The sequence below is a fragment of the Psychrobacter immobilis genome (assembly GCF_904846065.1).
Taxonomy (GTDB): domain Bacteria; phylum Pseudomonadota; class Gammaproteobacteria; order Pseudomonadales; family Moraxellaceae; genus Psychrobacter; species Psychrobacter immobilis_H.
This window is the reverse complement of sequence record NZ_CAJGZV010000001.1, coordinates 2,652,888-2,710,558: the sequence shown is the minus strand read 5'-3', so window position 1 is coordinate 2,710,558 and position 57,671 is coordinate 2,652,888. Positions and strand designations below refer to the sequence as shown.

54 protein-coding genes and 1 tRNA gene (2 of these 55 cut by a window edge) are annotated in these 57,671 nt (G+C 42.5%); 36 read left to right on the top strand and 19 right to left on the bottom strand.

Annotated features, from left to right (window positions below; translation table 11 throughout):
* Together JMW64_RS11280 and JMW64_RS11275 are read right to left on the bottom strand one after the other, a co-directional pair.
* A protein-coding gene (locus JMW64_RS11280) for a SulP family inorganic anion transporter (protein ID WP_201554745.1) crosses the window boundary here: on the bottom strand, positions 1 to 1,054 show its 5' portion. 656 nt of this gene lie to the left of the window's left edge; the window shows 1,054 of its 1,710 coding nt (coding positions 1-1,054); the start codon lies at positions 1,052 to 1,054; its stop codon lies off the left edge, out of view.
* Between the two features lie 238 nt (positions 1,055 to 1,292).
* Positions 1,293 to 1,661 (bottom strand): ArsR/SmtB family transcription factor, encoded by a 369-nt coding sequence (locus JMW64_RS11275; RefSeq protein WP_319020723.1) that lies wholly within the window; start codon positions 1,659 to 1,661, stop codon positions 1,293 to 1,295.
* Positions 1,662 to 1,940: 279 nt separating this feature from the next.
* Here JMW64_RS11275 and JMW64_RS11270 point away from each other — a divergent pair, with 279 nt between their 5' ends.
* From JMW64_RS11270 to trxA, 3 genes are all read left to right on the top strand, one after another.
* Positions 1,941 to 2,813 (top strand): MBL fold metallo-hydrolase, encoded by an 873-nt coding sequence (locus JMW64_RS11270; protein ID WP_055124748.1) that lies wholly within the window; start codon positions 1,941 to 1,943, stop codon positions 2,811 to 2,813.
* 166 nt (positions 2,814 to 2,979) lie between these two features.
* Positions 2,980 to 3,162: a YgaP family membrane protein gene (locus tag JMW64_RS11265; protein ID WP_045444095.1), complete on the top strand. Its 183-nt coding sequence runs from the start codon at positions 2,980 to 2,982 to the stop codon at positions 3,160 to 3,162.
* 97 nt (positions 3,163 to 3,259) lie between these two features.
* Positions 3,260 to 3,694, top strand: coding sequence for a thioredoxin (gene trxA / locus JMW64_RS11260; protein ID WP_201554744.1), 435 nt, complete (start codon positions 3,260 to 3,262; stop codon positions 3,692 to 3,694).
* A gap of 107 nt (positions 3,695 to 3,801) precedes the next feature.
* Here the strand turns inward: trxA and JMW64_RS11255 are convergent, their stop codons facing one another.
* From JMW64_RS11255 to JMW64_RS11235, 5 genes are all read right to left on the bottom strand, one after another.
* A complete protein-coding gene (locus tag JMW64_RS11255) occupies positions 3,802 to 4,923 on the bottom strand; it encodes a J domain-containing protein (protein WP_201554743.1) in 1,122 nt (373 codons plus the stop codon).
* A 48-nt stretch (positions 4,924 to 4,971) separates the two neighbouring features.
* Positions 4,972 to 5,373, bottom strand: a complete 402-nt coding sequence (locus JMW64_RS11250) for a hypothetical protein (RefSeq protein ID WP_060491793.1) — start codon at positions 5,371 to 5,373, stop codon at positions 4,972 to 4,974.
* Positions 5,374 to 5,520: 147 nt separating this feature from the next.
* Positions 5,521 to 5,880, bottom strand: a complete 360-nt coding sequence (locus tag JMW64_RS11245) for a SirB2 family protein (RefSeq protein WP_201554742.1) — start codon at positions 5,878 to 5,880, stop codon at positions 5,521 to 5,523.
* Between the two features lie 92 nt (positions 5,881 to 5,972).
* Positions 5,973 to 6,296: a BolA family protein gene (locus JMW64_RS11240; RefSeq protein ID WP_055124744.1), complete on the bottom strand. Its 324-nt coding sequence runs from the start codon at positions 6,294 to 6,296 to the stop codon at positions 5,973 to 5,975.
* A 369-nt stretch (positions 6,297 to 6,665) separates the two neighbouring features.
* A complete protein-coding gene (locus tag JMW64_RS11235; protein WP_045453551.1) occupies positions 6,666 to 7,478 on the bottom strand; it encodes a M48 family metallopeptidase in 813 nt (270 codons plus the stop codon).
* A gap of 661 nt (positions 7,479 to 8,139) precedes the next feature.
* Between JMW64_RS11235 and JMW64_RS11230 the strand changes: the two genes are divergently transcribed.
* Positions 8,140 to 8,214 (top strand) — tRNA-Gly (locus JMW64_RS11230).
* A gap of 278 nt (positions 8,215 to 8,492) precedes the next feature.
* Positions 8,493 to 9,284, top strand: a complete 792-nt coding sequence (locus JMW64_RS11225) for an SDR family oxidoreductase (protein WP_201554741.1) — start codon at positions 8,493 to 8,495, stop codon at positions 9,282 to 9,284.
* Between the two features lie 214 nt (positions 9,285 to 9,498).
* Here JMW64_RS11225 and JMW64_RS11220 read toward each other — a convergent pair whose 3' ends face one another.
* Positions 9,499 to 10,734, bottom strand: coding sequence for an amidohydrolase family protein (locus JMW64_RS11220; protein ID WP_201554739.1), 1,236 nt, complete (start codon positions 10,732 to 10,734; stop codon positions 9,499 to 9,501).
* A gap of 431 nt (positions 10,735 to 11,165) precedes the next feature.
* Between JMW64_RS11220 and JMW64_RS11215 the strand changes: the two genes are divergently transcribed.
* The 4 genes from JMW64_RS11215 to JMW64_RS11200 all read left to right on the top strand — a co-directional run bounded on the left by JMW64_RS11215 (position 11,166) and on the right by JMW64_RS11200 (position 13,405).
* Positions 11,166 to 11,525, top strand: a complete 360-nt coding sequence (locus JMW64_RS11215) for a hypothetical protein (protein WP_109591771.1) — start codon at positions 11,166 to 11,168, stop codon at positions 11,523 to 11,525.
* Positions 11,526 to 11,713: 188 nt separating this feature from the next.
* Positions 11,714 to 12,442: a BLUF domain-containing protein gene (locus tag JMW64_RS11210; protein WP_201554737.1), complete on the top strand. Its 729-nt coding sequence runs from the start codon at positions 11,714 to 11,716 to the stop codon at positions 12,440 to 12,442.
* A gap of 4 nt (positions 12,443 to 12,446) precedes the next feature.
* Positions 12,447 to 12,980 (top strand): GTP-binding protein, encoded by a 534-nt coding sequence (locus JMW64_RS11205; protein ID WP_201554735.1) that lies wholly within the window; start codon positions 12,447 to 12,449, stop codon positions 12,978 to 12,980.
* Positions 12,981 to 12,988: 8 nt separating this feature from the next.
* The gene (locus JMW64_RS11200) at positions 12,989 to 13,405 is read left to right on the top strand and encodes a roadblock/LC7 domain-containing protein (RefSeq protein ID WP_201554733.1); all 417 of its coding nucleotides are present in this window, start codon (positions 12,989 to 12,991) and stop codon (positions 13,403 to 13,405) included.
* A gap of 894 nt (positions 13,406 to 14,299) precedes the next feature.
* On the opposite strand, the gene JMW64_RS11195 is transcribed toward JMW64_RS11200, so the two are convergent.
* From JMW64_RS11195 to nadR, 3 genes are all read right to left on the bottom strand, one after another.
* Positions 14,300 to 14,752, bottom strand: coding sequence for an Mpo1 family 2-hydroxy fatty acid dioxygenase (locus JMW64_RS11195; RefSeq protein ID WP_201554731.1), 453 nt, complete (start codon positions 14,750 to 14,752; stop codon positions 14,300 to 14,302).
* A gap of 195 nt (positions 14,753 to 14,947) precedes the next feature.
* Positions 14,948 to 15,679 carry a nicotinamide riboside transporter PnuC gene (gene pnuC / locus JMW64_RS11190; RefSeq protein ID WP_060491784.1) on the bottom strand — a complete coding sequence of 244 codons (732 nt, stop codon included), beginning with the start codon at positions 15,677 to 15,679 and terminating at the stop codon, positions 14,948 to 14,950.
* A 113-nt stretch (positions 15,680 to 15,792) separates the two neighbouring features.
* Positions 15,793 to 16,833 (bottom strand): multifunctional transcriptional regulator/nicotinamide-nucleotide adenylyltransferase/ribosylnicotinamide kinase NadR, encoded by a 1,041-nt coding sequence (nadR, locus tag JMW64_RS11185; RefSeq protein ID WP_201554729.1) that lies wholly within the window; start codon positions 16,831 to 16,833, stop codon positions 15,793 to 15,795.
* 554 nt (positions 16,834 to 17,387) lie between these two features.
* Between nadR and JMW64_RS11180 the strand changes: the two genes are divergently transcribed.
* From JMW64_RS11180 to JMW64_RS11165, 4 genes are all read left to right on the top strand, one after another.
* Positions 17,388 to 17,600, top strand: coding sequence for a PspC domain-containing protein (locus tag JMW64_RS11180; protein ID WP_045454060.1), 213 nt, complete (start codon positions 17,388 to 17,390; stop codon positions 17,598 to 17,600).
* 502 nt (positions 17,601 to 18,102) lie between these two features.
* Positions 18,103 to 19,092, top strand: coding sequence for a glycine--tRNA ligase subunit alpha (gene glyQ / locus JMW64_RS11175; protein ID WP_201555134.1), 990 nt, complete (start codon positions 18,103 to 18,105; stop codon positions 19,090 to 19,092).
* Positions 19,093 to 19,101: 9 nt separating this feature from the next.
* Positions 19,102 to 21,195 carry a glycine--tRNA ligase subunit beta gene (gene glyS / locus JMW64_RS11170; RefSeq protein WP_201554727.1) on the top strand — a complete coding sequence of 698 codons (2,094 nt, stop codon included), beginning with the start codon at positions 19,102 to 19,104 and terminating at the stop codon, positions 21,193 to 21,195.
* A gap of 241 nt (positions 21,196 to 21,436) precedes the next feature.
* The gene (locus JMW64_RS11165; RefSeq protein WP_227676006.1) at positions 21,437 to 21,733 is read left to right on the top strand and encodes a hypothetical protein; all 297 of its coding nucleotides are present in this window, start codon (positions 21,437 to 21,439) and stop codon (positions 21,731 to 21,733) included.
* Between the two features lie 82 nt (positions 21,734 to 21,815).
* On the opposite strand, the gene JMW64_RS11160 is transcribed toward JMW64_RS11165, so the two are convergent.
* Positions 21,816 to 22,247, bottom strand: a complete 432-nt coding sequence (locus JMW64_RS11160) for a cell division protein ZapA (RefSeq protein ID WP_055124735.1) — start codon at positions 22,245 to 22,247, stop codon at positions 21,816 to 21,818.
* Between the two features lie 116 nt (positions 22,248 to 22,363).
* Positions 22,364 to 22,804 carry a hypothetical protein gene (locus JMW64_RS11155; RefSeq protein WP_055124734.1) on the bottom strand — a complete coding sequence of 147 codons (441 nt, stop codon included), beginning with the start codon at positions 22,802 to 22,804 and terminating at the stop codon, positions 22,364 to 22,366.
* A 232-nt stretch (positions 22,805 to 23,036) separates the two neighbouring features.
* Here JMW64_RS11155 and JMW64_RS11150 point away from each other — a divergent pair, with 232 nt between their 5' ends.
* The 6 genes from JMW64_RS11150 (at position 23,037) to JMW64_RS11125 (ending at position 29,075) form a co-directional block, all read left to right on the top strand.
* On the top strand, positions 23,037 to 23,690 hold the full coding sequence (locus JMW64_RS11150; RefSeq protein ID WP_201554725.1) for a UPF0149 family protein: 654 nt from the start codon (positions 23,037 to 23,039) through the stop codon (positions 23,688 to 23,690).
* A 296-nt stretch (positions 23,691 to 23,986) separates the two neighbouring features.
* Positions 23,987 to 24,472 carry a nucleoside deaminase gene (locus tag JMW64_RS11145; protein ID WP_228139025.1) on the top strand — a complete coding sequence of 162 codons (486 nt, stop codon included), beginning with the start codon at positions 23,987 to 23,989 and terminating at the stop codon, positions 24,470 to 24,472.
* Positions 24,473 to 24,607: 135 nt separating this feature from the next.
* On the top strand, positions 24,608 to 25,828 hold the full coding sequence (gene argE, locus JMW64_RS11140) for an acetylornithine deacetylase (RefSeq protein WP_201554723.1): 1,221 nt from the start codon (positions 24,608 to 24,610) through the stop codon (positions 25,826 to 25,828).
* A 122-nt stretch (positions 25,829 to 25,950) separates the two neighbouring features.
* Positions 25,951 to 26,685 carry a LysE family translocator gene (locus tag JMW64_RS11135; RefSeq protein WP_201554722.1) on the top strand — a complete coding sequence of 245 codons (735 nt, stop codon included), beginning with the start codon at positions 25,951 to 25,953 and terminating at the stop codon, positions 26,683 to 26,685.
* A gap of 788 nt (positions 26,686 to 27,473) precedes the next feature.
* On the top strand, positions 27,474 to 28,688 hold the full coding sequence (locus JMW64_RS11130) for an RtcB family protein (RefSeq protein ID WP_201554721.1): 1,215 nt from the start codon (positions 27,474 to 27,476) through the stop codon (positions 28,686 to 28,688).
* 141 nt (positions 28,689 to 28,829) lie between these two features.
* On the top strand, positions 28,830 to 29,075 hold the full coding sequence (locus tag JMW64_RS11125) for a hypothetical protein (RefSeq protein ID WP_201555156.1): 246 nt from the start codon (positions 28,830 to 28,832) through the stop codon (positions 29,073 to 29,075).
* A gap of 118 nt (positions 29,076 to 29,193) precedes the next feature.
* Here the strand turns inward: JMW64_RS11125 and miaB are convergent, their stop codons facing one another.
* Complete coding sequence (gene miaB, locus JMW64_RS11120; RefSeq protein ID WP_201554720.1) at positions 29,194 to 30,684, bottom strand: tRNA (N6-isopentenyl adenosine(37)-C2)-methylthiotransferase MiaB; 1,491 nt, start codon at positions 30,682 to 30,684, stop codon at positions 29,194 to 29,196.
* Between the two features lie 386 nt (positions 30,685 to 31,070).
* On the opposite strand from miaB, the gene JMW64_RS11115 reads away from it, so the two are divergent.
* The 4 genes from JMW64_RS11115 to JMW64_RS11100 all read left to right on the top strand — a co-directional run bounded on the left by JMW64_RS11115 (position 31,071) and on the right by JMW64_RS11100 (position 36,201).
* On the top strand, positions 31,071 to 33,209 hold the full coding sequence (locus tag JMW64_RS11115) for a lytic transglycosylase domain-containing protein (protein ID WP_060491774.1): 2,139 nt from the start codon (positions 31,071 to 31,073) through the stop codon (positions 33,207 to 33,209).
* Positions 33,210 to 33,738: 529 nt separating this feature from the next.
* Positions 33,739 to 34,380 (top strand): T2 family ribonuclease, encoded by a 642-nt coding sequence (locus tag JMW64_RS11110; protein ID WP_055124727.1) that lies wholly within the window; start codon positions 33,739 to 33,741, stop codon positions 34,378 to 34,380.
* A 371-nt stretch (positions 34,381 to 34,751) separates the two neighbouring features.
* On the top strand, positions 34,752 to 35,741 hold the full coding sequence (locus JMW64_RS11105; protein WP_201554719.1) for a malate dehydrogenase: 990 nt from the start codon (positions 34,752 to 34,754) through the stop codon (positions 35,739 to 35,741).
* 220 nt (positions 35,742 to 35,961) lie between these two features.
* A complete protein-coding gene (locus JMW64_RS11100) occupies positions 35,962 to 36,201 on the top strand; it encodes a DUF2789 domain-containing protein (RefSeq protein ID WP_045444148.1) in 240 nt (79 codons plus the stop codon).
* 115 nt (positions 36,202 to 36,316) lie between these two features.
* On the opposite strand, the gene ribF is transcribed toward JMW64_RS11100, so the two are convergent.
* Positions 36,317 to 37,357: a riboflavin biosynthesis protein RibF gene (ribF, locus tag JMW64_RS11095; RefSeq protein ID WP_060491773.1), complete on the bottom strand. Its 1,041-nt coding sequence runs from the start codon at positions 37,355 to 37,357 to the stop codon at positions 36,317 to 36,319.
* A gap of 270 nt (positions 37,358 to 37,627) precedes the next feature.
* Between ribF and JMW64_RS11090 the strand changes: the two genes are divergently transcribed.
* Entirely contained in the window at positions 37,628 to 38,227 is a 600-nt protein-coding gene (locus JMW64_RS11090; protein ID WP_060491772.1) for a GNAT family N-acetyltransferase, read from the top strand.
* Between the two features lie 129 nt (positions 38,228 to 38,356).
* On the opposite strand, the gene JMW64_RS11085 is transcribed toward JMW64_RS11090, so the two are convergent.
* The 4 genes from JMW64_RS11085 to ampD all read right to left on the bottom strand — a co-directional run bounded on the left by JMW64_RS11085 (position 38,357) and on the right by ampD (position 41,958).
* Positions 38,357 to 38,986, bottom strand: coding sequence for a hypothetical protein (locus JMW64_RS11085; protein WP_201554718.1), 630 nt, complete (start codon positions 38,984 to 38,986; stop codon positions 38,357 to 38,359).
* A 111-nt stretch (positions 38,987 to 39,097) separates the two neighbouring features.
* Positions 39,098 to 40,648 carry a murein biosynthesis integral membrane protein MurJ gene (murJ, locus tag JMW64_RS11080; RefSeq protein ID WP_055124723.1) on the bottom strand — a complete coding sequence of 517 codons (1,551 nt, stop codon included), beginning with the start codon at positions 40,646 to 40,648 and terminating at the stop codon, positions 39,098 to 39,100.
* A gap of 158 nt (positions 40,649 to 40,806) precedes the next feature.
* Positions 40,807 to 41,325 carry a hypothetical protein gene (locus JMW64_RS11075; protein ID WP_201554717.1) on the bottom strand — a complete coding sequence of 173 codons (519 nt, stop codon included), beginning with the start codon at positions 41,323 to 41,325 and terminating at the stop codon, positions 40,807 to 40,809.
* A gap of 48 nt (positions 41,326 to 41,373) precedes the next feature.
* Positions 41,374 to 41,958: a 1,6-anhydro-N-acetylmuramyl-L-alanine amidase AmpD gene (gene ampD / locus JMW64_RS11070; protein ID WP_201554716.1), complete on the bottom strand. Its 585-nt coding sequence runs from the start codon at positions 41,956 to 41,958 to the stop codon at positions 41,374 to 41,376.
* A 385-nt stretch (positions 41,959 to 42,343) separates the two neighbouring features.
* On the opposite strand from ampD, the gene JMW64_RS11065 reads away from it, so the two are divergent.
* From JMW64_RS11065 to lpxC, 12 genes are all read left to right on the top strand, one after another.
* Positions 42,344 to 44,446, top strand: coding sequence for an Lnb N-terminal periplasmic domain-containing protein (locus JMW64_RS11065; protein WP_201554714.1), 2,103 nt, complete (start codon positions 42,344 to 42,346; stop codon positions 44,444 to 44,446).
* Positions 44,447 to 44,529: 83 nt separating this feature from the next.
* Positions 44,530 to 45,387 (top strand): NAD-dependent epimerase/dehydratase family protein, encoded by an 858-nt coding sequence (locus tag JMW64_RS11060; RefSeq protein WP_201554713.1) that lies wholly within the window; start codon positions 44,530 to 44,532, stop codon positions 45,385 to 45,387.
* 63 nt (positions 45,388 to 45,450) lie between these two features.
* Positions 45,451 to 46,449: a hypothetical protein gene (locus tag JMW64_RS11055; RefSeq protein ID WP_201554711.1), complete on the top strand. Its 999-nt coding sequence runs from the start codon at positions 45,451 to 45,453 to the stop codon at positions 46,447 to 46,449.
* Positions 46,450 to 46,510: 61 nt separating this feature from the next.
* Positions 46,511 to 47,233 carry an orotate phosphoribosyltransferase gene (gene pyrE, locus JMW64_RS11050; protein WP_201554709.1) on the top strand — a complete coding sequence of 241 codons (723 nt, stop codon included), beginning with the start codon at positions 46,511 to 46,513 and terminating at the stop codon, positions 47,231 to 47,233.
* Positions 47,234 to 47,291: 58 nt separating this feature from the next.
* Positions 47,292 to 48,275, top strand: coding sequence for a glutathione synthase (gene gshB / locus JMW64_RS11045; RefSeq protein WP_201554708.1), 984 nt, complete (start codon positions 47,292 to 47,294; stop codon positions 48,273 to 48,275).
* Positions 48,276 to 48,613: 338 nt separating this feature from the next.
* The gene (gene murG, locus JMW64_RS11040; RefSeq protein WP_201554707.1) at positions 48,614 to 49,699 is read left to right on the top strand and encodes an undecaprenyldiphospho-muramoylpentapeptide beta-N-acetylglucosaminyltransferase; all 1,086 of its coding nucleotides are present in this window, start codon (positions 48,614 to 48,616) and stop codon (positions 49,697 to 49,699) included.
* 83 nt (positions 49,700 to 49,782) lie between these two features.
* A complete protein-coding gene (gene murC / locus JMW64_RS11035) occupies positions 49,783 to 51,222 on the top strand; it encodes a UDP-N-acetylmuramate--L-alanine ligase (protein WP_193008561.1) in 1,440 nt (479 codons plus the stop codon).
* 26 nt (positions 51,223 to 51,248) lie between these two features.
* Positions 51,249 to 52,256, top strand: a complete 1,008-nt coding sequence (locus JMW64_RS11030; protein ID WP_201554706.1) for a D-alanine--D-alanine ligase — start codon at positions 51,249 to 51,251, stop codon at positions 52,254 to 52,256.
* Between the two features lie 561 nt (positions 52,257 to 52,817).
* Positions 52,818 to 53,612, top strand: coding sequence for a cell division protein FtsQ/DivIB (locus JMW64_RS11025; RefSeq protein WP_201554705.1), 795 nt, complete (start codon positions 52,818 to 52,820; stop codon positions 53,610 to 53,612).
* 163 nt (positions 53,613 to 53,775) lie between these two features.
* Positions 53,776 to 55,068 (top strand): cell division protein FtsA, encoded by a 1,293-nt coding sequence (gene ftsA / locus JMW64_RS11020; protein ID WP_198329470.1) that lies wholly within the window; start codon positions 53,776 to 53,778, stop codon positions 55,066 to 55,068.
* 235 nt (positions 55,069 to 55,303) lie between these two features.
* Positions 55,304 to 56,509 (top strand): cell division protein FtsZ, encoded by a 1,206-nt coding sequence (ftsZ, locus tag JMW64_RS11015; RefSeq protein WP_201554704.1) that lies wholly within the window; start codon positions 55,304 to 55,306, stop codon positions 56,507 to 56,509.
* A gap of 372 nt (positions 56,510 to 56,881) precedes the next feature.
* On the top strand, positions 56,882 to 57,671 hold the 5' portion of the coding sequence (gene lpxC, locus JMW64_RS11010; protein WP_201554702.1) for a UDP-3-O-acyl-N-acetylglucosamine deacetylase. The gene runs 128 nt beyond the window's last position; 790 of the gene's 918 nt are visible here — the first part of the coding sequence; the start codon lies at positions 56,882 to 56,884; the stop codon falls past the right edge of the window.

Below are 57,671 nucleotides of genomic sequence, written 5' to 3'. Positions count from 1 at the left end.
TCATGACCAGCACGGTTACTAAACTTGCAACTGGTGTTTTGGCACCTGAGTCGGCATTGATAGCGGTGCGCGAAAAGCCACCAGCGACGGTAAAGCTTTGAAAGAACCCACCTGCCATATTGGCAAGCCCCAGTCCAGTCAGCTCACTATTGGCGTTAAAAGCCTCACCGCGCAGGCGTGCATAGTTGCTGGCGACGGAGCTGCTAGAGACAAAGATAATCAATGCCATCAAACCTGCGCTAGGTAATAAATTCAGCGCTTCATCGAAGTCTGGTACATAGGGCAGAGTAAAGGTTGGTAAGCCTTGTGGAATATTCCCAATCGTGGCCACGCCGTTCGTGGTCCAGTGTAAGCTGATGCTCAAAACAATCGCAATACCGAGCAAAATAAGCGGAAACAGTCGCTCAGCCCATTTGGCATAAGACGCTGATAACCAAGATTTCCATAGCCATTTGCTACCGTAGCGATTGGCCACCAACAGTGCAAAAGCAATGACGCCAATAACTAAGGTTAGTGGATGTAGCTGGCGTGCATAAATTTGCATGCTTGATAGATAACCGATTAAGTTATTTCCCGCAATAGGAATCGCGGTCAGATATTTAAGCTGACTGATAAAAATTAATACGGCTGCACCACTGATAAAGCCTGCTGAAACGCCGCGACTGATAAACTGCATAATCCAGCCAAGTTTGAGCCGCCCTGCTAGCCATAACATTGTACCAACCATCAATGACAGCAAACTTGCCATCAATATATACTGCTGAGTACCCTCTGTAGCATAAGGATGCAGGCTGCTGGCTGTCATAATCGCAGTAATAGCGACAGGCCCTACTGCTTGCACATTACTCGAGCCTATCCATGCATAGACCAGCACGGGAACGATGGCCGCGTAGAGTCCATAGACGGGTGGTAATCCTGCCAATACCGCATAACCTAAGCTTTGCGGAATGACGAGCACCCCAACCACCAACCCAGCAACAACGTCAGTTGGCAAGGCAGACAGCTGGTATTGACGCAACCAAGCAGGAATCAGACGAGCGGCGATAGAAGGCATAGCAATATGTCATCACAATATATAGTCAATCCTATATAAATCAGATCCGGTGTCAGGCTCGCTTAGTCTACTATTTGTAGTACTTTCGCTCGCCTTCCTAGTATCTAAACTATATTGAACCGACTATAGTAGAAAAAATTGAATAAAAGAAAAGGTTAAATACAGCCAAGCGCTAAATTCATAAAGTTATGCTGAAAAATGACGCTAACAAGTGATGCTAAAAACTCAAGCCAACAAACTAGCTGTCAGTTTTGGCACAAAAGCGTTCATACAACAAATGTAACACCGCCAAGGCATCGTCGCTGGCAATACTATAATAAATTTGCTTACCTTCGCGGCGGGTCGTCACCAGCGCATCTTTGCGTAGAATCCCAAGCTGCTGTGACAAGCTTGGCTGACCAACACCGACTAAGCTTTCAAGCTCGCTGACGCAATACTCTCCTTGAGTCAACTGACATAAGAGTAATAAGCGATCCGGATGTGAAAGCGACTTTAATAGTTGGCTGGCTTGCATGGACGCTTGCTGCATTTGCTCAGCAAGGTCTTTAGGGGCAAAGTCTGCTACGCTAGATGACGCATCATCAATGCTAGTAGTCGAGGTGCTCAATGCTGAAGTAGAAGTAGTCAGAGCAAGCTCCTTATATAAGACATAATAAAAAATTTAGGATTAATAGCTAAGATAGGATTAATTATCAATGATATTGCCACGGATAGCAAGTTATCATTATTTACATTATATAAATTGATAAAATGTTAAATCGTTGCTATATTGGTATGCATCGTTGATAAATATGTGGCGGTCAATACGATAAGCTGAAGCCGGTGCATATTATACTGAACAATTTATCAAAAAATAAAATATTCATCTAAAAGCAAAGAGGTAGCCATGCAAGTTCATTCATTCTTACATAGCGACACAGAAACTTATACTCACGTACTCGCGGACGTTCAACAACAAGTCTGTGCCATCATCGATCCTGTGTTGGATTTTGATGCTAAGTCAGGGCGCACGAGTACTACTAGCGTCGATGAGGTGATAGGGTTCGTCCGCGAGCATGGTTGGGAGCTGGTTTACATCATAGAGACTCATGCGCATGCTGACCATATATCCGCCGCGATACATGTCAAAGACACACTTGGCGGGCAGTTGGTAATCGGTCAACATATCACCGAAGTGCAAAAAATATTTAAGCAAATATTCAACTTTGATACCAGCTTTCGCACCGATGCCAGCCAGTTCGATATTCTAACGGATGAGGGCGATACTTTGGCGCTTGGCAATATTACTATTACGGTCATGTATGTACCAGGTCATACGCCGGCAGATATGGCCTATATTGCTACTGATGATGAAAAGACCGTGGTCTTTGTTGGTGATACTTTATTTGCTCCTGATGTCGGGACGGCTCGCTGTGATTTTCCAGGTGGGGATGCCAAGACGCTGTACCACTCAATCAAGAAGCTCCTTGCGCTCCCTGAAGATACGATAATATATCTGTGCCATGATTATCCAAGCAAGGGTCGTCAGCACTGTCCAACCACGACTGTCGCTGCACAAAAACTGGGCAATATCCATGTCAAAGATGGCATCAATGAAGCAGAGTTTGTGCAAATGCGTGAGCGCCGCGATGCCACTCTTGACATGCCGCGTCTCATTATTCCATCGGTACAAGTAAACATCGATGCAGGTCATTTCCCAGAGCCAGAAGACAATGGTACCCGTTATCTCAAAGTACCGATTAATGTACTTGGGCAATAAGACAGATATCAGGATAAGTAGACATCAGAAGAAGCAAACATTATAAACATGCCTAACGTTACGTAAGCACAATACGAGTATAAGCCATCATAATGCCAGTCTTTACCGTAAACACATGGCTATATTACTCCTTTACCATTGAGCCTTCACACTTAAGGATTGAACCATGGAAATTAATATCGGCAGTACAGAGCGTTTACTACGTATTATCGCGGGTGTTGTGATTATCGGCTTGGGTTTGTATTTTCAAAGCTGGTGGGGCGTGATTGGCTTAGTGCCTTTACTCACAGGACTCTTCCGCTTTTGTCCTTTGTATAAAATGCTTGGGATGAATACCTGCAAGCGTTAAAAAATCGCTAGATTTATTGTCATAAATACATAATCAAGCATGGGTGTTGAATACTTTGATCGACCAACACCCATGCTACTTGTATAGGAGTCTTATAATGAGTGAGCAAAACTCTCATCTGGTCTGCCCACATTGTCAGGCAACCAACCGCATACCAGCAGCCAAACTTAGTGCTGCGCCAAATTGTGGCAAATGTGGTCAGCCGTTATTAACGAGGAGTCCTCATGAACTAAACGCCCAAACGGTTCGTAAAGTCATTCAGAAAAATGAGGTCTTGACCATCGTTGATTTTTGGGCGAGTTGGTGTCAGCCGTGTCTAATGATGGCACCGCAGTTTAAAGCCGCAGCGGCGCAACTGCCACAAGTGGTTTTTGCCAAAATACAAACCGATAAATATGAGCAAGCGGCGGCACCTTATAATATTCGCAGTTTGCCAACCATGGTAGCTTTTAAAAATGGTAGAGAGATAGCACGGCAGTCAGGTGCATTACCTAGCGATCAAATTGTTCAGTGGGTACAAAGTTTGAAGTAGTTTTTGTGCGATAAATGCTACTTTATAAGTCTGACTTTATTGAACCTAGCAAAAAGCCAATACGTTTATCGCGTATTGGCTTTTTTTGGAATTTAATATAGGCGAAACTAGAATTCACTTTCTGGAATTGAATAAGTTTGCATATTGCCGTTTGAAACTTTATATAATGTCATAGTTATTTCACTAAATCTTAAACTATCATAATCTTCATATTCTTCCATAAGAATAGTCTCAGATTTAGATATAGAACCATTCTGAAGATCCTTATAGCGAACATCGTAGTTCCCAGGGCTGATGTCACGAAGGTTGAGTCCACCACCTCCTGGAATATAGAAGTAACGCACAGCTTCAAGTTTTGAGCCATCTAAATAGTAAAGTTTTCCGAAAACAGCCTCAGTATTTCTGCTGTTGTCGATAGTAAGGATAGATGCGCCATTGTTATTAAGTCGTGGGTAGCCAGCTACATAGCCTGCTGAAGCAGGGTAGGGTTCGCCATTAGGCGCATAATTTTTGTAAGAGGACATATCGTTATTGGATATATAATCTTCATCAACTGATATATCAGCCATTCCTTGCTCAATTGGTTGAGCATCAGCTATAGCTATATCTCGTTCAGCATCAGCAACTGCTTGGGCAGCTACATATTCTGATGTATCAGTTGGGTAGGAATACTCTTCGTAGTCTTCAGAAGCTTCATTTAACTCTTGCATAGCATCTGCTACTTCTCTTTGTGCATCACTTAAGTCTTCTGCTGCATTATATTCACTAGAGCCGTCAATATAAGAGAAAAATATATTTATTAAAAATATTAAAACAGCTATATAAAATATGATTTTAAATGCTTTGATTAATAAAGGTTTTATTTTAGATGAAAAATGACTTAAGTAATCTTTTAAGCGACTAAACGATACAGAGTCTGGAATATTAATCACGACTACTTTATTTTTTCTGTCTGAATGGTTGCTTGTTCTAGCATGATCATACTTATTTTTATCATTAGAGCTACGTGCATATTCATTTAATAATTTGTCATATTTACTACGCTCTATAGGATCAGATAATATCTTATATGACTCATTAAATTGTTGCATGATACGATCGGCATCTGGATGATTATTCTTATCCGGATGATATTTTTGAGATAAAGATTTAAAAGCAGCTCGTATAACTTCTGGAGAAGCATATCTAGAAACCATTAAGGTATCATAGTGCGTATGAAGGTTATTCATAATTAAATGATCTTATCCAGTCAATACTGCTTAATTAAGTATTAGTGATTACTCGCCATAAATCTTAACACCATTGGCAAAGCTACAACGCTGAATGCGGGCGGATTGAATGATGGCATCACGCTCGCCGTAGAGCCGTGATAATTTTGCATCGCGCGCCTTGGTATTGTTGCTTTTGCCAACGCCAAAACTGATATTAGGGGAGATGCCCCAACGTCCCGCAGAAACCCCAACCCCGACACCTGAGGCGGATAAAGTTGATTGCTCGTTGCGCGCCGCGTCGACATAGCGATTGACGCGGTTATATTCTTGACTAAGGGCTTGGCAATCGTAACTTTGATACGTGCTTGGCGGCACATATTGTGGCGTGACATTGCCCGTCGAGGCACAGCCTGAGAGACCAAAAATGCCAGCTGTCGCCAGTAGTGTCGCTGCAGTAAGAGTTTTCATAGTGGCTCCATTAGGCTAGGTTGAGGCGATTGTATTTATGTAAGATAGCAAAAATAATGGGATTAAGATATTGAAAATATAGCAATTATTAAATATTTTTAATGCTAGTAATATAAGTATTTGTGCAATCAAAATATGATATGTTTATTAAGATAAGTTGCCAGGTTTAGCAAAGGCAAGTACCACAATGCCCAGATATGCCGCTCCAGCAATAAGAATACCGGTTTTTCTTTGGCTAGATGTGGCGTTATTATTGAACGCTTTGATACTGGCACTGATAGCCGCAACGAGTAAGATTACTTTTGCGAATACCCATTGTATGGGTGCATTGGCACTCATCAGCTGCATTAGCATGACTGCCCCTGACACAATAATGAGGGCATAGAGAATGTGCGAAGAGATTTTGACCACGCGTGGCGCTTGCTTGTTTGAGCTTAATACCAAATAGCTTTGATATAAAAACAGTGCAATGAGCAATACAGCCATGAGCATATGTAGATGTTTCATGAGATATTATTTCCTTTAAAGGTGCAGTTTCAGCGCTTACTGGTTACATATAATTATGGTATGGAAAACACTATCTTCGCAATAGTTCGTTATTAGCCCTTGTTTTGTCCAGCACATAACGGACTGTCAGGGCTTTGACCTTGCCATTCTATTGGGGTGTAAGCATGAATCGCTAAAGCATGGATTTGACCACCTTGCGAGGTTAATAAGGAGTTTGCCAGTCCATATACAAGCTGATGCCGTGCGACCAATCTTTTGCCTTCAAAAGCATCACTAACAATCGTAAGCTTAAAATGGCTTTCTTTACCATCAAAATAACCAGAATGATTCATTGACTCATTCAACAATTCTATATGTTGCGGCTGCAACGCTTGTAGCTCAGCATTGAGCGCATCAGCGGTCGGTGTTTTACTCATAATGATCTTTCCATATATTTTGCCTAATAGTACTTGGCGGTATCATACTTAGCAATTTGTGAATTGCAAATAATGCCCATTATAGCAGACGCTATTAGCGGTAAAGCCTGCTATTAAGTGGCATGTGCCTGTAAGCGATTAAACTTTTGAGCTATCCTGTTTTTAAAAAATATAGCAATGAAAGATATTCTTTTTAACATACTGTCTTTAATGACGATACATAATAGCTGGTCATGGCAAGTAGCGGTACCTGTTAGCTATCAGCATAAAAAAAGCAGAGCACGATTGATAACCTGTACTCTGCTTTTATAAGTAACAATTATTATAAGTAACAGCCATTTACTCAAAGCATGAAATCAAATCACTTCATTAGCGGCGCGCTTTTTGATAAAGCGGCATCACTTTAGGCATTAACGATTGCAATTGAGCAATACGGTTGCTGCTGGTCGGGTGAGTACTTAAGAACTGCGGTGGCTCACCTTGACTCGCGCTTTGCATTTTTTGCCATAAGGTAACTGCTGCTTGCGGATTATAGCCAGCACGTGCCATTAACTCTAGACCAATTTGATCGGCTTCAGCTTCTTGTGTGCGACTGTGCGGACGGCTAAGACCCAAATCACCAGCGACGTTGGCTAGCTCAGCCTGACCTTGTGACAGTCCAAAGATGCTAGCAGCCACGCCGATACCAGTCTGCGTGGCATATTGGCGTGAGAGACGTTCACGTGAGTGCTCACGCAGCGCATGTGACATCTCATGACCCATAATGGCCGCAATCTCGTCATCGGTGAGATTCAGGCGGTCAATGATACCCGAGTAGAACATGATTTTGCCACCCGGCACCACAAAAGCATTCAGCTCATTAGATTTGATCGTATGCACTTCCCATTGCCATTTCGCCGCATCTGGACGGTAGACGCCGACCTGACCGACCAAACGATTAGCAATGTTCTTTAAGCGATTAAGCTGAGCCTTATTGGTATCTAACACGCCGCGCGCTTTTGCTTCTTGCAACGTTTTGGCATAACTCTGTGCAGACAGCTGCAAAACTTGCTCACTAGAAACCAGTAATAGCTGCTGACGGTCAACGCCAACGGCACCAGTACTGGTGGTACTGGTACAACCTGTCAGTGCTAGTGCCGACAATGAAGCGGCCATCACGGTGCTGGTCAGTAATTTTTTCATAATAAACATCCTCGCTGTAAATGATAAAAAGTAAAATAGAACAAAGTGGCGGTTAATAACAAAGCGGCTATTAATAATAAAGCGGTTGTCGTGAAAGTGATTATCGTTCAAATGACTCGTATTAAATTTTTTTGTGGAATAAAGAGTTAAAGCAGCAAGTAAGGCAATTTTTTATTAATGTTCTACCTATGCCTTGCTACGCGACCTCAACAGTAAAATTTTACCCGAACTGTCATTAGGCATAAGTATAATAATGTTACTAAGGCAAAACCAATGCAGGAAAAGTAACAATACAGCGTAGGATTGTAAGTGAGAGGGACGTTGACACCAACAAATCTATTTTTCGCTATTAACGTCTATAAACTTGATAGGCGGCATAAATCTCAGTCAAAAAATAGTCTCATAGGCAATGAGATACTACCTACAAGGACAGAGCTTTAGATTTTTAACATTATTCTGAAAAATAACTGATATTATTTAAAATAAATAATTATTTCTAAATCAATTATTTATGATAATTACATCAATAAATAGCGAGTTAAAGACATAATATTGGAAATAAACGTTAAAAATAAGGTTGACAGGGTTAGAATATCTGATAGAATAGCCAGCCTATCGAGACGGAGTTGTTGTTAACAACACTACAATAATTCGATAATCAGCGGGAATAGCTCAGTGGTAGAGCATAACCTTGCCAAGGTTGGGGTCGAGAGTTCGAATCTCTTTTCCCGCTCCAAATATGGCTTGAAAAAGCATCAAAGCCTCACTTTATTGTGAGGCTTTTTTTTGTCCTGATTTTAAGGGTTGTCATTGTTTCTTAAGAATATTTCGATGACATTCCAAGTTACTATCGACGGAATTAACGACATAGATTACTAAAAGTTGCAGCGCCGAAACTAAGTTACAAAAGGTGGTGAATTTGATACATTAGGCTCAGTTCAATCATGCATAATTATATAGATCGTTTAAACGAATATAACAACAAATAATCCATGATGATGATAAGGAATAATTATGCAACAATTCAAACATAGAGCATTTAATGAATTATTTGATCTGGCAGGAAAAATCGCCATTGTGACGGGTGGTGCAAATGGTATTGGTAAAGCAACGGCGTTACGTCTAGCACAAGCTGGGGCAAATATCGCTGTTGCTGATTTAAAATTAGAAGATGCAAAGGCTGCGGTCAAGGATATCGAAGCTTATGGTGTAAAAGGCTTGGCAGTCGAATGTAATATCTTAAAAGATGAAGATTTGGTCGCTATGGTAGATAAGGTCGTCGCTGAATTTGGCACTGTCAATATTTTAATCAATAATGCTGGTGGCGGCGGCGGTGGTCGTGAAAACCCAGCCACAGCATCGGTCGATGATATTCGCCGTGACTTTGAGTTGAATGTTTTTAGTGGCTGGCGCTTGTCTCAATTATGCGTGCCACACATGAAAGCGTCGGGTTATGGCTCGATTGTATTTACCACTTCGATGTCGAGTATCAATAAAAGCCCGAACATGAGTGGTTATGCAGGATCAAAAGCGGCTGTCAATCATATGGTGGCGAACTTGGCACATGATTTTGGCCCTGAGGTACGTGTCAATGCGGTTGGCCCTGGTGCCACGCGTACTGATGCGTTAAAAACTGTACTGACACCAGAAATCGAAAAGAAAATGCTAGAGCATACGCCGATTCAACGTTTGGGTGAAGCTGATGATATCGCTGGTGCTATGCTGTACTTTGCCGCACCATTATCTGAGTGGGTCAGTGGTCAAACCATATTTATGAATGGCGGCGGTGTGCAAACCTTAGACTAAGCTTATCTGCATATGAAGGTATTTAAACCACGATGTTAAAGCTATAGTAAATAGTGAAAAACCGTTATGAAAAGCGTCATCCAATGTATAGTTGGGTGACGCTTTTATCGTTTTAAGCCTATGTTTCATGATAAAGGTGCTGGCGCATTGATAGGCTGTATCTTTCAAGTGACTGAATGTGCTCAATTAAAGAGTATTCAAGTTACTCAAGTTATTAAAAGCAAATATGAGCGACCTCATTGCAAAAAGTTTGCTTGCCATTTTTAAAGCCTGCGATGGCTTGTGAATTGATTCTAATCGCTTCTACCGCGTCTTTCGCTTCTAATATGACTAAGGTAGCCGGTGCTCCTACTTTAATCTCCGTTTGTCGTGACAAAAGCTTCGCTGCATTTTTGCTAATCATATCGAATACCTCCGCTATCTGCTCATCTTTGGCTAATTGAGTGATATTGGCATACATATTTGCCATTCTAATTAGTGAGGCATCACCGTAAGGCGTGAAAGCATTTAAAATATTATTGCTAGAAATAGTCGTATTGATGCCCATTGCTAATAGCTCATTGGCGTTGACCATGCCTCTAGGAATGAGCACATCATAATCACGTCCATTCAAAAATATGTCGGTGGCTGGTAACACCGTCAAGGTAATGTCAGCGAATTTCAGTAACGCAGCCATTTCCATAAGTTTGTCTTTGTCCATCGCCGATAATTTAGTCACATGACCAATAGACACGCGACCTTGATAATGGCGCTTGATGGTTTCTTCAACCAATTTTGGAATGCTCGAGCCTTGTGGATCCAGATCAAAATCCAGATGAAAATCAACATCGACGTCAAACTGCTCAGCCAAGTCAAACACCATTTCAATATGCTTGTGAGGATTCTCATCTTTGTATGGACATCCGCCAACCAAATCAGCGCCTTGCGACAATGCCAGTTTTAGTAGCTCATGAGTATGCAGGTCATTGGTCAATCCTGATTGCGCAAAGGCGCAAATCTCTATATCGATGGCAAATGCATAGGTGTCGCGGGCTTTTTTGATGGCATTGAAGGCACGCATCTCTGTTTTTGAATCTGTTTCAACAAAGGTGCGCAGACCAACGGTGCCTTTTTTAATCGCCATCTCAATCACTCGTGAAGCACGATTAAACACATCTACTTCCGTAAAATCCTTTTTAGCCTTACCTGTTTCTTCAACAGCCTCGTTTAAATCACCTTGCTCTATAGTACAGCGATCAAGGATGCAGGCTTTATCAAGGTGAATGTGGCTCTCATAGAATCCTGCACAGACAAAGTAACCTTTAGCATCGTAAATTGCTTTTGGCGCATCATCATGTTCAGGTTTTTCCGAAATGTCGTCAATGCTCTCAATATAAGCGCCGTTTATACTGATATTAACCAAGTTTTTATGATTGGGTAATTGGGCATTTTTTATAAGTAAATCGGGCATCGTTTTTCCTTATTTTTTTGCTTGAAATGACTCAACGATCAATGGCATTTTAGTGTCAAGAGTGGGGGTTTTAAACTTTAAATCCGCATGACTATTCGATGTTTTTATTTTTTCCTACTCAACGGTCGTTTTTTGTTCATGAGTGGTTAGGGGCAAGCGTCATCGAGTCTGATATATGGAATATAATGACCACCGCTACGGTATGTAGACTTTGTTTATCAATAGACTATATCGTTTTTACCAAAAAACATACTTAGTTATTGATATTTTATTGTTATGATTATCTTATAAGTTTTTATCGTATGTTAAGATATACTAATAATAAAAATAGTAAATAATAAGCTAAATTTAGTTTCATACCTTGAAACTACGAAGGCATTTCTGTGATGGAATGACTTCATGTAAATACAATCAAATAAACAGGAAAAAGTATGTCAAATATCGATGAGTCGTTACAAGAATTAATGAATCTTGATGGTGCAATGGGTGGCTGTATCGTCGACTACATGTCAGGCATGGTACTTGGTATGGCTGGCGGCGGCGTTGACTTAGAACTTGCAGCAGCAGGTAACTCGCAAGTGGTAAAGGCGAAGGTAGCAACGATGAAATCATTAGATATCAAAGGTGAAATCGAAGATATGTTAATCACCTTGGAATCTCAACTGCACATCATCCGTCCTACAGCCAAGCATGAAGACTTGTTTATTTATTTGGTGCTTGATAAATCAAAAGCCAATCTTGCATTAGCCCGCCGTAAGGTACAAGCCGTAGAAAATAAACTAGAGATATAATTCGGTTGGTCGTGTTCAAAAAATGAGTGATTTATCAAACTCTCCTTGTTGCTTATCGCGCCTTAAATAAGACAAGACTGGCAACAAGGTCAAATTCGCTATGTACGTACTGTACATAGCGAATTATTATTTTATAGGCAGTAGTAACAACTTAACGAGCGTGAGCCGTTTTATCAAGTGGTGGCAAAATGAAGTGTATTGCATACGTCAGTAGAGTGCCAATCAGTGATCGCACTATTCGAATGCCTACTGGGTTATCAGACATCGTTAGCGTCTCTCGCAAGCACAATCCAAAATCGCAAATTACGGGTATCATCTCTTACCGTGACGGTCAGTATCTGCAAGTGCTAGAAGGCCCTTATCTGGAAGTAGACAAGTTAATGAGTAAGATAGCTTCTGATCCTAGACATGAAGATCTTTGGGTGTTTTTGGATGTGCGCGTGATCAAACGCAGCTTTCATAATTGGGCTGTGAGCGTGTTTGATTTTGTGGATCAAGGCAACTTTTTTAATGCGTTCATTGAGAATAATAGCGCTGTGTTAAACAGCTTTAATGAGTCTCAACAAAGACGTATTCAACCGTTTATTGATATAAAAAAATCTGATACGGTGCCTGAAAAGTATTATGAAGGTAAGGATTTAAGATTGCTGGCATGGCCTGATCTCAACAATGAAAGCCAGCCGCAGATGATTATGAACCTGTGTATCAAATTGACTAAAAAGCCTTATTCGTTTAATGCACTAGCGGACAGTGGTGAGTTTGGCAGCCATCATCAAGTCACACAGATTATCAGAGAGTTCGATCGTTTAGGTTTATTGAGCGTCACAGAGGCAGCACCGATACATGAGCAAACCGTAAATGAGAAAAAGCCTAACAAATTTTATGGTGCGATCAAAAAATTCTTAGGAATGAGGTAAAAAATTGAATTATCAGAAACTAGCAATCATTGGTGAAGTAGGTGCTGGAAAGACTCAGTTGGTCAAAACCCTAAGCGAGATAAGCCCCATCGAAACAGAAGCAAAATCTAGTATTGATATCGGTAAAGAGTACACGACAGTCGGCATCGATTATGGGCGCATCACTCTGTTTGACGATATGGCACTAGGTATTTACGGTGTGCCAGGTCAAGAGCGTTTTTCTTTTTTATGGGAGTTCGTCAATCAGTCGCTATGGGGATTGCTCATTTTGATTAGATATGGCGAGACACCCGATTATGCCAATTTAGATAAGCTGTTACACTTTTTTGCGCCAGAAAAAAATCAGACCACGTGTATCATTGGTATCACTCATTGCGAGGATGCTGACAAAGATAGCCTTTCAGCACTGGGACAAGAAATAAGAGTGATGTTGATGCAGCATAATGTGGTGGCACCCGTGCTCCATACAGATCCTAGAAATAGAGAGTCCGCTGTGTCTCTGTTGTCATTATTTAATACCCTTAATAATCAAGACTAATGCCAGATATGACTATGTTAAAAGAAAAATTAGACGAAAAATCACCAGCAAAAATAGCGTTATTAAGCCATATGAAAGCATTGTGTGACGCCAATAGAGAAGTCATATTGGTTAGCTTATGCACCACAGATGGCTTTCCCATTAGTTGCTTTTCGATCAGTGAATTGAGCAATCAAACGGACAAGTTTGCGGCGATGAGTAGCACGCTATCAGCGCTGAGCGATTCATCCGCGAGTCAAATGAAGCAGGGCAAGTGCGACATCACTATCGTCGAAGCCACTGCTGGGAATATGCTATTTGTCAAAACTGACTATATTGTTAAACCTTGTGTATTGACCGTGGTAGCGCAGAATAAGATGGCACTAGCAGAAGCAAGATATAAGACCAAAAAATTGATTGGTGTCATTTCTGCTATCACTGAGTAAGGCGCATAAGTAACTAAGATTGCTGGATTCGGTAGGCTATAAGCGATAATTCAACGTGATAGACATGTGATATTATTTGCGTGATCAAATATCGACACTGTATTCAGGTATCGACCTTGTATAAAGGTAATGCCCTGACCTTTGACGACCATATCTACCAAAAACGCACCATTAGTGGCATTAATTTTGGCATGAGTCGTGTGGTTGTGCCTTCTGCGTCGGTCAGCTATAGGTTGCTTCTTTTGCCCAGACCATATTGTAAAAACTCATGATTTCTCAAATCTGCTAGCGTCTCAAGTAATCCCATCCTGCTCAGATAACCGGGACTGGCACAGAGCGAATAACGAGTCAGCGCCAGCCGTTTTGTTTGGTCGCTGGAATCTTGCAGCTCTTAAGGCGAACGGCGAGCTCATACCCTTTTTCGATTAAATCAATGTCGATCAGAAAAACCCAACTCAACGTTTAGGACGGGACAGCAGTGCTGTATCTATCGGTGATGGCGCGTAATGAAGAACTTCTACAGTACGTTACGTAGAGGCTTGTCACGTATTAACTATCGGGCGAATAGGCTGAATTTATGCTGTTGGCTCTATTCTAAAATGAATGGTTCGATTTTGAAGTAAACGGTTCTGCTGTGGCTATTTGACGCTATATTTACAGTATTATTGTTCTGAAAGTTAGAGTAATTAATTACAGTCAATAATTTTTTTTGAGAGCTTATTTTTTATAACTTGTTCTTTGATAGCGTAATATACAAAGCACCACTTAACGGATTGTTGAGCGGTGCTTTTTTGAGTCAAGATATCAGTTTTAGATAGTGGTTTTTTAGGTACTAATTCTAACGGTACTGAGCTTAAAGATACTAAGCTTAAAGATACTATCAAGGATAAATAGTTAGGCTTTGCTTTTTTTACGACCCATCAAGCTATTAGCTACCCATGCTGGACCAATTAATAAGAATTGTAAGTCTTCAAAAAACGAGGGTTTTTTGCCTTCAATTTTATGACCGATGAACTGTCCAATCCAAGCAACCACAAAAACAGCTGCCCAAACCTTAAAGCCCCATGGTAATAATGCCATTACTGACAAACAAATAAGAATAAACATCCCCATCGCCAAGAATAACGGCGTGGATAGACGCATATAAAATAACAATACCAACGCGCTAAGTACCAAGGTAAACCAGACTGATAGCGACATGCCCATGCCTAACAGGCTGACAAATATCGTGGGAACGCATAGCCAATGGATCTTCTTATTGACTAGGTTTTGATGACTGACAGAATACTCACTAAGCCATTGCTCAAGTGTGCGTTTAGACAGGCGCTTTTGCTGGGTACGAGACATACTAACCTCCATGTTAGTAGATGAATTGAAAAATCTCTCCTGTCAGTTGTAGCACTAATTGAGCCAGTCCACCACATTATCTGATAGACGCCACAGTCAAAACCTATAACGTTATCAACATGTTTGCCAATATCTGCGAGCTCTTTGGTTTTATTCTTTTAAGATATCACCACTTATGACCATACAAGATAAGCGTTAACCTTGTTCACTGCGCTGCCATTCATACAAACCAATAAAGGCGTTTATTTGATATATCATAGTTTGAATGGCAAAAATGTAATTGCCTGACATTAGATTGACGATGAGCCAGACAAAGTTAACGATAATCCATAACCACCAGTTAAATGAATAGCGCAAAATCATCGCGGCTTGTGCAGTAATGGAGAGGACAAAAGCAATGACGTTGATCCAAAAGAAGGAAATAAATCCTAGGAATTTACTATTATCATCTTCAACCACTGCATAGCCATAGCTGGCTAGTAAATTATTTACCGTGGGGAAAAGTGCGAGACCAATAATAATAAAGGCGGCGGTAATCAACCAAACCGCTTTGCTCGCCGCCTTTGGTATCATGTCGCCATCAGGATCGGTATGTTTTGACCAATAAAAAATACCGTAGACATGGGTGAAAAAGTTAAAGAGCGGCGCGAGCATCAAACCGACTGCACCAGACGTCGCCTGCACGACGACTTCTCCCGCAGTCGCTGCCATTCCCAGCCCGTTGCCCATGACGTTTTTGCGAAATGATAGCGAAACCACACAGACCAAACCAACGAAAGACACGCCCAAATAAAACATATCAAGCGTGGTGTGTTCTGTTGTGAGCCAAAAACCTGCGGATAAGGCTATCACCCCGCAAATGAACCAAGTGACAATCCATTGCATCGCCCACTTTCCAGTAATATTATCTAATAGCTGAATACGCATAAAGCCTTTTTCCTTAAAGTATTAAAACTACAATGAGTTCTTATTTTATTTTTTAGTATCCTATTATTTTTGTATTATCGCTATTCTTGCCATCGCTATTTTTACCATCTCCTCTATCTGTTATAAACATACTGATCGATAAGCAGCAGCGCTTGCTGATAGCGCGCATCGTAATCTGGCTGATCAACCATATGTGGTTTGATATCATGACGAGCAAAAATATCGACAAGACGTCGCTCAAAGCGTCCACGCGCCTCAGGCGTGCCCAATGAGCGCATACCATCATCAATCCACGGCGTATTGTTATCCAGCATAATGGTATGATCTAAGCGAAACTCATCGATACAAGCCGCCACAAAAGGATGGCTGCGACCTTCATATTCTTCACAAAATGCTTGAGTGGTCACAAAATCGGTATCAACGATGGTGACAGGAGCGGTCGCATTAGCCGCCGCATCTCTTATAGCTTGAGCATGCTGAAGGGCAATCGGACCATAGTCATTATATTGTAGACCGACTTCACTACCGCCCAAATCTGTACCGACATATAAGCGTCCCATCTCTAAAGCAAAGCTGGCGCCATAATAATTGGCCAGTTTATGCACCAATGTGGTCTTACCCGAACTTTCGCCGCCAACAATCGCCACCGTTTTGGTATAGTTGCCGCGCGCTTGCGGGTGAATAGCTGACCAATGCGCGACTGGATTACGAGCGATGGCATAAGAATCAAACTCAGGCTGTAGCGGGGTCGTGATGACTGGCATCGATAATCGTTCATAGACATCACTCTGCGCCAATGGGTGGTTTTCTGCGACAAACAAGGCTGTATCTGCTGGTAAGTCGAGCGCTCTCGTCAAACGTTGTAGTTTGGCATTGCTGGCGGGAATGTCGATTGTCACATCGAAGAAGCTATCATGTAGCGGCAGCTCAATCTCATGAGTGGTATGAATCTGGATAAATGGCAAATCAGCACACGCCATCTGTAGCCAACGTGCTTTATCTTGCAAAGTAATCTCAAAGTCTGGATGCGGTGCTGGATGCGCCATAATGATAATATGCAAGGTTTTCACTTGTCCTGCCGCAGCCAATATACTGCGCATTTGACCTAAATGTAGTGGCTCAAAATGTCCAATCATCAATCCTGACTCGTACATAGCTTTCCTTAATTTTTAGTCATGCTTCATCGCACTAATTTTATAGATAGACTGCTGGAATATCTGTTATTTACCAGCATGTTATAAAGGTTTAAGGCGATTTACAGGTAGGTTATTGTAAAGGGGTGTTTTTTTATACGACTTTTTTCTGATAAAAATATGACCAAGTTATTAATTTAACTGTAAGTGTTTGAGTATCTCACCATTTCTGAAGGTCCATCTACACAATATCTATGTGCTGAAAATGGCTAAATATTGGATTTGTAACAACATGTGTAATATGGCAGCAATAAAGCTAATCTTGAAACATTTTGAAATAACTATTTAAAATCAGCAGTTTATGAGGTTTTATGACAGATTAGGGCAAGCTTGGTTAGCATAAACTCACAAAGTACGTCTATACGTTCAACAGATAAATATTAAATAGTTGCTATACTTATCCATAAGTTAAGAAGGCTAAGCAGCTTCCTAACTACAATCGGAAAAAAGCATAAAAACAGAAGAAAAAAAGCAGAATTTCAAATAACAATAGAAACAATAGAGAGGTATTTGATTTGGCTAAACTAGCAAAACTACATCGCTCACAGAACAATCGCATGATAGCAGGTGTGATGGGCGGCATTGCCGAATACGTTGGCTGGTCACCGACTTGGGTGAGAGTATTATTCGTGATTATCTCATCCTTGAGTGCAGCAGTACCTGGCATCTTAATTTATATAATTTTATGGATAATCATGCCAAAAGCGACTAGTGCGTCTTACCAATAAGATTTTTTTATATTTGCTCGTATCTTTTTAATAGCTTAATAGCAGTACTATTTTAATATTATCGTTTTGATAGCATCACTATCGAGATTAGCTCAGATAGATTTTTACCAAAAAAAGAGAATAGCAGTCCAACTAAAAAACAAAAAGCCTGACTCATCAGGATACCAAAGACATACCTTTCCTCCTGCCCAGATGCTCGCGCATTTGGGTATTTTTTTATCTGCTACTTTTGTGCCTCCTATATTGCAGCAGTTTGATTATAAATGAGCCTTATAACGACTCGTTTAGGTCTGCAGCATAAATTTAATTGATGTAAATATAGATAAAACGGTCAATTTTTAGTAAGGTGAGCAGGCAAATAGAGTCGTTGCCGAATAGGCTATACGAGTGCTATCAAAACTTTATTTATAAATATCCATTCCACAGTGGCTTTACTATGAAAACCCAAACTATGACATCCCAAGCGACAACTCCGATGATAGAAAATACAGACCCTCAACCGATGACGTTTCAGGATTTAATCCTAACCCTACAGAATTATTGGGCAGATAAGGGCTGCGTTATCTTGCAGCCTTATGATATGGAAGTCGGCGCGGGTACTTTTCACACCGCGACATTTTTACGCTCGTTAGGTCCTGAGCGTTGGAATGCTGCCTATGTGCAGCCATCGCGTCGTCCAACCGATGGTCGCTACGGTGACAACCCCAACCGCTTGCAGCATTACTATCAGTTTCAAGTGGTGCTAAAGCCAAATCCACCCAATATCCAAGAGCTGTATTTGGACTCGCTAAGAGCCATTGGTATTGATCCATTGGTGCACGATGTGCGTTTTGTTGAAGATAACTGGGAGTCGCCAACGCTGGGTGCGTGGGGACTAGGCTGGGAGATTTGGCTCAACGGTATGGAAGTGACGCAATTTACGTACTTCCAGCAAGTAGGCGGTCTTGAGTGCTTCCCAGTGACCGGCGAGATTACCTACGGTCTTGAGCGCTTGGCGATGTATGTACAAGGCGTCGATAGCGTTTATGATTTGGTCTGGGCAGATGGTGAGTTTGGTCGCGTCACTTATGGCGATGTTTTCCATCAAAACGAAGTTGAGCAATCGACCTATAACTTTGAGCACGCAGATGTGCCGATGATGGGTCAGATGTTTGACTTTTATGAGCAGCAAGCAGATAAGTTGGTTGCCGAAGGTTTGCCATTACCTGCCTATGAGATGGTACTAAAAGCCTCACATGCTTTTAATTTACTCGATGCTCGTGGTGCGATTTCAGTGACCGAACGTCAGCGTTTTATCCTACGTGTGCGTACGCTTGCCCGTAAGGTTGCCATTGGTTACGTCGAAGCACGCGCTAAGTTAGGCTTTCCATTGGCAGATGAGGTACATCGTCAAGCGGCGCTCGATAAGTATTTGCCAAAAGAAGAAGCCGCTGAGAATACAGAAATCAATCAAGCTATTGATAACAATCAATCTACTAATAACAATAAATAGGAGCATCCCATGAGTACCATTCTATTTGAACTGGGGTGTGAAGAGCTACCTCCAAAAAGCCTAAAGCCACTACGTGATGCGCTACAAGCAAGTGTGATAGCGCAGTTAACTGAAGCTGATATTACCTTTGATAGCATTAAAGCTTTTGCTGCGCCGCGTCGTTTGGCACTTCAAATTCAGGGCATTAGCGATAAGCAGCCGGATCGTAGCGAGCAAAAACGCGGCCCTGCGATTAAAGCCGCGTTTGATGCGGAAGGTAATCCAACACGTGCAGCGATGGGTTTTGCCAAGGGTTTAGGTATTGAAGCCAGCGAGTTGATAACGATTAACACCGACAAAGGTGATTATGTCGGTTATGAGCAAGTCATTCATGGTCAAGCAACTACTGAACTGTTAGCTGCCATTTTCCAGACTGCACTAGACAATCTACCGATTGCTAAGCGTATGCGTTCAGGTGCCAGCCGCAATGAATTTGTGCGTCCAGTACAGTGGGCGGTATTGATGCAAGATAGCACCGTCATTGATGCGATCATTCAGGGGCATCAGACAGGCACGCAAACTCGTGGTCATCGCTTCCATAGTCCTAATTATCATGAGATTGCGCATGCCAATGACTACGAAGAGTTACTAGGTGGTTTAAAAGTGGTTGCTGATTTTGATAAGCGTCAAATGCTGATTAAAAACCAAGTCAAAGCCTTGGCTGATGAAGTTAATTCAGATGCTATCGTGCCGCAAGATTTGTTGGATGAAGTAACCGCATTGGTTGATTTCCCTATTGCTTTACGTGCAAGTTTTGAACCGCGCTTTTTACAAGTGCCACAAGAAGCGCTTATCTCTACCATGCAAGCCGATCAGAAGTATTTTTGCTTAACCGATAAAGCGGGCAAATTACAGCCGTACTTTATTTTCATCACCAACATTGAGTCAAAAGATCCCAATCAAATTATCGAAGGTAATGAGAAAGTCGTGCGTCCACGTTTGGCTGATGCCGAGTTTTTCTTCTTACAAGACCAGAAGCAGCCATTATTTGCGTTGACAGAAAGCCTCAAAACTCGTGTCTTCCAAGACAAGCTGGGTACGATTTGGGAAAAATCTGAGCGTATTGCCAAGCTTGCCGCCTTTATTGCCGCCTTGATGCAACAGCAAGGTCAGCAGATTGATATCGATGAAACGGTGCGTGCGGGTATTTTGTCCAAAGCCGATTTGGCAAGCTCGCTCGTAGGTGAATATCCTGAATTACAAGGTATTGCAGGCACTTACTATGCGCGTTTGAATAATGAGCCTGAAGCAGTCGCGGCAAGTTTAGAAGAGCAATATTTGCCCAAGTTCAGTGGCGACGTATTACCACAGACGCCAATTGGCATTTGCTTAGCATTAGCCGACCGTTTAGATACGCTTGTTGGTATTTTTGCCATTGACCAAGCACCGACGGGTTCAAAAGATCCGTTCAGTCTACGTCGTTCAGCCATCGGTATCTTGCGTATTTTGATCGAAAAGCAATTGCCAATTAATTTGGTAGCGCTCGTTGAACAAGCGGTCAAAGGCTATAGTGACGCTGAAGGCAGCAAGATTGAAAAAATGGGCGATACGTTTACTCAGGTCATGGCATTCTTAAACTCGCGCTATCGGGCGATGTATACCGAGCAGGGAGTGAGCGTCGATACCATTCAGGCAGTGCAAGCGATTAACCCGCATATGCCGCTCGATTTTGATCAGCGTATTCGCGCGGTACAAGCCTTTAGCGAATTGTCACAAGCTTCAATGCTTGCTGATTCAAACAAGCGTGTCGCCAATATATTGGCCAAATCAGAAGTGAGTGTCGCTGATACTGTCGATGAAGCGCTATTGTCTGAGCCTGCGGAGCAAAGCTTATATGCAAGTGTGCTGCAAGCGCAGACGGCGGTTAAACCGCTGCTAGAACAAGCTGATTACACACAAGTATTGCAAACGCTTGCCAGCTTAGATGAGCCGTTGACGCAATTCTTTGATAATGTGATGGTCAACAGTGAAGACGCTGCCCTTAAAAACAACCGCTTAGCGCTGCTTAAGCAAGTACGCGCATTGTTTTTAACCGTCGCTGATATCAGTGAGTTGCAGCTATAGTTTCACTAATATAGATCGCTCACTTTATTGTTTTCTATTTAATACAAAAACTGGCCCGCTATGGCCAGTTTTTTACAACGTATCATGGCATTTATTGATAAATGGATGGACAATTAACTCGCTAAAGCATAGCACTATCGTCAGTATTGCTGGTTAAGTTATACTGTTCAGACGTATTGAATAATCCGCCAAGCGTCTTCTATCATTCATAGCGCTTACTCATATTCAAAGGAGCACTGCCGTGTTTGCTGTTATCATTATCATCATCGTTATTTGGATAGTAATGTGGGGGTTTTATAAATTTATGTACCCGCGTGCGCCCAAAAGCATGATGCCAAAAAAAGGGGATGTGATTACACCGCGTCAGTGCAATTTTTGTGGCAACAGCTTAGCTGAATACCGCGGCGTCCTTGAAACCAAGCCCAACTTGGCTGCAAATAGTGAGAGTGCTATTGGCGAAAACCAAGCATTGTTTTTTTGCAATTATGAGCATCAAGCAGACTTTCATGCAGGTAAAGTTTATAACTCTAATGTATAAATAATTATATTATGACTTAGGCATAAAAAAGCGCTTGGCTCATCAGAGCGAAGCGCTTATTGTTTCGTCGCTTAATATGCGCTTATAAAACAGACTGTGCGTCTTTCATAATTTTATTTAATAGCGCTTCAGATTGTTTGTCTTGCTGTAGTCGATCTTCATCGCTTCTTTGATTGGTGTGTATTTTTTCATACAAATTCAAGCAGCACAGTACTAAGATACTTTCTTGACTGAGGCTTGGCGCATCTCGTTTGAGATCTAGCGCATGGTTATTGATATACGAGACAGCTGAGAGCAGCTCTTCTTGTTCGTGTACTGGGCAATATATAGGATAAGTGACACCCGCAATTGCAATATCAACCTTTTTGATTTGTGGTTCAGGGATAGTGGTTTTCACAGTAGCACTCGACGTATTTGAACCAGTTGCAGCGACTGGTTGTGGTTTAGAAGAAATATTCTGCTGTTGGCCATTTTGTGGCTTTTTTTCTATAGAGTTTTTGTGGTCATCGGTCATGATAAATCCTACAATGTCTGGTCAGTAAAATGAGTAATATAAAATATTACCGTTTTGATTTTGTCGGTTTCATTAGCAAGTAGTGGTGATCGGTCATCGTTTATTGCTATCCCTGATCAGCCTTCTACTTGATCGATGTGAGTTAAGCGTTTTAATACAACTTGTGTACGCTCAGCTGCCAATTGATTCTTTTTCTGCAGCTCACTGTTTTGCTGTTTAATATCGCTATATTGCTGCTTTAATTCATTATTTTGTTGCTGTAACTGGCTGTTTTGTTGTTGCAATTGGCTGACCTGTTTTTGCAATTTATCTTGCTCTTCGCCTATCATATGATGCGCTTCAGCCAAGCTTTGGTAGCGCTTGTCGAGATCGTTCAATTGTTTTTTGGCACCGTCGCGTTCGCTATGACTAGTGTTGAGCTTGGTCGTTAATGCTGCAAGCTCTTGAGGGTCGCTAACAGGATGCTGTTTGAGGCTGCTAAGTTCAGCACTGACAAGCTGATACTGTTTTTTTATGTCGAGTATCATTTTTTCTAATATTCTAAGTTGATCATACATAGTCAGTTTTTATCCTTAACAAGTAAGCGTGAATGAATTTTGTTCTCTGCGTTTAATAATGCCATAGGTGACCGCATAATATCTATATCAACAAAGTAATTACCTATATTAGACGTTGTTTGTTTATTTTTATTAGCCATGGTTTGATTGATAATATCAAGCGATGTCTCACACCTATTTTATTCGTCTATTTTTATTTTTTGAGCAATAATCAATTACTAGGATCTTTATTATGAATGACAATATCTCTGGCTGGAATACATGGCTGACTGCTTTTGATGACTGGACTGACGTATCTATCAGCGAAGTGCATGGCTTGATGACAGGGCTTATGACTGCCTGTAATGCGCCTGATGAGCAAGTATGGGCTAAGGTATTTGAGGAGCTCAGTTTTGCGCCTTTACCTGATGAGGCATTGACACTGTTAACAGAAGAAGCGGAAGACACTGTTTTTCAGCTTAAAGACAAAGACGATGCTTATTCTTACACGCCATTAGTACCAGATGATGAACATGATTTGTACGAGCGCGTGATGGCATTGAAACAGTGGGCAAATGGTTTTATGACGGGTTTTGGGATTACCGACTGTGGTCTAAGTGGTGACGAAAATGAGATGTTGTCTGATTTGGCTAAAATCGGTGGTATTCGCTTAGAAGATGATGAAAACTTTGAAGGTGGCGAAGAGTCTTATCTGCATATTTATGAGTTTGCGCGCATGGTGCCAGTGAGCTTTGCCACCCGAACGCGTAAACCTGTCAAAGATATCGCTCTAATTGCTGGACTGGCTATCGATGCCAAAACCACCAAAGAGCTGCAGGCAGAAGGCAGGTTACCAAAGCCAATGCCGCCAGTCGTTGATGCGATGAATCAAAACCGTCCTTCATAATAAAGACGCTATCGTAAGAAGCAATCTGTCATAAAAGCCAACTTATTATCCATGCTAGGGCGTGTCCTCAATCTACGAGAAAGCGACTAAATGGGCTAAAAATAGTTAAATCTTGCAAAACTACGTCAAATAGCTGGTTAATGTCCCGATATTATCTGCGCTATTTTTCTGATTCGGCTATCATTTATCTCATTTTTATCACCATTTTTAAAATGAGAACACGCCCGAGTATTTTCTAAAAAGATATGAGAGATTTTAAGAGTCATTAATGGCGCTTAGGTAATAGAAGGGAGATTATGATGATTACCGATAATGATATGATGTATTTGCGCCGCTGCGTAGAGCTTGCTACTGAAGCTTTAGAGGCGGGCGATGAGCCATTTGGTAGCGTATTGGTCGACGGCGACGGTCATGTGCTGCATGAAGATCGTAACCGAGCCAATTCTGTCGATGCTACTTATCATCCTGAGATTGCCGTTGCTAAATGGGCAGCAGCAAATATGACAGCGGAGGCGCGCGCTAACGCTGTGGTTTATACCTCAGGCGAGCATTGTGCCATGTGTTCGGCCGCGCATGCGTGGGCAGGGCTTGGTCGTATCGTTTATGTCAGCTCATCAAAACAGTTGGATGAATGGATGCAGGAGATGGGCGTAAAATCCTCATCACCGATCAATTCATTAAGTATTCAAGAAGTGGCTCCGAACATACCAGTACAAGGTCCGATTGCAGGCTTAGATGCAGAAGTAAAGGCGCTGCAACAGCGCGCATTTCAAAGATGCTAACGCTTTCTATTTTTACCATTCCAGAAATTACAGTAGCGAAAAATGAGTGCGAGTACTACATCTAGTAGGCTTGGAAAATTTAACATCGCTAACCGTATTTCTAAAATCGGTATTATATCGTGATAAGGATATTTCATGACTTCGAACAATAATAATCAGCTCAAAAATACGTCTTACCCTGCGCATAGTATCGATTGGCTAACGCGTTTGATTGCTTTTGATACGGTCAGTCGCCATTCAAATTTAGCATTGATTGAAGATGTGCAAGCGTACTGTGAACAATTAGGTTTGATAGTAGATTTGACTTTTAATGAAGCCAAAAACAAAGCCAATCTATTCGTTACTGTGCCAGCAGGGGCAAACGCTGACGAAGTCAATCACGGTCTGGTGCTGTCTGGTCATACTGACGTAGTACCAGTTGATGGTCAAGATTGGACGTCAGATCCATTCACTGCGACGATACGTGGCGATAAGCTATATGGACGCGGTGCGTGTGATATGAAAGGCTTTATCGCTTGTGCATTGACATTATTACCACGCGCTGTGCAGTTATCAAATAGCGGTCAGTTACGTCGTCCACTGCATTTAGCATTGTCATTCGATGAAGAAGTGGGCTGTTTGGGTGCGCCATTGATACTGGCAGATTTGAAAGCGCGTGGTATCACACCTGATTATTGTATCGTCGGTGAGCCAACCAATATGACGATGGTTGTGGCACATAAAGGCATTGCCGTTTATCGTTGCCGCGTCCATGGTAAGTCTGCGCATTCGTCATTGACCGCCCAAGGTGTCAATGCTATCAGCTATGCCAGTCGTTTGATTGGTTATGTTGATGAGTTGGCAGAAGAGATTAGTCATCGCAGTGATAATGATGCGCTGTTCGATGTGCCTTATTCCACATTGTCTGTAGGCACGATTCGAGGTGGTACCGCGACCAATATTGTGCCTAATTTGTGCGAGTTTACCTTTGACTATCGTAATCTGCCGCATATGACACAAGAGGATATTCTTGCACCGATTCAAGCGAAAGTGGCAGAATTAAATGCCCAGATGCAAGCACGTGCTGCCGATACCGGCATTGAGCTGATGCAAGAAGAAAGCGTACCGGCAATGACTGATAACGACAGTGCTGAATTGCAATCGTTAATAGCCGCACTGACTGGAGATAACGAGCGTCATAAAGTGGCTTATGCAACTGAGGGCGGGCAATTTACCAATGCTGGCATCCCAACGATTATCTGCGGTCCCGGTAGTATTGAGCAGGCGCATAAAGCTGATGAATATGTCGAGCTGAGTGAAATTGAGCGCTGTGATGGTTTTTTACAGAAGTTATTAGACAGCTGTACGATCAATTGATGGATTAAATCAGCAAGTGACGAGTTAGCAGAAGAGACACCGTCGTTATGGCGGTGTTTATTTTTTAGCAGTTTGGCATTATTACGATAAATTTTTATAAATAATAAAGTAGGGGTTGGTCGATGTCTTGGCATCTGTTTGCAGTATTCTTTGCAAGTACGTTTTTTATTTCAGCGACCCCAGGTCCAAACATGCTACTGGCATTTCAGTATGGCATGAACTATGGCGTAAAGCGCACATTGTGGACGCTGGCAGGACTGAGCCTTGGGTTGTTTATTTTGCTGCTATCGACACTACTTGGACTCGATGTGATCAGTCGCCAGTCGCCTTGGTTGTTGACAGTCATTAAAGCAGTGGGTGCGGCGTATTTAATCTATCTGGGTATTAGCTCTTGGCGCGATGTAGGCGATGGCAGCTTGATGAGTGATGCTCGTGAAATGAGCGAAGAAGTCGCGGCTGAATATTCTATTTCTGGCAGTGAAGATACAGCTGGTACACCGCAGCCACGTTCGCTCTCAAGCGCAGCGGTGAGAATCTCGCCAAGCAATGTAACCTTGTTCCGTACAGGTGTTTGGGTATCGCTATCTAACCCCAAAGCCATCTTATTTTTTGCAGCTTTTTTCCCCAAATTTATCAATTTTAGTGCGCCGTTATGGCCGCAATATGTTTTATTAACGATAGGGTTGTTCTTAAGTGAAACAATTTGGCAGATCGTATATACCTTGGGTGGCAAAAAGCTAGCAAGCTGGCTCGATGTTGGTAATCGCTTAGCTTGGCTCAATCGTGGATGTGGGGTAATATTTATAATTATCGCTGCTGCTTTATTGGCTGAAGTGATAAATAGTTTTATAGCTTAAAAACTACTGATAAGATTTTAAATTAAAGTGATTAATTGAACACACGTTTATTAAATTATTTTCTATACAAGCCAAATTAATTATTGACTTTAATTTTTAAATCGTTATTATTGGCTCATTGATTTATATTGCTTATCTTTCATAAGCGATAAATCGTTTCAATTAACCTGCTATTGTCGTCCTGACATTAGCCACAACCTATGGAGGAATCATCGTGTCCTATATAACTACCAAGACGTTTTTAAAGATTGAATGTGTAAACCACATGACAGCAATGACACCTTCGAAAAGGTTTGGCTAAATTTTTATATAAGCTATTGAGTGATGTCCTATTTACTGATATCAACGAATAGCCTTCTGTATCTACTTGAGCTATCTCTTTTCTAAGTCTACTGTGCCAAATTTGCTCTGCGATCATGCTAAGCCATATTGCGCTTGCTGTTATCTGTTTACCTAACATTTTTCTTTACCGTTATTGCTAATAAAGCGACTCAGGCTATGATTTAGCTAAAGCTTTTCTATGCGTATAATATTTACGCTGTGGCCGACGGTTCTGATCTATATTATCTTTCTTTAAAATGTCTATAATAAATCAACCATGAATTTTTATTGATTTTTTAATTAATAAGAATACGGTATTTTATTGCCTAAATTTTATAATTTATTAATTTCATTTCTTATTAAACGTTTCGTTTAATTGAGATAGATAAGTAATATCTAAAAATTATAAAAACTGGTAATGATAAAAAATGCATGGCTATAAAATAAAAAAATGGAAATAACAAATTATGAGCATTCAATTAGTATTAAACGAAAATCGAAAACACGGCGTACCAGTCAAGATTTATACCTCGGACGTTGAGCAAGGTGCGATGCAGCAACTACGCAATTTAGCCCAGCTAGAGTTTGTGCATTCACACATTGCAGTGATGCCCGATGTGCACGTTGGCAAAGGCGCTACAGTCGGCAGCGTGATACCGACCAAGTCAGCCATCATTCCTGCTGCAGTTGGGGTAGACATTGGCTGCGGTATGAACGCCGTACGTTTGTCCCTGACGGCGAGCGATCTGCCTGATAGCTTACGGTCGTTACGATCGATCGTTGAGCAGCAAGTGCCAGTCGGCTTCAATATGCACAAACAAATCCAAGCCAAAAACTCCACGCTTGATCCGTTAGGTAAACGCCTAAAACCGATTACTGATAAACACCCGGGTTTGCTTAAAATGCTTAAAGGTTTTGAGCGTACTTGGGCGAAGCAGTTGGGAACACTCGGCGGTGGCAATCACTTTATTGAGCTGTGCTTGGATGAGAACAATGATGTCTGGGTCATGCTGCATTCTGGCAGTCGCGGCATCGGTAATTGTATCGGCCAGTACTTTATTAACCTTGCCAAAAAAGAGCGTCAATCGCGCTTCGGTCATGTGCCAGATCGAGATTTGTCTTACTTTGCCGAAGGGTCTGATAGCTTTGCTGATTATGTCGAAGCAGTGGGCTGGGCGCAGGACTACGCGTTAGAGAACCGCCGTGAGATGATGCGTCTCGTCATTAAGTCATTGCAGTCGCCACAAGCGGGATTACCACGATTTCAGCTGACCAAAGAAGCAATCAATTGTCATCATAACTATGTCAATGAAGAGGTGCATTTTGGTGAGCAAGTCTATGTGACCCGTAAAGGTGCGATCAGTGCCTATGCAGGTGAGCTTGGCATTATCCCAGGTTCTATGGGTGCCAAGTCCTTTATTGTGCGTGGTCTGGGCGAAGCTGAATCGTTTTGCTCATGTTCACATGGGGCAGGGCGACAGATGAGTCGAGGTAAAGCCATGCGAGCATTCACCATCGATGAGCTAAAGGCGCAGACGGATGGCGTCGAGTGTCGCAAAGACAAAGGTGTCATCGATGAAATACCCGGAGCGTATAAAGACATTGATGAAGTGATGGCCAATCAAGCTGACTTGGTCGAAGTGGTGCATACGCTGAAGCAGGTCATGTGTATTAAAGGCTAACGAGTTAAACCATAGCGAGCCACGACGGTGCCAATCGAGCTAAATGTACTAAGTGTACAATTTGCGCTCGATTTTCTAGTCGTGACACCACCATGCTATCACTCGAATATATAGAACGATACTAGAAATATAGGTAACAACATGAGCTTAAAACAAACCCTAAAAAAGGCCAAGCAAATTGAAAGGCAGTTAGAATGTCAAAACGATGCTGATAATAATCCAAGTCAGCATTCTCTAGGCACAGTCAAGCCGCGCAACTACTTAGCACTGGACCCACTATTAAGAAAAGGTGGTATTCACGAAAAGGAAGATATCGATATCGTTCGAAAAAAACGTCGCCGTGAGACCAAGCAGCAATTGCGGCAGACAGACTGGTTATCGGAATAGGTACCAGTCAAATATAGAACAGCGATTCATTATTTTATGAGTCAATAACCATCAACAAAAAAGCCGTTCGCTACCAGTAGCAAACGGCTTTTTCTTACTCAAACTTATAACTTAACGGTTATGCCAATACTTCTATTAGCTCACCTTTTACCATGTGCGGGCTGACGAAATCAGTAATACTTACGCTCACGAGTTTACCCAACATCTCATCCATTTTTTCAACATCATGAGGGAACATGACGGTACGGGTATTATCCGCAGTACCGATTAAGCAATCAGGATGACGGTTGGCAACTTGCTCCACCAACACACGTGTCGTGGTGCCGACCATTTCATGAGTTTTCGCAAGTGTTGAGTCAATGATGACTTTTTGAAATTCAGCCAAGCGCTCTTTTTTAGTTTTGAAACTCACATCATCTGGCAATTCTGCCGCTGGTGTGCCCGGACGTTTAGAGTAAATAAAGCTGTAAGAGTGATCGAAATTCAATTCTTTTGCCAAGTTCAACGTATCTTGGAAATCTTGATCTGTCTCGCCAGGGAATCCAATAATAAAGTCACTCGATAAGTGAATATCTGGGCGAATGGCTTTAAGCTTATTAATCTGATTGATATAGACATCAATCGTGTGATTGCGCTTCATCGCTGCCAAGATAGCATTCGAACCACTCTGTACTGGCAAGTGCAAGTGAGAAACCAGCTCTGGCAATTGTGCATAGGCATCAATGATGTCATCTGTGAATTCTAGCGGATGGCTGGTCGTATAGCGAATACGCTCGACACCATCGACATGCGAGACATAATGTAATAGCTCAGCGAAACGGCAAATGCTGCCGTCGTCTTTCTCACCGCGATAGCCGTTGACGTTTTGACCCAATAGGTTGATTTCACGCACGCCTTGCGCCGCCAAGCTATCAATTTCAGCCAATACGTCGTCGAGTGGACGTGATAGTTCTTCACCGCGGGTATAAGGCACCACGCAAAATGAGCAATACTTCGAGCAGCCTTCCATAATAGAAACAAAGGCTTTAAACCCTTCTACTCTTGGCTCAGGCAAAAAGTCGAACTTTTCGATACTTGGGAAGGATACATCAACTGTGCCGATACGATTTTTTGGTGCAATCTCACGCTGTTCATGTGATTGATCATACAGCTCTGGTAGACGATGCAAGGTTTGTGGGCCAAATACCATATCGACATAAGGCGCACGTTTCTGAATATTGTCGCCTTCTTGTGAGGCAACACAGCCGCCAACACCGATCACAAGGTCAGGACGCTTTTCTTTGAGCTTGCGCCAGCGACCCAATTCTGAAAATACTTTCTCTTGCGCTTTTTCGCGGATAGAGCAAGTATTCATCAGCAATACATCGGCTTCATCGATATCGTGTGTGACTTCCATACCGTGGGAATCACCGAGCACGTCCAGCATTTTACCAGAATCATAGACGTTCATCTGACAGCCCTGCGTGGTGACGAAGACTTTCTTAGTCGCTGTTTTGACAGGTGCTTGGGCTGAACTTGATTCTTTGAGTGCAGTGACAGCAGGCGCAGTAGCGGTTGTTTCAGCGACAGCAGTATCATCGATGCGGGGATTAAATACAGTAACACTCATAAGGATAAGTCCATGATTGACTAAAAATATAGCGTGATAGGTGATTAACAGGTGGCGTATTTTATCACAACCCTATGACAATGTGAAAAATTAGCAGGGTCAATTGTTGGTCGTCATGATAAATTATTTATAACAGTATCAATTGTTTACTGCTACTAATAACGCGTTTGGCAAAATTATGGCTTGCTATCACTTCTATGTTACACCGTGCTATCGTATTTATTAACAAAAGGTAAAGGTGATGGTTGAAAGTGCAACGAGTATAGTATGATGAATGCGACCATATTAGCGCGATTGATTAAATCGCGATTTACGCCGTTTTGGCATTGTTATGCTAAATATATTATTTAGCCAAATCATTTGGACACATTACAAAGAGAGTCAGTATGACAAAGCCGCAGGTTGCTCATAGCATCAAGGATAGAGAATCTATTAAGCAAAATGAAGATGCAAAACGAATGAAAGCAAGGACGCTACGAGTCAGTGCGTTAAGTTTGGCGACAGCAATGAGTGCGCTAGGATTGTCACAGGTGGCTTGTGCTGAGCTGACGTGGGGCGAAGAGGACAGTTATCAGCAAGAAGGCAGCTATCAACAAAACAGTGGCTATCAGTCAGACAATGGTGTGAGCTCATTTACAGCAGCGGCAATTGCGGCAGAACGCGGTGATGTCAGTGCCTTATACAATTATGAGCAAGCAATGAGCGGTGGTTTGTTTGCCATGTATCCCACTTATTGGCGGATGAATTTAGATCTTAATTCGCAAAGTTCGGCGGCAGTATCACAGTTTGTGCGTCAATATCCAAATACGGTGATGGCAGAAAAGCTGGTGGCTGATTTTGCTGAGACCAAAGCAGGATCCAATGATTACGCCTCAGTACGCCAAGTTGCGAATTTGATTACCAATGCGGATGCCAGTGAGCGCTGTGCGGTTGCGCTTGGGTTCAATAATGGCGGCGATACTATGCGGGCTATGGCAGCCAAGTCTGAAGTTTGGTTGACGACCAAAAAGCAGCCCGCCTTGTGTGACCAGCTCGCGATGGAGATGAATAATAACGCGCTGATTAGCAATCAGGATCGCGCGGCACGCCTCAAGCGTATGTTACGCAAAGGCAAAACGGGTGACATTATGGCATTGTCATCACGTTTAGGAACGCCCATTGCTTATTCAGCATTGAGTGAGATTCAACTGAATCCGTCTGCTTTTTTTAGCCGTTTTAGTCGAGAACCTGCCAGTCAAAACAATCAATACTTATATCTATATGCCATGGGACGCGTTGCTGATAAGTCTTACCGTGAAGCTGCATTACAGTTGGATTTTGATGTTAAGCAAGACAATCAGCGTTCAGTTAAATTGTTGAATGCGGAGACTCGTCGCTATGCGTATCGCATCCTTGGGGTGCAACGTATGAATCATAATACGGATGATGGTTTTAATGCTGAGGCGGTTGACTGGTTCCGCAATAGCCTAGACGAAGATTTTAATTTTGAAGAAGCTGAAGATTATGCCATGGCAGCGATTCGCTTTAGCCGCTGGGATGATGTGGTCGAAGCCATCTCAAAAATGGAGGCTGAAACCCAAAAAAGTGACCAGTGGCAATATTGGCTGGCTCGCGCTTATGAGCAATCAAGCGATGCTAACAAGCGTAATACTGCTAAAAAAATGTATCAAAACTTGGCAAAAAATAATGACTATTATGGCTTAATGGCAAAGGATAAAGTGGGTCAGCGTTTTGATGCCAGTCGTTTGGGTGGTAATAACTTACCAAATGTCAGTACCGCTGATCGCGCACGGGTTATGCAAGATGCCAACTTTGCGCGTGCTTTTGCTCTATATAATGCTGACGCCAGCCGTGCCTATGCCAATCGTGAATGGAACTGGGCGGTAAAGCAGGCGCGCGACAAGCGTGATGATAACTTGATTATTGCCGCTGCTCGTCAAGCCTATGATATGGGCTGGCTCGACCGAGCAATTTATGCCGTTGATAATACTGATAGAGTAGACAGCTTAGCGTTATCACATCCGATGCCGCATCAAGATGCAGTCGTACGTTATAGTCAGTCTGCTGGTATCGATCCTGCTTGGGCTTATGGCATCATGCGTCAAGAAAGTCGCTTTGTTGCATCAGCACGCTCAAATGTTGGTGCTAGTGGTTTGATGCAGGTGATGCCTGACACGGCAAAATACATTGCTCGTAACTTAGGTGAGACCTATAGTGCCAGCCGTGCCAATAGTGGCGATACCAATATTCGTTATGGCACGTGGTATATGGGTGATATTTTCGGTAAGCTAAACCGTCAACCTGTGTTGGCAACGGCTGGCTATAATGCGGGTCCGAACAATGCCAAGCGTTGGCAACCAGTATATGGTTCGCTCGCAGCCGACCAGTACGTCGAGTCGATTGCCTTTCCTGAAACCCGTAATTACGTTAAGCACGTGATGGAAAATGCCACCATTTATAGCAGTCTATTAGGTCGTAGTCAGCCTATTAGCCAGCGCATGGGCACGATACCTGCCGCGCTCTAAAGTACCAATGTATAAACCAAAAAAACCATTCGTGAGCAATCACTAATGGTTTTTTTATGTCACTTTTGATCGGGCAATCAAAGCTAGTTTTGTCTTGACGCGGTGCTTAATTTAATGCCCAATATCGCTGATGATGACATGCTAACGTTGCGATATTTTTGTACTATTGATGCTATCATTAGCTTATGTTTACGTTTCTGCTATAGATTAAAAAAAACGTTTTGCTACCATTGCATCAATTAGTGTCTTTTATACGTGCTTATAATAAGTGCTTATCAATCAACGCACACATTTTTGTTAGCTCTATTCTTAGTTTTATCAGTGTTCATACGTCGAACACTATGAGCTAAACGATAGCCCATGTTTTTATCATTGCTAGATGCCTTCAGCCCCTATGATCAAAAAATATTTCAATCTGTCCCTGTTATCCAAAGTTCGGCATCAGTCATCTATTCAGCAGATGCAGGTACGCTCGCTATCTACTCTGACGCCAGATTTAAACCAATCAAGCTCGATAACTAATACATCTATGGATAAACTAAATACGACGCTAAGTATCGGTGCATTAGTGATGTTGCAAGGCATTATGATGATGCCGGTACATGCCGCGAGCGCTGTTAAGAGCGGACAGCGGGTGTTGATGATTGAGATGACGCCAGCATTGTGTAGCATACAGCCGACACGTGCCCGCATGCGTCAATGCTTGGAGGGTTATTCGTTGACAGTATCAGGTCTGGATATGGGATATGGTGAGCGCTGCGGACGTGGTAGTGAGCCACGTCTGACACCGTTACAGTTAAAAGTCGTCAACCGTATCATGCCTGATACGACAGTACGTAGCCAAGCTTGGCAGCGTTATGGGGCGTGTAGTCCACTCAGTGCCAGTAGTTATTTCCGCCAGATTACCAATTACGCTGGCGCATTAAAGCTGCCTAACGAGCTTAATACAGGTAATAGCTATACGGTTTCTAAATCTCGATTTATCAGTCAAATGACTCAACTCAATAGCGGTATGTCCTCAAACAGTATTGATCTGATTTGCCAAGCGGGCAGTCGTCGTCAATCAACATTGACAGATATCCATATTTGTTATGAAGGGAGCGAATTTGGCACATGTCATAATGTTGTGAATAATTGTGGCAGTAAGTTCGTCATTTCGGGTGGAAAATAGTTTTTTTAGCCTATTTAAATGCTTATTGTTTGAATTGAGGACACGCCCTAATAATATTCGCTTATCTTAAGTGTTATATCACTATATATAACGCTTCTCAATGCTGTTATCAGCTGCCTTTTATTGCTTTATAGCACTGTATCCGTATAGGTTTACAGTAGGTATAAAAATCCTCCCGTATAAAATGTAACAATATAATCGGTGGTCGGCGTCTTATTGTCTCTAGACGATTTGCTGAACGAAGTGCTACACTAGCTCTCGGTTTATGACTGCTATATTCAGTAGGCAAGTCGCTATTTACAACGATAGTCATCCATTAGAACCATCAATCAGAATCATGAATTATCTAATCTATAATTAGGGAGTATTCAATGTCAATGAAACAGCCTTTACGTGTTGCCGTCACTGGTGCCGCTGGTAATATCAGCTATGCTATGTTATTTCGTATTGCATCTGGCGAGATGCTAGGTAAAGATCAGCCAGTTATTTTGCAATTGCTTGAAATCGCTCCAGCACTTGACGCCCTAAAGGGTGTGGTCATGGAATTAGAAGATTGTGCATTCCCTTTATTAGCAGGTGTTGTGCAGACTGATGATGCGACTGTTGCATTCAAAGATGTTGACTATGCTCTGCTAGTCGGTTCACGTCCTCGTGGTCCAGGTATGGAACGCAAAGATTTGCTAGAAGCCAACGCTGCGATTTTCTCAGCACAAGGTAAAGCATTGAATGACGTTGCTAGCCGTGATGTAAAAGTATTGGTAGTCGGTAACCCTGCCAATACCAACGCGCTTATCGCTCAGCGTAATGCACCAGATCTTGATCCACGTAACTTCACTGCGATGACTCGTTTAGACCACAACCGTGCCATGGCGCAGTTGGCTGGCAAAACTGAAAGCACAGTAAATGACGTGAAAAAAATGATCATCTGGGGCAACCATTCATCAACTCAGTATCCTGATCTGACTGCTGCTACTGTCAATGGTAAGCCTGCATTAGATTTGGTTGATCGTGAATGGTACGAAGCGACTTATATCCCAGAAGTACAACAACGTGGCGCTGCAATCATTAAAGCACGAGGTGCATCATCTGCCGCTTCTGCTGCCAACGCGGCCATTGCACACGTACGTACGTGGGCATTGGGTACTGATGAGAACGATTGGGTATCAATGGGCGTTTATTCAAATGGCGAATACGGTATCGCAAAAGGTTTAATCTACTCATTCCCATGCACATGCACTAACGGCGACTGGTCTATCGTAGATGGCGTTGATGTGTCATCAGATTTCTCTAAAGAGAAAATGGCAGCGACTGAGCAAGAGCTTAGCGAAGAACGTGATGCGGTCGCTCATTTACTACCATAAGCAGCCAATGTCATCATGTCATAAAGCTGTTTTATAGAAATTGATCAAAAAAAGCCCTCTAATGTAGAGGGCTTTTTTTGTGTCTTGTCTGCCTATCAAAATACAATTGATAACGTTAGATACACGTTGATTAACAGCTATTAAAATAAAGCTTGCTACAATAAATGTGTCAATTTAGATAATAAACACAAAGACACTCGTACCATTTAAGGAGAAAAGTATGTTGGGTGAACCAGAATACAATATGAATGAATTATTTGCACAGTTGGGACTTGATAGCTCAGATGCAGCGATTGATAGTTTTATTGAAAATAATCAGTTGGATAAAGAAGAGAAGTTGATAGAAGCGAGCATTTGGACAGACAATCAGCGTGCTTTTCTACAAGAAGAATGGGAAAAAGATGCGGAATGGGTAGAGGTCATCGATGACTTAAACGTACGTATGCATCCAGATGCTTAGAAAAACCAACTATTAAAAAACGAATTATTAAATAAAAACCCACAAACGTTATAAACGCTGTGGGTTTTTTTATAAATTATAAATATCGACGCCCGCATTTAAGCCTACTAGCTATCTAACTGGACTGCTGCTCTCGCCACTCAATCAATGCTTTGACATCATTATGGATTCCTGTTTTTAATGCTTCTAAGCCATCATAATGTCGTTCACCATGTAAATAATGCAAAAATCGAACCTGTAAAGTTAATCCATATAAATCGGCATTTAATTCTGGGAAATGCACTTCCAAACGCCAATCATGTTGTTTATCGACAGAGGGTCTGGTGCCAATATTGGCTGTCCCAAAGAGGCTATTGGAACGTAATCCTGAGATACCTGATTTGCCATCTATAGCAAGTGCCGATAAGCCATCAGCAATCACTTGCCCATCTTCGTCGAGGCTGACGACATCAACAGCAAAGATACCATGCAGGGCAGGTTTTAAACGCTGTAGGTCAATATTCGCAGTAGGAAAGTCCATGGTGCGACCTATTTTATCGCCACCAACGACCATTCCTGTAATCGCATAATCGCGACCAAGTAGCGCATTAGCAGCGTCAATATCACCAGCCAATAGTAAGTCTCGAACGCGAGTAGAGCTGATACGTGCCGCTTTACCATTATCATCGATGACGGTATGTAGGTTGGTAACATCTAAGCCGTAATTCCGTAAAAACTGACTGTCACCAGTACGGTCATGACCAAATTTGAAGTCATCACCCAACACCAACGCCTTGACATTTAAGCGCAGGGCTAAAATATCCGCAAATGCTTGGGCGGATAGCGAGCGAAACTCTGCATCAAATCCTGCCACAATCAAGGTCTCAACGCCATATTCTGCTAACAAAGCTTGTTTTTCAGCGAGATTAGTGAGTCGAGCAGGCGCGGTGGCTGGTGCAAAAAATTCACGAGGCTGTGGCTCAAATATCATGACAGCAGAACCAAGATTTTGTGCATGGGCAATATCACGGACTTGTTCAAGCATCGCTTGATGACCAAGATGGACACCATCGAAGTTACCGATAGTGAGCACACAGGGCGCTAAATCTACAGGGCTAGTATTTGCAGTCAAATTACTGGGCGAGGCAATCAGTTGCTCAAGAAAATAGGTGTTCATAAATTTTCAGCTATGATAGATAAGACCGGATAAAAAAGAAAAAACACACCCGTACCAAAATCAATGTGTTTAAAATCAGCCATTATAAAGTAAAATGACCATACTAACATCCTATAGTCTACTGACAATAAAAGTATGGCGCTATCCGCTCTGTCATCTTAAAATACCGTGATGCTTGTCCACATGCTTCTGTAACGACCCTCTTTATGGATGGATCATCTTGCAACAATTATCACTCATAGACTATTAATTAATAATTACGGAGACCTTATGCCCGTTGCTGCCTTAAATGCTGTGCCAGCTGTTTTGTTAGAACACTATCTCACTGATGAGTTTGTCGTGCAGCGTGCAAGTAGAGACGACTTGTCAAAGATTTTGGCGATTTACAATCAGACTATTGCAGGTAAGCAAGCCACTGCCAATCTTACCCCAGTGACTTGTGAAGAGCGTGCAGATTGGTTTGATGAGCATATAAATAGTCCGACGCGTCCTATTTATGTCGTAAAAGCGATGCATAAGACCACGCAAAATTCAGCAGAAGCAGGGACAGCAACAATCGTTGCATGGGGTAGCTTTAGCGATTTATATGCACGACCGGCTTATCATATCAGCACTGAGATTAGTATCTACTTGCATCAGGATTATCACGGTCAAGGGTTGGGCAGCTTATTGACATGCTGGATGTTGACACAAGCGCCAAGCCTAGGCATTCATAATGTGATCGCGCTTATTTTTGCGCACAATCAGCCAAGCTTAGGATTGTTCCGTAAGCTTGGTTTTGAGCAATGGGGATATATGCCAAAAGTGTGTGATATGCAAGGCTTTATCGCTGATGTTGTGATGCTTGGCAAGCCAGTGTCGTCAGATTAATATTAAATTTTGATTGGTATCAAATAAAATCATTGAAGATAAGATAGTTCAAGTTCAAGTTCAAGTTCAAGTGAATTAAGCTAAAATAACTTAAGCTAAAGTGATTTTAAATGAGGACAGCAAAGCGTCTTATCCTAGGATTTTCCATTGACCTTCAATTTTTTGCAGCTCATAAGTCAACGGTGCAGGCGCACTTTGTCCTTTTAGCATCAGCTCCCCAATGATGGTGGCACGGGTTTTATCATCACTGTATTTAGTATCGGTAATAGTGACGCCATCGACCGTTTGCTGAAAGGCATACTGGGTTTTAGCCAGCTCTTCTTCGAAGTTTGCCATATCTACTTTATAGTATTTAACAGCTTCCTTTACCTCGCCATAATACAAGCTATCTAGTGCTTGCTTGACAGTATCTTCCGGCGTACCAGCTTCGGTAGGATTGGTTACGAGGCTCTTTTTCTTGGTCGCAGAAGTGACTGGGTTGATATTATCACTATCAATCGCCGTTTCAGCTTTACCGCTGTCAGCCATCTGCTTGCTGTCAACTGTGCTATTCGCATCCACTGTTGACGTTTGATTAGCAGCGCTATTTTCAGCATCAACGCTTTCATCAGAACTGCCTTCAGCGATGGCTGCCGTATCTTCGGCACTATTAGCTGTCTTATCGTTATCGCTACAAGCACTCAAAAGCAGTCCAGTGGTAAGTACACCAGCGGTCAGTATGGTTGGTAAGCGTAGTAAGGTTGCTCGTTTGGTTGTCATTATTAGCCCTCAGATTTTATTTATTCGTTAATGGTTAATTATGGCAACTATCCGCATCATTCACTATCCATTCTCTTACTAAGCTTGTTTTGGTTTCGTAAGTGAAGCTGCTTAACCATGCTTTAGCTGGCGCGGACGGAAACCAGTGGCTAGTAATACCACGCCATAAACCAGCGCCCCTACGGCACACATAATGAGCAAAGCGGCGATACGTCGCCATTGAGCATCATCGCTAGGGAAATAAGGCAGCATGACATAAAGTACGCCAATCATAGCGCTGGTCGCAATCGCAAACTGGGTGAATAGTTTCTTCCAATGGCTGCCAAAGCGGAAAATATCACGTTTATGTAAGAAGTAATATAATAAGCCTGCGTTAACAAAGGCCGCGCCTGTGGTTGCTAAGGCCAAGCCGCCATGTAGCGGAATCTCTAAGAAATAAAATATACCGATGAAAATGACACTAAAAATCATGTTGGCAAAGACAGAAATGATACCGATTTTTACAGGTGTTCTGGTGTCTTGACGGGCAAAAAAAGCAGGGGCAAAGATTTTAATAAGCATAAAGCCTAAAATACCACCAGCCATACTACGTAATGCGAGCGAACTCATCTGCGCATCGCGTAAGGTAAATTCACCGCGCAAAAACAGTGCTTGCATCAGTACATCGGCAAGTATAAACAACGCTGCTGATGCCGGAACACCGACTAAAATGATTAAGCGTGCCGCCCAATCGATGGTTTTTTTAAAACTAACATCGTCTTTTTGCGCCTCACTCTTTGACAAGCTTGGCAAAATGACTGTACCGATTGCCACGCCAATCAAGCCTAATGGCAGCTCACTCATACGCTCTGCGGCATACAGCCAAGAAACCGAACCGCCAATCATCAATGACGCAAAAATGGTATTGAGCAGCAGATTAATCTGAGTGACAGAGACGCCAAAGATAGCAGGCAGCATGAGTTTTAAAATACGGCGAACGCCTTCATGCTGAAAGTCGACCTTGGGTGCGACCAGCAGCTTTTGTTGCCATAGCTGAGGCAGCTGTAGTAAGAATTGCAACAATCCTGCGATAGCGACTGCATAGCCTAGCGCCATGATAGGAACATCGAACATAGGGGCAAAAATTAGTGCGCCACCAATCATACATAGGTTCAATAACACGGGTGCAAAAGCAGGCGCAGCAAAGCGTCCGTAGCTTTGTAAAATGCCACTGGCAAAGGCGGTCATAGAAATAAATAGCAAATAAGGAAAGGTCAGACGCAGTAATTCAGCGGTAATAGCAAACTTACCTGGTTGATCCGCAAAACCGGGCGCGAATAAAGTTACGACCCACGGTGCCATTAAAATAACAACCACAGTAAGCATCGACAAAATTAACAACAGAGCGCCTGAAGTACGACTGACTAAGATTTGTACCTGCTGCAAACTATATTTTTCTTTGTATTCGGACAGTACAGGGACAAAGGCTTGACTAAAGGCACCTTCTGCAAACAGACGCCGCAAAAAGTTTGGAATTTTGAAGGCGACCAAAAAGGCATCCATCAGACCACCAGCGCCAAAGACGCCTAACAATACGACATCGCGCACCAGACCTAAGATACGAGATAGCATGGTCATACTACTGACCACCATGGTTGAACGAAATAACCGACTTTTTGCCATGAGAACCTATTGTGCTAATTTGTTTATTGAAGGTTGTTTACTGATGGTTGTTTACTAAGTTGCTGCTATCAAAAAGCTGACGGATTATAGCATTTTCATAATCGAGATAAATGGATTGGATGTGGAATATGACATTTGGAAAACTGAGGTTTCTTGCATTAAATCATTTTATAAATTTTGTTTAATATCTTAAATAGCTCAGCCCGCTTATCAATCATAGATTCTCTGTAGCTAGCTGCATCACTTTCATCAAAAAATATATCTAAAGACGATACTCTCTTTCTAAAGGATATAATTGTTTCACCATATGATCTCAATGAGACGGAAGCTTCGTCATAACCGAATAGTAGTAGTAATGATTCTGCTTTGGTCAGTTCGCTAAAGCTATCGTATAAATCATTTTGAGAATCTAATAGGTTGCTAGATGGTAAGATCGTACTATCTAGTAGTAATCTTCTACGCCAATCAGAAGAAAGTGACCAATACCTTAAAGCAATATTATTAAAATTCTCTACTTTTTCTGCAACTTCTTTTAACATCTCAAACTCACGGTCTACTTTAGATTTTTTGAGTTCATGACTATGTTGTATTGAAGATAATAGAAAAGCAATAACGCCTGCTATCAATGCGCCCAAACCTATTTTCACTGCTGAATCGACTACTTCAACCCAAGTCATAATATCTCTAATCGATGGTTAATAATTATTAAAGTTAAGTGAGTCTTTTTATTTTGATAGAGCGGCGACCATCTCACGCAATCTTGCCCATTCAAAATAATCACCGGGATCCGTTTTGCGACCGGGGGCAATGTCGCTATGACCTGTCAGATGACGACGAGTTTTGGGGTAGGCGGCATAAATGGCACAGATCACTTTTGCAAGTGCCTCATATTGTGCGGCGGTGAAGGACACAAAATCAGACCCTTCAAGCTCAATACCAATGCTATAATCATTACATTCAGGGCGACCCAAGTAGCTAGAGCGTCCAGCATGCCACGCACGCTCATTAAAATTGACAAACTGAGTAATCGTGCCATCACGCTCGATAAATAAGTGAGCTGAAACCTCTGCGCCTTTAATCGTTTGAAAATAGGGATGCGCCTCCCAGTCTAGCTGATTGGTAAATAATGCTTTAACGTAATGAATGCCGTCAGCATCAGACGCTCCGAACTCGCTCGGCGGTAGGCTGATATTATGAATAACAATAGTGTCAATACTCATATCTGTTGGTCGCAGATTGCAGTTTGGTGATGCAAGATAGGTGGCTGCCGATAATCTGCCATCGTTAATCGTTGTTGGTGTTATGGACATAATATTCTCTTTTATCATGATGTTAATAAGTGTGCATTGACCGCTGGTTGCTGGCTATTTTTTATTAATTAATAGCCATGCTGATAGTAGAAACTATTGATAATAGTCACTTTGACTAAGATATTTGGTGGTGTATCAAAAAGTATGCTGATTAAAATTTTAACAATTTTTGAGGCTTTGAAAACCCTATAGAACCAGAGAACTTAGTATAGATTTCTTATTGACTTTTATCGCCAGCATACTTTTTAGAACACCACCAGATATTTCAATGGTCTAGCTCGCATATAGTTTTTGAGATTATTTCAGTGGACGATCCAATCGGCATTATCAACCAGCCATCAATCACGCTATCGGCGTATGAATAATAACGTGCGAGGTTTACCCTATGTCTCTAAAGCCTAATTTTTTATCTGTAGATTGTACCCTAACTACTATGAGTCAACGAGCACGTTTACCACTTGCTATTGCAGGATTGCTACTCTCTGCACAAACGCAAGCTTTTTTGCCAACCCCAGCATCATTAGTAACGACAGGGGCATTGGCGCCTACGTCGCAAGCTGCTGCAATCGCTAATAATACGCCAAATAATGACGCTCCAGAAGATACTCAAGGGCTAGAAAAAAGCAACGCTGAGCAATTATTAGCCAAGTGGCGTGAGCAAGCAACAACACAAAATTTAGCCCAACATACGACATGGCGACGTTTGTTATATTTCTTTGATGATCAAAAGAATTTGATTGGTAAGAAAAAAGACACCAGCATGGTTGATGAAGCTGACTTTTTTTTAAGTGAGAATGGACAGCATGATTCAGCTGCCGAGCTTGATGCATTACTCGTCGCTCTCGCTAATGAGGTAGCGACAACGAATAACCGTACTGTTAAAAAAAATACTGCTAATAATTCGGTATTATGTCGTTTTCCAGCCCGCGTACAATGGCTGACCAATACATTAGACATTGATAAGGCGGCACTACAAGTTGACTGTCCAGCGCTTAATGAGTGGATGCAGAAGATCGCCCCCGAGCAGCTATCTATCATGTTTGCCCAAGAATATTTAGACAACCCTTTATCGGCCTTTGCTCATACTTTATTGCGTATCGACTCAAAAGCAAGTGTGGCAGATCCGAGCCAAATTCATCATTCGATTGCGTTGAATTATACGGTTGGTGGTAATCCAAAAGACAATTTTGTGGTGTATGCCGTCAAGTCAATGACTGGCCGCTATGATAATTTGATAGAAATCGATCCTTATCCAGAAAAGCTTGCCAAGTATCTGCAAAAAGATGAGCGTGATGCATGGACGTATCAATTGGATTTGACACCAGCGGAAGTGCAGCAGATTATGTTGCACGTTTGGGAAACCAAAGATTTAAAATTGCCGTATTACTTCACCACTGATAACTGCGCGTCTGAGATTTTACGCTTAATTGATGTGGTGCGACCGCAGCAGCATTTATTAAGTCGTCTACCTTATGCGGTTATTCCCTCAGATGTCGTGCAATTACTTGATGATGAGGGCTTACTCGCCAGCACCAACTATACTCCTTCTGATAGTACTTTACGCCAATCACAGTTGAATAAGGTCAAAGAGCAGCGTGAGCAATTCGGCTATCACAACAGCGCAAAACAGACGATCAATGAGATTAAATCTGCCCAACTTAATGCGGTTTCGAGCATGTCAGCTGATGGACAGACGTTATTGCAGCCTAATATAGCGGTATCAGATAATAATCCAATAGATAGACATCCGCTGCAACTGGCTCATATTGGACTAGGGCAGCGCGGTGATAATAACTATATCGATTTGGGCTTAAGAGCGGGCTACCATGATACTCTCGACCGTCCCTCAGGATTACCACAGTTTTTTGATTTAGAAGGCGCATCTGCGACTTTGCGCCTGTACGACACCGATAATGACACAGCCAATCAGCCAAACAGTGTGGTTTTGCAAAATGTGACATTGATTCGTGGGCGCTCATTTAATCCGGTCAATTCTGCCAAAAAAGGCAAAACGTGGGGCGCCAGCATCGAGGCGACGCGTGTGAATGATGGCTCCCAGCAAGACGGTCGCGATCATTTAGTTGGGAGCTTGGGCTATGAATCAGGTTGGTCATGGGCATTTGGTACGCCTCGCACAGGTACAGGCGAGATGCCGCCGCAGCTATGCTATACCTTTTTGTCCGGCACAGCGCAAGCAGGGCGCGGTATCAATAAAGGCTTTCGCGTTGGTGCTGGCGTGAATGCAGGCTGTCGTTATCAGATTAACAATCAGTTACGCGCGCAGGCTGAATTGCAACTGCCATATTGGTATCATGGCAGCAGTGATGAGTCTAATTCCCGTGGTCATTATTGGCAGCCGATATCGACATTAGGGCTGCAGTACGATATCGATAAAAAACAAGCATTACGCATTAATGCCAACTACGAATGGCAAGATCGTGTTGATGCCAATGAAGATGTACAGCTGTCGTACAGACGCTATTTTTAACATTTATTACTGAAAAAATGTATAGGTCATTAAAAAGATGTATAAGCAGTCATTAGAAATGGCGTTCGAATAAAGGATAAATGATGAGTACGCAAAATTTATTGATTATCGGTCAAGGTGATATTGGTTTGCCAGTCAGCAACCAGCTGGCACAGGACGGCTTGAATGTCACAGGTTTGGCTCGTGGTGAGCGCCATCATTACTCTTTGGATGATCACGCTGAATTTATGCAAGCCGATGCATTGACTCTGACGGCTGAGCAGCTGCAAGATTTTACAGCGATAGCAATTATCGTTACCCCCGATGATTATTCGACCAGTGGCTATCATAATAGCTACTTAGCAATTAGCCAGCATTTGGCAACGCTTGCGGACAAACTCACCAACCTTTCACGCATTGTTTTTATTTCATCAACGGGTGTTTATGGGCAAGATAATGGCGAATGGATTGATGACAATACTGTACCTGTGATGCCAGAGCGTGAAGCATCGCAAGTGATATTGCAAGCAGAACAAGTCTTGCAACAAGGCTTTGGTGATAAAGCCATTGTCATTCGTCCAAGCGGTATTTATGGACGCGCGCGTCTCATGCGTCTGCGCAAAGCCCGCGAACCACAAAAAGAAGCAGTGGCAGCCGCGCATTGGAGCAATCGGATTATGGATCGCGATTTGGTCGTTATCATCGCTAACGTACTGACTATCGATGCGCCCAAGCCCCTCTATATTGCTACTGATTATGCGCCAGTCACGACTTTTGAGTTGGGCGTCTGGTTAAGTCAGCAGATAAATGAAACGCCTCCTGCTCTTGACGGTAAAAAAATAGCGGTTACGGGAAAACGCTTGCACAGTAATATTCCATTAGCTTGGTTGGCATATCCTGATTGGCAAGTCGGTTACCGTGATATTTTGCGTCATCAAGAACAATATCAAGAACAACATTAAGAGTAATATGCCAGTTTGATTTAATTAGAATTATTTTTATATTTTATAGCCTATGGAGATTTCATGACCCAGCCTTCTACTTCTGACACTCATTTACCCAGTGCTGATCTTACAGCAGCAGGCGGTACAATTTCAGAAGGCAATGCTGAGCAGTCGTCTATCTTGCCAGATAGTACTCAACCTGCGATTGTACATCCTAATTTTGACCCGAGTCGCTTGGCACTTGATCCTGCCAGACCCTTGAGCGATATTCCAGAGCCTGCTAGGCGCTTAAATGGTCAATTGCAACGACTTTATGGTCGCTCTGCGCGTTTTTATCAGCCTAAAGAACACAGCTTGTCAAAATGGTCGCTGATTGCTTCAGAAGTACTGGGCGAGCATCTTTCATTATTGCGGGCGGCAGAGCTTGTCGAGTTTCCAGACAGCTTTTATCACAATCACAGCGCGCAACCATTATTATCATCATTAAGTGGTATGACTTTGCTCGACATGGCTGATATTCAGCAGGCGCTTCGTGCTTATCCAAAACTGCATCGTTACGGTTTTGCACTGAATGGCTCTTCTGTAAGTACCGATACGAGCGTTAGTAGTAATGCTAAAAACAAACAGACTTCTTTCCGTGCATTGACCAAACGTTATAACCCAGATGAGTTGCTCAACAGTGTTTACGCCGAAGATTGGCAGGTGGTGTTGCAGCCGCAGCAATTTGAGACAGGCGAGGGCAGTTTGGCTACTGACATTATGGCGTGTAGCGTCGCTGTCCATGCATTGAGGCAGTGCGAGACACGCAAAAGTATCAATCACCGCTATAGCGCCGCGCAAATCTGTCAGCACATACGCAGTTATCTGCTGAGTCAAATCATTTGTGAGCCATCGCAGCGTCATGCATACCGTCAAATACGCATTTTCACAGGACATGTTATTGTTGCCGCGTATCATTTAGGTTGGGAGATACAAGTGAGCGATGACGGTCAGTGTTATTTTAATCTCTCATCGCGCAGTGGCCTATTGATTCGTTATCCTAACATGCAGGATTACGACATCAATGGTTGGTCAAGCTGATCAATAATGCGTACAATAACGCCAATTTTTTGCTCTTCTTTTTGTCAATAGGAATGCTTCCATGCTTAATGCCTCAATACCTAATGCGCAACACCCTTCTTTCTCCTCACACCAATTTATCCAACTGGCTTTAGACAATCAAGTTCTCAAATTTGGCGAGTTTGTCCTCAAGTCTGGTCGCATCAGTCCGTATTTTTTTAATGCAGGCTTGCTGGCGTCGGGTGAGATGTTGTCGTTGCTCGCGTGTGGTTATGCTGATGCCTTGGCTGAGCAAGTGGCTGCTAGTCATAACGGTACAGATGAGCAGGAGCTGGTGATCTTTGGGGCAGCGTATAAGGGTATTCCTTTTGTGGCAGCAACTGCGCAAGCCTTATGGATTCATCATGGTATCAATGCTAAGTGGGGCTATAATCGTAAAGAAGCCAAAACTCATGGCGAAGGTGGCAACTTAGTAGGCGCTGACGTTAGTGGTAAAGCAGTCTGGGTACTCGATGATGTCATTACCGCTGGTACGGCGATGCGCGAAGTGGTTGAGATTTTAGAGCAAGCAGGCGCTAGCGTTGCTGGTATTATCGTTGCCCTTGACCGTAAAGAAAAAGGTCAGGCTGAGCATTCTGCTATTCAAGAGTTGGCGTCGACATTAGAGGTACCAGTGCGCGCACTTGTCGATATCGATGATTTAATCAGTTATTTGGCAGATGACCATGGCGTACAAAGCGGTCAGCATAAAGACGCGACCCAACTTGCCAAGATGCAACATTATCGCGCGCAGTACGGCGTATAGTTGGGCACTGAGTTCGAAGCTGTTCTACATTAATAATATAACGTAAGTGAGCTTTATCATGAGCCAAGAAAATCAAAAAAAATCGTTAAACATACTCGTTATTATGGATCCTATCGAGCAGGTTAATTATAAAAAAGACACGACCCTTGCGATGATGTGGTCGGCACAAGACCGTGGGCACAGCCTTGGCTATTGTCAGATTCATGACTTGTGGTTGGATCGTGGGCAACTGATGGTTGATACGCAGTCAGTGACCGTCAAGCGTGATCCTGAAGATTTTTATACACTAGGGGATAAAGCGACAGCGCCAATCAGCGACTATGACGTGGTGTTGATGCGTAAAGATCCGCCGTTTGACATGCGTTTTATTTATGCCACTTATATGCTTGATCATGCCAAAGCTGCTGGTGTGCTAGTGGTCAATGACCCACAAGCGATACGTGATTGTAATGAAAAGCTATTTGCCACGTGGTTTAGCGATTATATGAGCCCAACGATTGTGACCAGTAAACAGGCGCATATTCGCAAGTTTATCGCTGAGCAGCAAGACGTCATTGTTAAGCCATTAGATGGTATGGGCGGTACGGGGATTTTCCGTTTGACCGCAGATAGTCCAAATATCGGCGTCACGCTTGAGATTTTAACTGAGCTTGAAACCTTGCCGATTATGGCACAGCGTTATTTACCAGAGATCAAAGAAGGCGATAAGCGCGTGTTGATCGTTGATGGTGAAGTGGTCGATTATAGCTTGGCGCGTATTCCCACCAAAGGCGAGACCCGTGGTAATCTTGCTGCGGGTGGTAGCGGTGTTGCGATGCCGCTCACCGATGTCGAACGTCAAGTGGCAGAAGTCGTGGCACCTATTGTTAAAGAAAAAGGTCTCATGTTCGTCGGGCTCGACTTAATCGGCGGTCGTATTACCGAGATTAATGTCACCAGCCCAACGTGTGTACGTGAGATTGATGATCAATGCGGTACAGATATTGCAACGGACTTTATCATTGCCATTGAGAATAAATTAGCAGTTTGCGCAACGCTGTAAGGATAGAGTGATTTATCACTAAGCTATGCGCACAATACTTGAAAAACAGTGTGCTAAGATAGATTGATAAACAGCATCTTTTCATAGCGCATAAAAAGGCGATAAAACGTCATTTATAAACGATGCTTTTATGATTTTTCGATAGCATTTATAAAAACCAAGTCGTGATTGCTCGCGGCTTGGATTTTTGTTATTGACAGTGCATAAAGTGCTACATATCAGCCAACGATTTACACTATACTATGCGAGATTTTATAGGGTCATTATTGGCTGATGACTAAGATGATCATAGGATAATAAGTCCTTCATATAAATAAAGAAAAGATAGGCAGGCGTTCATGAAAGCACCGCATATATTAATGATGGCCGCGGGTACTGGCGGGCATGTGTTCCCAGCGCTGGCAGTGGCTGAGGAATTGACTCAGCGTGGTGCGGTTATTCATTGGCTAGGAACGCCAAATGGTATGGAAAATGGCTTGGTTGCACCGACTGGTTATCCTTTTCATGCGATTGAGATGCAGGGTTTACGCGGTAAAGGAATCGGGCGTTTATTGAAGTTGCCAGTGACTTTATTATCAGCGACGATGGCAGTTATAAAGGTGATTCGTAGTAATCAAATTGACATAGTTGTCGGTTTCGGTGGTTATGTGACAGCGCCTGGCGGCATCGCTGCACGTCTGACCAATACGCCTCTGATTATCCATGAACAAAATGCCATTGCAGGCATGAGTAATCGCTACCTATCCAAGATTGCAACCAAGGTACTGCAAGCATTTGAGGATACCTTTGCCAATAGTGCACAGGATGCTAAGCTTGAAACGGTGGGTAACCCAGTACGCAATGCTATCACTGGTGTCTCTGAACCAACGGTGCGTTATGATGTTAATGACAACTCACCGCTCAAATTGTTGGTGGTGGGTGGCTCACTTGGTGCACAAGCCTTAAACGACACTGTGCCAAAAGCGCTGGTATTGCTCAATCAGCCTTTTGAAGTGCGTCACCAATGCGGGCGTAACAATGAGGCTGCCACACAAGCGGCTTACGATGAGCAAGACTTGAGTATGCACAAGTTTGTGGTACAGTCTTTTATCGACGATATGGCCGCCGCTTATAATTGGGCAGATATTATTGTTTGCCGAGCAGGCGCATTGACGGTTACGGAAATCCAGAACGTTGGTATTGCCGCAATTTTTGTACCGCTGCCGCATGCGGTAGATGACCATCAGACTGCTAATGCCCGCACTTTAACCTCACACGATGCGGCGATTTTGTTACCGCAGTCTGAGTTGACAGCACAGCGTTTGAGCAATGAGCTTGCTGCCCTTAATCGAGAGAAGTGCCTAGCGATGGCCAAAAAAGGCCATGCCCTTGCCAATCGAAGTGCGAGCCAGCAAGTTGCTGATATTATCTGGCAAACGCTGTAGCCTATATTCTTATAGCTGACTGTTTTTATTACCAATTATTTTGATACACTAAATTTTATTAGCCTTTAATAAAGAGAATCCCTATGTCTAACCCTGCGAAAGCTCTACCTAAGCGTTTGATTGAAATACCAGAAATGCGTCGTATTCAGCATTTGCATTTTGTCGGTATTGGTGGGTCGGGGATGTGCGGTATCGCGGAGGTGATGAACAATCAAGGTTATCAAGTAAGTGGTTCTGATATTGCTGAGAGCTTAGTGACCAAACGTTTGGCGCAGATTGGTATTGATATTGCGATCGGTCATGACTCCAAAAATATTGCCAATGCTGATGTCATCGTTGTATCGTCAGCAATTGATCGCAGCAACCCTGAAGTTAAGGCGGCATTAGAAGCGCGTTTGCCAGTGGTACGCCGTGCCGATATGCTGGGCGAGTTGATGCGTTATCGTCACGGTATCGCTGTTGCTGGCGCTCATGGCAAAACTACGACGACCAGTTTGTTGACTACCATGATGGCAGAAGGGCAACTCGATCCTACCTACGTGATCGGCGGTAAGCTGAATGCATCTGGTAAAAATGCTGCGCTAGGTAGCAGTCGTTTCTTGGTGGCAGAAGCCGATGAATCTGATGCGTCGTTTTTATCGTTACATCCGATGGCCGCGATTGTCACCAATATCGATCAAGACCATATGGAAACGTATGAGAATAGTTTTGATAAACTAAAAGCCGCTTATATTCAGTTTTTACAAAACATGCCATTCTACGGTTTGGCGGTAGTCTGCGGTGACGATCCAGAATTGTATGCCATGATTGATGATATAGGTCGTCCCGTACTGACCTTTGGACTTGAGCCTTTTAACGACGTTCAAGCCATCGACTTGGTGACGGAAGGCACGAAAACTCACTTCACGGTACTGCGCCGTGACCGTGAACCTTTACGTTTGACCCTCAACATTCCTGGTACTCACAACGTTTACAATGCGCTTGCTGCTATTACCATGGCGACTGATGAAGGGGTGGATGACGAAGCGATCAAACGCGCTCTGCAAAAATTTGAAGGCGTTGGTCGCCGTTTTGAGCAGCATGCCTCTGTCAATCTTGATGATGGTAATGTTTTATTGATTGACGATTATGGTCATCACCCAAAAGAAGTCGATGCGACCATTAAAGCGGCGCGTCAAAGCTTCCCTGAACGTCGTTTGGTAATGATGTTTCAACCGCATCGTTATAGTCGTACCCGTGATTGCTTTGATGATTTTGTTGAAGTACTCTCCAGCGTTGATGAATTATTATTATTAGACGTATATTCAGCAGGTGAAAGCCCAATTACTGGTGCTGATACCAAGTCATTGGCACGTAGTATTCGGTTGCGCGGTGAAGTTGAACCGACGATTATTGACAAGGACAATTTAGCTCCTGTCATGCAGCGTTTATTAAAAGCCAATGACATGCTCATTACTCAAGGTGCAGGTAATGTAGGGCAGATCGCTGTCGACTTGGCTGCCAATAACCTTTACATTAAGTAAGCTAAAAAATTCTAGGAACGATCTTCATGACGACTGATACTAAAGAAAATACCAGCACTCAAAATTCAGATAATTTAGAGAGCAATGATGCCACTCTAAACACGACGACCAGTGATGCAAAAGATGCCAGACAGTTTGGTAAAGTGGCGGTTGTCTACGGCGGCAGTAGCAATGAACGCAGCGTGTCATTAGACAGTGGTGCTGCCGTATTGCAGGCGCTACAAAACCAAGGCGTTGATGCCACTCATTTCGACCCTAAGCATCAAGACATCACAGAGCTACGTGAGTATGACCGCGTGTTCAATGTGTTGCATGGTCGCGGCGGCGAGGATGGTTTGTTGCAAGGTGTGCTGCAATGGTTTGATATTCCGCAGACGGGTTCAGGCATTCTGGCATCAGCGCTGGGTATGGATAAGGTTCGTACCAAGCAATTGTGGCAGGGTTGTGGGTTAGCAACCGCGCCATTTTCATTGTTAACAGCTGAGACTGACTGGCAGCAAGTAGTCAACATGCTAGGTCTACCACTTATTATTAAGCCCGTTCATGAAGGCTCGAGTATTGGTATGACTAAGGTCAACAATCTTGATGAGTTGCCAGCGGCTTATGCAACGGCGGTACAGTGCGGTGATGCGGTCATGGCTGAGCGCTGGATTACCGGTCGCGAGTTCACAATCGTCATTATCGACGATGAAGCCTATCCAGTCATTCGTCTTGAACCTGCTGATATTACCAACTTCTACGATTTTGAGGCCAAATACAATCGTAATGATACCAGTTACTACATTCCCTGTGGTCTGAGCGCTGCTGACGAAAAGCATTTACAAGATCTGAGCCTTGCAGCGTTCCGTGCCGTTGATGCCAAAGGCTGGGGACGCATCGATGCTATGCAAGATGAAGCAGGTCACTTCTGGTTGCTTGAAATCAATACAGTGCCAGGCATGACCAGCCATAGCTTGGTTCCGATGGCAGCCAAGGCTCGAGGCATGGACTTTGATGCATTGTGCTGGCATATTTTAGCGCAGACATTAGAGTGACTGGTATAGCAGTTATTGCTTAAACAGTGATTTAGCAATGCTACTTTTTAATATTGTTCATTCTTTAACATTGCTCATTTTTTAACATTGTTCATAATGCTATTGATATTTATTGAGACAGTTGTCATTGATAGGCTGTCTTAATAAACCAGTGATAAAACTTATGAATTATTAGATTTGAAATTTTATTATAGCCTGAGAATATTACTAGATGAGAACGGATTAATGTATCACTAGAGCTGCTATACCACAGCGTCATGTAAACTTGTGTAAATTCGTTGTCACTAGTAGGGGTTAAGCTATTGTTTAACCATAAAATACGTTAATATTGTAATTATAGGTCTGTTTTAGTGATATTTCTGTTTTCTATGAATCTAGCTCATAAGTTATTCATAAATTAAGAAAAATGTTACGTTTAAATGAGCATAATGTCATCCTATAAATCGTTTTAGTAAAATATTTTGATAATATGTCAACTTAATAGGCTTCTGCAAAAATATGCAGAGTTACATTTATAAATAGCATGATCAGTTTTATGCAAATATAGGGACAAAGGTCGTTATGGCTCAAACTGTCAACGAGGTAACTGACTTGATGAGTGATAAAACCCGTCGCCCAAACTCTAAGTTCCAAGTACCGACTTCGCTCAAATATTTTTTTATGGTATTGGTACTAGGGTTGCTCGTACTGATATTGATAATGGGTGGAAAAGCGTTGCGTGATGCACCGCCAGCTTCTATCCATGTGAATAATCAGGATTTGACAGTTACCCAATATCGCGCATTGCAACAGGTTATGAATCAACAAAAGGTAAGCAGCTTTTTTACCTCTGATTTGCAAGCGTTAAGAGATATTACGACGGGTCTGGCTTGGGTTGATCAGGTCAGTATTTCTCGTGATTGGCAACGGGGCATAGTCGTTACTGCATTACCTAAGCAAGCGGTTGCTAATTTTGGTACAGAGCGTTTGGTGGATGCAAAAGGTGCGGTTTTTGTCCCTGCTGATAGTAAAGATCTGACGCAAGAACGCTTCGCCACCTTACAAGGTGAGATAACGCAAGCCCCAGTTATCATGCAGCAGATGCAGCAAGTTAACGATTGGTATGCGCCACTTGGTATGCAAGTCGAAGATATTATCCTGTCACCAAGAATGACTTGGCTGATTCGTTTTGACAATGGACTGCGTGTGATTGTTGATAACGAGAATACTGCGCAAAAGCTGCTGAGTTTAAGTCAGCTGCTCGGCAATCAGTTAAGTGATCGTCGAGGCGAAATACAGTCTGTAGATTTGCGCTACAAAAATGGTTTTACCATCGCTTGGGATATGGCACAGCCGAAAATCGATGAAGCAAAATAACAATAGATAGCACAAGCAAAAACTGGTTAGCATTTTAGTTTGAGCTATTTTGATAGTTTGTAGCACAGAATATACAACATCATAGCGTGTTGATAACGCTTTTTTTAATGATCTAATGGAGACGTCATTTGGTCTCCTGTTTAGCGATAATTTGTCTGGTACCATGAAAAATACTGAAAATCTGGTTGTTGTCCATCTAAGTGCCACGGCAGTATATGTCGTTATTGGTAACGTTGTCTCTGCAAAAGACATCCGTATTCTGGGCGTGGGACAAGTCAAAAATAGCGATTTTTACCAAGGTCAAATAAAACACCGTGAACGTCTACAAGGTGCTATTAAACAAGCCATTCAAGAAGCAGAAGATACTGCCAATTGCCGCGTGCACAGTGTGTGGTTGACCCTAGCAACACCGGAATTATCGAGCAAAAATAGTGCAGGCGAGGTACGTGTAGAAGATGAGGCGGTACGTGCCAAAGATATGGTGCAGGCGTTGTCTAATGCCAAGTCACGCGATCTATCATCAGACTATTATTTAATGCATTGCTGTCAGCAGGGCATCTATGTTGATGATCAAGATTTCATGGTGGATGATGCGATCGAAATGATGGCGCATAATATTACTGTGATGTATCACATGATGATGATGCCCGTTGCTAGTCGTCAGAATATCCAAAAATTACTGCAAAGCTGTGATGTTGGTATTGACCACATTGTATTTGATGCAGTGACGAGTGCTGAATATAGTTTGATGAGTGACGAGCGTCAGCAAGGGGTTTGTTTGGTAGATATTGGTGCTAGTACGACCAGTATTTGCGTTTATAAAGAAAACAAGCTCATATTTACCCATTGTATCGCGACAGGCAGCCACGAAGTAACGATGGATATCTCAGCTGATTTTGGTATTTCCATGATTGAGGCTGAAAAGCTGAAAAAAACTCATGGTACTGTTGATGTCAATAGTGTCGATCCTAGCTCATTCTTTATCTTTAAACCGCAAGGAACAGGTGACGAGATTAATATTGGTATCTATAATCTAGCCCGTATTATTGAAGCGCGCTATGTACAGATATTTACGGAAGTTGCTCGTCAATTGCATGAGGCTGATCTCATCGGCTATATTGACAAAGGTATCGTACTCACAGGTGGCGGTACGGCGATTAAAGGTATGATACCCTTTACCAAAAAATTGCTCAAAATGCCCGTAGTATTAACCAACACTCATCCTGCTATTAGTGCTCATAATCATTTTGATAATGATGAGTCATTTAAGCAGCTAAACAGTCAAGTAAATGATCGTGCTTATCAAACGGCATTTGGTACACTATTATATAGTCAAAGCGAGCAGTTTCGCCGTAGTGAAAAAAGCGAGCCTGAAGCGATTCAAAAAAATCGAGTCACTGGTGTTTTTCAAAGCGCAGGGCAGCGTTTTGCTAGTGTACTCAAAAAGATATTATAATCTGTTAGCAAAACATACTTATATTAAGCAGCATAAGAGTATGCAGCTATATAATAGGCAAGAATACGAAAAGTAACACCCTGTACCATACTGGCATATTTTGGCTAGCACAATTATCTAAGCCATTGCCCTGTTTTATTTAAATACAATTATATATAGTAAGTCGATAGCGCGCCATATAAGTGTGTTACCAAGTATCGACCATCACGCTATCTGCAACTGGAGAAACCTTTTTATGTCAAAATACACCATGCCAGATGATAACCAGCCTCAAAATAACGGCCAAGCAAGCTTCACTGTATTCGGTGTTGGTGGTGGTGGCGGTAATGCGGTTGAACATATGGTACAACAAGGGATTAGAGGTGTAACGTTCGTCTGTGCTAATACGGATAAACAAGCGCTTGATCGTTTAACTGCACCGCATAAATTGCAACTTGGCGCAAAAACGAATCGCGGTTTGGGCGCAGGGGCGAACCCAGAAGTTGGGCGTGAAGCAGCAGAAAGCGAAGAAGAAGCCATCCGTGCATTACTCGAACATTCAGACATGGTGTTCATTACTGCTGGTATGGGCGGTGGTACGGGTACGGGTGCAGCGCCTGTGGTTGCTCGTATTGCTAAAGAAATGGAAGTGTTGACAGTTGCCGTGGTGACTACGCCATTTAAGTTTGAAGGTGGCAAACGTATCAAGGCTGCTAAAGCTGGTATTGAGCAATTGACTAATTTCGTTGATTCTATCATTACGATTCCGAATGATAAGTTGATGAGTGTCTACGGCAATATCTCTATGCAAGATGCCTTTAAAAAAGCGGATGATGTGTTATTACATGCGGTTCAAGGTATTGCTGAAACTATCGCTAGTGAAGGTATGATCAATATCGACTTTAACGATATCCGCACTGCTATGACTGCCAAAGGTCATGCGATGATGGGTATCGGCCGTGCTAGCGGCGATGATCGTGCGCGTCAAGCAACTGAGAAAGCCATTAGATCACCATTACTTGATGACTTGCGTTTAGAAAATGCAAAAGGTCTGTTGGTTAACGTGATTTCTTCTGAATCACTCTCATTAGATGAGATGAGCAAAATCAGTGTTATTGTCGAAGAAATTACAGATATTGACGATGCACATATTTTCTATGGTTCAGTGATTGATGAAAAAATGGGTGATGACTTACATGTCACTGTTATTGCAACGGGTCTGACGTTAGATGAAAACGCTGGGCAAGAGCCAGAAGTAGTCGAGGCACCAGTTCCTTCTGTCAATAGCACTCAACCTGTTGACCCTAACGTGCATACCAGTGCTTTAAACAGCCAGAAGCAATCGCAAGCTCAGATGTATCAAGAAACGGCTAGTGCTAGCCGTTCAAGCGCGCCTCAAGAGCAGGCGAAAACCAAAACCAATAGCATTCAAGACTATTTAAAACGTCAACAAAATAAATAATATTTTCAGATGCTTGGAATAAAAAAAGCCAGTACTAAGTTGCTGGCTTTTTTGTGCGTATAGAAAATGTCCATATATTAGTAAGCTGATTCAGCTATGAGAGCGCTCTATGTATGAGAATCGCCTCTCAATACGAAAATAATCATTAATAAATAGGCGTATAAAACAATTTATGATTGTAACATTTGGCTGTTATTTCCCTGTGTTAACAGAGGCAGTGTGATCAATAAGACATGAAAACTATCAAAATTTATTGACGATAAGTGTTATCAATCAAGGAGATAAGGAAATTATCGAGTTTTAACTATGGCGAACTAGGGGCGGGTAATGATACACTATGGCAATTGTAACAAAATATGTGAGAAGACAGCCATGAACCAAAGAACCATAAAAACTGCGATTGCTGTTACAGGTATTGGTCTCCATAGTGGTCAGCCTGTTGACTTAGAGTTTCATCCGCAACCTATTGATACGGGTATTGTTTTCGAGCGTTCTGATATCGAAGGCAGTCAGCCGATTCCAGCCAGTGCTTTTTTAGTACAAGATACTATGATGTCGTCAAACCTAGTGTTTGGTGGCACACGTGTGGGGACGGTCGAGCATTTGCTTAGTGCCATTGCAGGACTTGGCGTGGATAACCTTTTAATTCGTGTATCGGCCTCAGAGATACCGATTATGGATGGTAGTGCCGCTCCTTTTGTAGCGTTGCTGCTTGACGCAGGATTCTGCGAGCAAGACGCTTTAAAGAAGTTTATAAAAATCGTCAGACCTGTAAGAGTAAAAGTAGACGATAAATGGGCAGAACTGCGTCCTTATGAAGGGTTTGAGCTAAATTTTGAGATTGATTTTGATCATCCTGCTATCGACAAAGATTTTCAACATGCACAGTTGCAGTTTTCGACGCAAAACTTCATTGAGCAATTGAGTTCAGCCCGTACTTTTGGGTTTTTACGAGATATAGAAGCCTTACGTCAGAATAATTTGGCGTTAGGAGGCAGTATGGATAATGCTATCGTTATTGATGAGGCAAATATTCTTAACGAAGAAGGCTTGCGTTTTAATGATGAGTTCGTTCGCCATAAAATTTTGGATGCTTTAGGTGATTTATATTTGATTGGCTATCCGATTTTGGGTCGCTTTAATGCTTATAAATCTGGTCACG

Bases quoted from the DNA above. Each gene is read 5' to 3' on its own strand.
- JMW64_RS11220 (WP_201554739.1), bottom strand. From the start codon at position 10,734: ATGCCCGATTTACTTATAAAAAATGCCCAATTACCCAATCATAAAAAC.
- JMW64_RS11245 (WP_201554742.1), bottom strand. From the start codon at position 5,880: ATGAAACATCTACATATGCTCATGGCTGTATTGCTCATTGCACTGTTT.
- JMW64_RS11090 (WP_060491772.1), top strand. From the start codon at position 37,628: ATGCCCGTTGCTGCCTTAAATGCTGTGCCAGCTGTTTTGTTAGAACAC.
- murC (WP_193008561.1), top strand. From the start codon at position 49,783: ATGTCTAACCCTGCGAAAGCTCTACCTAAGCGTTTGATTGAAATACCA.
- JMW64_RS11105 (WP_201554719.1), top strand. From the start codon at position 34,752: ATGTCAATGAAACAGCCTTTACGTGTTGCCGTCACTGGTGCCGCTGGT.
- JMW64_RS11225 (WP_201554741.1), top strand. From the start codon at position 8,493: ATGCAACAATTCAAACATAGAGCATTTAATGAATTATTTGATCTGGCA.
- JMW64_RS11250 (WP_060491793.1), bottom strand. From the start codon at position 5,373: ATGAAAACTCTTACTGCAGCGACACTACTGGCGACAGCTGGCATTTTT.
- gshB (WP_201554708.1), top strand. From the start codon at position 47,292: ATGAGCCAAGAAAATCAAAAAAAATCGTTAAACATACTCGTTATTATG.
- JMW64_RS11265 (WP_045444095.1), top strand. From the start codon at position 2,980: ATGGAAATTAATATCGGCAGTACAGAGCGTTTACTACGTATTATCGCG.
- ftsZ (WP_201554704.1), top strand. From the start codon at position 55,304: ATGTCAAAATACACCATGCCAGATGATAACCAGCCTCAAAATAACGGC.
- pnuC (WP_060491784.1), bottom strand. From the start codon at position 15,679: ATGCGTATTCAGCTATTAGATAATATTACTGGAAAGTGGGCGATGCAA.
- JMW64_RS11160 (WP_055124735.1), bottom strand. From the start codon at position 22,247: ATGACCGATGACCACAAAAACTCTATAGAAAAAAAGCCACAAAATGGC.
- ampD (WP_201554716.1), bottom strand. From the start codon at position 41,958: ATGTCCATAACACCAACAACGATTAACGATGGCAGATTATCGGCAGCC.
- JMW64_RS11115 (WP_060491774.1), top strand. From the start codon at position 31,071: ATGACAAAGCCGCAGGTTGCTCATAGCATCAAGGATAGAGAATCTATT.
- JMW64_RS11075 (WP_201554717.1), bottom strand. From the start codon at position 41,325: ATGACTTGGGTTGAAGTAGTCGATTCAGCAGTGAAAATAGGTTTGGGC.
- JMW64_RS11255 (WP_201554743.1), bottom strand. From the start codon at position 4,923: ATGAATAACCTTCATACGCACTATGATACCTTAATGGTTTCTAGATAT.
- JMW64_RS11085 (WP_201554718.1), bottom strand. From the start codon at position 38,986: ATGACAACCAAACGAGCAACCTTACTACGCTTACCAACCATACTGACC.
- JMW64_RS11135 (WP_201554722.1), top strand. From the start codon at position 25,951: ATGTCTTGGCATCTGTTTGCAGTATTCTTTGCAAGTACGTTTTTTATT.
- JMW64_RS11110 (WP_055124727.1), top strand. From the start codon at position 33,739: ATGGATAAACTAAATACGACGCTAAGTATCGGTGCATTAGTGATGTTG.
- argE (WP_201554723.1), top strand. From the start codon at position 24,608: ATGACTTCGAACAATAATAATCAGCTCAAAAATACGTCTTACCCTGCG.
- glyS (WP_201554727.1), top strand. From the start codon at position 19,102: ATGAGTACCATTCTATTTGAACTGGGGTGTGAAGAGCTACCTCCAAAA.
- JMW64_RS11235 (WP_045453551.1), bottom strand. From the start codon at position 7,478: ATGAAAAAATTACTGACCAGCACCGTGATGGCCGCTTCATTGTCGGCA.
- JMW64_RS11130 (WP_201554721.1), top strand. From the start codon at position 27,474: ATGAGCATTCAATTAGTATTAAACGAAAATCGAAAACACGGCGTACCA.
- JMW64_RS11145 (WP_228139025.1), top strand. From the start codon at position 23,987: ATGATGATTACCGATAATGATATGATGTATTTGCGCCGCTGCGTAGAG.
- JMW64_RS11030 (WP_201554706.1), top strand. From the start codon at position 51,249: ATGACGACTGATACTAAAGAAAATACCAGCACTCAAAATTCAGATAAT.
- JMW64_RS11210 (WP_201554737.1), top strand. From the start codon at position 11,714: ATGAAGTGTATTGCATACGTCAGTAGAGTGCCAATCAGTGATCGCACT.
- trxA (WP_201554744.1), top strand. From the start codon at position 3,260: ATGAGTGAGCAAAACTCTCATCTGGTCTGCCCACATTGTCAGGCAACC.
- ribF (WP_060491773.1), bottom strand. From the start codon at position 37,357: ATGAACACCTATTTTCTTGAGCAACTGATTGCCTCGCCCAGTAATTTG.
- JMW64_RS11055 (WP_201554711.1), top strand. From the start codon at position 45,451: ATGACCCAGCCTTCTACTTCTGACACTCATTTACCCAGTGCTGATCTT.
- JMW64_RS11025 (WP_201554705.1), top strand. From the start codon at position 52,818: ATGGCTCAAACTGTCAACGAGGTAACTGACTTGATGAGTGATAAAACC.
- JMW64_RS11270 (WP_055124748.1), top strand. From the start codon at position 1,941: ATGCAAGTTCATTCATTCTTACATAGCGACACAGAAACTTATACTCAC.
- JMW64_RS11240 (WP_055124744.1), bottom strand. From the start codon at position 6,296: ATGAGTAAAACACCGACCGCTGATGCGCTCAATGCTGAGCTACAAGCG.
- JMW64_RS11100 (WP_045444148.1), top strand. From the start codon at position 35,962: ATGTTGGGTGAACCAGAATACAATATGAATGAATTATTTGCACAGTTG.
- miaB (WP_201554720.1), bottom strand. From the start codon at position 30,684: ATGAGTGTTACTGTATTTAATCCCCGCATCGATGATACTGCTGTCGCT.
- nadR (WP_201554729.1), bottom strand. From the start codon at position 16,833: ATGTACGAGTCAGGATTGATGATTGGACATTTTGAGCCACTACATTTA.
- JMW64_RS11125 (WP_201555156.1), top strand. From the start codon at position 28,830: ATGAGCTTAAAACAAACCCTAAAAAAGGCCAAGCAAATTGAAAGGCAG.
- JMW64_RS11150 (WP_201554725.1), top strand. From the start codon at position 23,037: ATGAATGACAATATCTCTGGCTGGAATACATGGCTGACTGCTTTTGAT.
- JMW64_RS11215 (WP_109591771.1), top strand. From the start codon at position 11,166: ATGTCAAATATCGATGAGTCGTTACAAGAATTAATGAATCTTGATGGT.
- JMW64_RS11155 (WP_055124734.1), bottom strand. From the start codon at position 22,804: ATGTATGATCAACTTAGAATATTAGAAAAAATGATACTCGACATAAAA.
- ftsA (WP_198329470.1), top strand. From the start codon at position 53,776: ATGAAAAATACTGAAAATCTGGTTGTTGTCCATCTAAGTGCCACGGCA.
- JMW64_RS11195 (WP_201554731.1), bottom strand. From the start codon at position 14,752: ATGTCTCGTACCCAGCAAAAGCGCCTGTCTAAACGCACACTTGAGCAA.
- glyQ (WP_201555134.1), top strand. From the start codon at position 18,103: ATGACGTTTCAGGATTTAATCCTAACCCTACAGAATTATTGGGCAGAT.
- murG (WP_201554707.1), top strand. From the start codon at position 48,614: ATGAAAGCACCGCATATATTAATGATGGCCGCGGGTACTGGCGGGCAT.
- JMW64_RS11065 (WP_201554714.1), top strand. From the start codon at position 42,344: ATGTCTCTAAAGCCTAATTTTTTATCTGTAGATTGTACCCTAACTACT.
- JMW64_RS11060 (WP_201554713.1), top strand. From the start codon at position 44,530: ATGAGTACGCAAAATTTATTGATTATCGGTCAAGGTGATATTGGTTTG.
- pyrE (WP_201554709.1), top strand. From the start codon at position 46,511: ATGCTTAATGCCTCAATACCTAATGCGCAACACCCTTCTTTCTCCTCA.
- murJ (WP_055124723.1), bottom strand. From the start codon at position 40,648: ATGGCAAAAAGTCGGTTATTTCGTTCAACCATGGTGGTCAGTAGTATG.
- JMW64_RS11200 (WP_201554733.1), top strand. From the start codon at position 12,989: ATGACTATGTTAAAAGAAAAATTAGACGAAAAATCACCAGCAAAAATA.